Source organism: Acinetobacter sp. YH01004 (assembly GCF_013420455.1).
GTDB lineage: Bacteria > Pseudomonadota > Gammaproteobacteria > Pseudomonadales > Moraxellaceae > Acinetobacter > Acinetobacter towneri.
This window is the reverse complement of the sequence record NZ_VOXZ01000008.1, coordinates 1-57,671: the sequence shown is the minus strand read 5'-3', so window position 1 is coordinate 57,671 and position 57,671 is coordinate 1. Positions and strand designations below refer to the sequence as shown.

Annotated in this window: 47 protein-coding genes and 10 pseudogenes (1 of these 57 running past the window's edge); 32 read left to right on the top strand and 25 right to left on the bottom strand. The window is 39.7% G+C overall.

Annotated features, from left to right (window positions below):
* The 8 genes from FTT71_RS07420 to FTT71_RS07385 all read left to right on the top strand — a co-directional run.
* Positions 1-771, top strand: partial view of an acyl-CoA dehydrogenase family protein gene (locus FTT71_RS07420; RefSeq protein WP_004973568.1) — the 3' portion only. It extends 471 nt beyond the left edge of the window; the window shows 771 of its 1,242 coding nt (coding positions 472-1,242); the start codon falls outside the window, past its left edge; it ends in the stop codon at positions 769-771.
* Positions 772-901: 130 nt separating this feature from the next.
* A complete protein-coding gene (locus FTT71_RS07415; protein ID WP_179994188.1) occupies positions 902-2,023 on the top strand; it encodes a phosphotransferase family protein in 1,122 nt (373 codons plus the stop codon).
* Positions 2,020-2,718 (top strand): histidine phosphatase family protein, encoded by a 699-nt coding sequence (locus FTT71_RS07410; RefSeq protein WP_004973573.1) that lies wholly within the window; start codon positions 2,020-2,022, stop codon positions 2,716-2,718. The genes FTT71_RS07415 and FTT71_RS07410 overlap by 4 nt, the downstream gene beginning before the upstream one ends.
* Before the next feature lie 10 nt (positions 2,719-2,728).
* A complete protein-coding gene (locus FTT71_RS07405) occupies positions 2,729-3,472 on the top strand; it encodes an SDR family oxidoreductase (RefSeq protein WP_004973576.1) in 744 nt (247 codons plus the stop codon).
* 162 nt (positions 3,473-3,634) lie between these two features.
* A complete protein-coding gene (locus FTT71_RS07400; RefSeq protein ID WP_180160839.1) occupies positions 3,635-4,345 on the top strand; it encodes an SGNH/GDSL hydrolase family protein in 711 nt (236 codons plus the stop codon).
* A gap of 80 nt (positions 4,346-4,425) precedes the next feature.
* Positions 4,426-4,569, top strand: coding sequence for a hypothetical protein (locus tag FTT71_RS07395; protein WP_004973580.1), 144 nt, complete (start codon positions 4,426-4,428; stop codon positions 4,567-4,569).
* Complete coding sequence (locus FTT71_RS07390; protein WP_154320746.1) at positions 4,566-5,018, top strand: XRE family transcriptional regulator; 453 nt, start codon at positions 4,566-4,568, stop codon at positions 5,016-5,018. Before FTT71_RS07395 ends, FTT71_RS07390 begins: the two co-directional genes overlap by 4 nt.
* A 32-nt stretch (positions 5,019-5,050) precedes the next feature.
* The gene (locus FTT71_RS07385; protein WP_104851964.1) at positions 5,051-5,641 is read left to right on the top strand and encodes a uracil-DNA glycosylase family protein; all 591 of its coding nucleotides are present in this window, start codon (positions 5,051-5,053) and stop codon (positions 5,639-5,641) included.
* A gap of 77 nt (positions 5,642-5,718) precedes the next feature.
* Here FTT71_RS07385 and FTT71_RS07380 read toward each other — a convergent pair whose 3' ends face one another.
* Complete coding sequence (locus FTT71_RS07380; protein ID WP_131261443.1) at positions 5,719-7,242, bottom strand: phospholipase D family protein; 1,524 nt, start codon at positions 7,240-7,242, stop codon at positions 5,719-5,721.
* Positions 7,243-7,479: 237 nt separating this feature from the next.
* On the opposite strand from FTT71_RS07380, the gene FTT71_RS07375 reads away from it, so the two are divergent.
* Positions 7,480-8,595, top strand: a complete 1,116-nt coding sequence (locus FTT71_RS07375; RefSeq protein ID WP_004973720.1) for an S-(hydroxymethyl)glutathione dehydrogenase/class III alcohol dehydrogenase — start codon at positions 7,480-7,482, stop codon at positions 8,593-8,595.
* A gap of 517 nt (positions 8,596-9,112) precedes the next feature.
* Positions 9,113-10,171 carry a 3-deoxy-7-phosphoheptulonate synthase gene (locus tag FTT71_RS07370; RefSeq protein WP_104851962.1) on the top strand — a complete coding sequence of 353 codons (1,059 nt, stop codon included), beginning with the start codon at positions 9,113-9,115 and terminating at the stop codon, positions 10,169-10,171.
* Between the two features lie 123 nt (positions 10,172-10,294).
* Here FTT71_RS07370 and FTT71_RS07365 read toward each other — a convergent pair whose 3' ends face one another.
* The 6 genes from FTT71_RS07365 to tnpB all read right to left on the bottom strand — a co-directional run bounded on the left by FTT71_RS07365 (position 10,295) and on the right by tnpB (position 17,373).
* Complete coding sequence (locus FTT71_RS07365) at positions 10,295-11,485, bottom strand: MFS transporter (protein WP_179994186.1); 1,191 nt, start codon at positions 11,483-11,485, stop codon at positions 10,295-10,297.
* A 294-nt stretch (positions 11,486-11,779) separates the two neighbouring features.
* Entirely contained in the window at positions 11,780-12,154 is a 375-nt protein-coding gene (gene gcvH, locus FTT71_RS07360) for a glycine cleavage system protein GcvH (protein ID WP_096902550.1), read from the bottom strand.
* 71 nt (positions 12,155-12,225) lie between these two features.
* Complete coding sequence (locus FTT71_RS07355; protein ID WP_004973729.1) at positions 12,226-13,254, bottom strand: AraC family transcriptional regulator; 1,029 nt, start codon at positions 13,252-13,254, stop codon at positions 12,226-12,228.
* A 227-nt stretch (positions 13,255-13,481) separates the two neighbouring features.
* Entirely contained in the window at positions 13,482-15,341 is a 1,860-nt protein-coding gene (locus FTT71_RS07350; protein ID WP_154320748.1) for an ABC transporter ATP-binding protein, read from the bottom strand.
* Positions 15,342-15,403: 62 nt separating this feature from the next.
* On the bottom strand, positions 15,404-17,008 hold the full coding sequence (locus FTT71_RS07345) for an IS66 family transposase (RefSeq protein WP_180160837.1): 1,605 nt from the start codon (positions 17,006-17,008) through the stop codon (positions 15,404-15,406).
* A 74-nt stretch (positions 17,009-17,082) separates the two neighbouring features.
* A complete protein-coding gene (gene tnpB / locus FTT71_RS13345; protein ID WP_257229831.1) occupies positions 17,083-17,373 on the bottom strand; it encodes an IS66 family insertion sequence element accessory protein TnpB in 291 nt (96 codons plus the stop codon).
* 389 nt (positions 17,374-17,762) lie between these two features.
* On the opposite strand from tnpB, the gene FTT71_RS07335 reads away from it, so the two are divergent.
* From FTT71_RS07335 to FTT71_RS07320, 4 genes are read left to right on the top strand one after another with little or no spacing between them, the layout of a single operon-like run.
* Positions 17,763-18,053, top strand: a complete 291-nt coding sequence (locus FTT71_RS07335) for a helix-turn-helix transcriptional regulator (protein WP_070153163.1) — start codon at positions 17,763-17,765, stop codon at positions 18,051-18,053.
* Positions 18,043-19,392, top strand: a complete 1,350-nt coding sequence (locus tag FTT71_RS07330; RefSeq protein WP_154320132.1) for a type II toxin-antitoxin system HipA family toxin — start codon at positions 18,043-18,045, stop codon at positions 19,390-19,392. The genes FTT71_RS07335 and FTT71_RS07330 overlap by 11 nt, the downstream gene beginning before the upstream one ends.
* Before the next feature lie 18 nt (positions 19,393-19,410).
* A complete protein-coding gene (locus tag FTT71_RS07325) occupies positions 19,411-20,415 on the top strand; it encodes a YecA family protein (RefSeq protein ID WP_070153169.1) in 1,005 nt (334 codons plus the stop codon).
* 10 nt (positions 20,416-20,425) lie between these two features.
* On the top strand, positions 20,426-21,544 hold the full coding sequence (locus FTT71_RS07320; RefSeq protein ID WP_179989052.1) for a hypothetical protein: 1,119 nt from the start codon (positions 20,426-20,428) through the stop codon (positions 21,542-21,544).
* 143 nt (positions 21,545-21,687) lie between these two features.
* Here the strand turns inward: FTT71_RS07320 and FTT71_RS07315 are convergent, their stop codons facing one another.
* Complete coding sequence (locus FTT71_RS07315) at positions 21,688-23,001, bottom strand: ATP-binding protein (protein ID WP_070153175.1); 1,314 nt, start codon at positions 22,999-23,001, stop codon at positions 21,688-21,690.
* Positions 23,002-23,238: 237 nt separating this feature from the next.
* On the opposite strand from FTT71_RS07315, the pseudogene FTT71_RS13390 reads away from it, so the two are divergent.
* Positions 23,239-23,544, top strand: a pseudogene (locus FTT71_RS13390) (transcriptional regulator).
* Positions 23,541-24,455: pseudogene (locus FTT71_RS07305) on the top strand (type II toxin-antitoxin system HipA family toxin); the annotation flags it as partial. The pseudogenes FTT71_RS13390 and FTT71_RS07305, both read left to right, overlap by 4 nt.
* Before the next feature lie 44 nt (positions 24,456-24,499).
* Here the strand turns inward: FTT71_RS07305 and FTT71_RS07300 are convergent.
* The 4 genes from FTT71_RS07300 to FTT71_RS07290 are packed head-to-tail and all read right to left on the bottom strand — an operon-like array spanning position 24,500 to position 26,578.
* Positions 24,500-25,621 carry a DEAD/DEAH box helicase family protein gene (locus FTT71_RS07300; RefSeq protein WP_373685898.1) on the bottom strand — a complete coding sequence of 374 codons (1,122 nt, stop codon included), beginning with the start codon at positions 25,619-25,621 and terminating at the stop codon, positions 24,500-24,502.
* A complete protein-coding gene (locus FTT71_RS13330; RefSeq protein WP_257229829.1) occupies positions 25,605-25,847 on the bottom strand; it encodes a hypothetical protein in 243 nt (80 codons plus the stop codon). Before FTT71_RS13330 ends, FTT71_RS07300 begins: the two co-directional genes overlap by 17 nt.
* A 25-nt stretch (positions 25,848-25,872) precedes the next feature.
* On the bottom strand, positions 25,873-26,244 hold the full coding sequence (locus FTT71_RS07295) for a type II toxin-antitoxin system HigA family antitoxin (protein ID WP_000354814.1): 372 nt from the start codon (positions 26,242-26,244) through the stop codon (positions 25,873-25,875).
* Positions 26,245-26,275: 31 nt separating this feature from the next.
* Entirely contained in the window at positions 26,276-26,578 is a 303-nt protein-coding gene (locus FTT71_RS07290; RefSeq protein WP_154320130.1) for a type II toxin-antitoxin system HigB family toxin, read from the bottom strand.
* A 390-nt stretch (positions 26,579-26,968) separates the two neighbouring features.
* Here FTT71_RS07290 and FTT71_RS07285 point away from each other — a divergent pair, with 390 nt between their 5' ends.
* Positions 26,969-27,172, top strand: coding sequence for a hypothetical protein (locus FTT71_RS07285; RefSeq protein WP_094069354.1), 204 nt, complete (start codon positions 26,969-26,971; stop codon positions 27,170-27,172).
* Positions 27,173-27,194: 22 nt separating this feature from the next.
* Here FTT71_RS07285 and FTT71_RS07280 read toward each other — a convergent pair whose 3' ends face one another.
* Positions 27,195-28,076 (bottom strand): hypothetical protein, encoded by an 882-nt coding sequence (locus tag FTT71_RS07280; protein WP_179989051.1) that lies wholly within the window; start codon positions 28,074-28,076, stop codon positions 27,195-27,197.
* 67 nt (positions 28,077-28,143) lie between these two features.
* On the bottom strand, positions 28,144-29,697 hold the full coding sequence (locus FTT71_RS07275; protein ID WP_167846514.1) for an esterase-like activity of phytase family protein: 1,554 nt from the start codon (positions 29,695-29,697) through the stop codon (positions 28,144-28,146).
* A gap of 474 nt (positions 29,698-30,171) precedes the next feature.
* Here FTT71_RS07275 and FTT71_RS07270 point away from each other — a divergent pair.
* Positions 30,172-30,999 (top strand): annotated as a pseudogene (locus FTT71_RS07270) (TonB-dependent receptor domain-containing protein); the annotation flags it as partial.
* A 268-nt stretch (positions 31,000-31,267) separates the two neighbouring features.
* On the opposite strand, the pseudogene FTT71_RS13385 reads toward FTT71_RS07270, so the two are convergent.
* Both FTT71_RS13385 and FTT71_RS07265 read right to left on the bottom strand, forming a co-directional pair.
* Positions 31,268-31,354: pseudogene (locus FTT71_RS13385) on the bottom strand (HNH endonuclease); the annotation flags it as partial.
* A gap of 38 nt (positions 31,355-31,392) precedes the next feature.
* A complete protein-coding gene (locus tag FTT71_RS07265) occupies positions 31,393-32,625 on the bottom strand; it encodes an ATP-binding protein (RefSeq protein ID WP_094069408.1) in 1,233 nt (410 codons plus the stop codon).
* A 334-nt stretch (positions 32,626-32,959) separates the two neighbouring features.
* Here FTT71_RS07265 and FTT71_RS07260 point away from each other — a divergent pair.
* Positions 32,960-33,262, top strand: a pseudogene (locus FTT71_RS07260) (transposase); the annotation flags it as partial.
* Here FTT71_RS07260 and FTT71_RS07255 read toward each other — a convergent pair.
* On the bottom strand, positions 33,247-33,585 hold the full coding sequence (locus FTT71_RS07255; RefSeq protein ID WP_154320127.1) for a transposase: 339 nt from the start codon (positions 33,583-33,585) through the stop codon (positions 33,247-33,249). The pseudogene FTT71_RS07260 and the gene FTT71_RS07255 sit on opposite strands and share 16 nt — an antisense overlap.
* Positions 33,586-33,890: 305 nt before the next feature.
* Here FTT71_RS07255 and FTT71_RS07250 point away from each other — a divergent pair, with 305 nt between their 5' ends.
* The 6 genes from FTT71_RS07250 to FTT71_RS07225 all read left to right on the top strand — a co-directional run bounded on the left by FTT71_RS07250 (position 33,891) and on the right by FTT71_RS07225 (position 46,724).
* The gene (locus FTT71_RS07250) at positions 33,891-35,648 is read left to right on the top strand and encodes a ShlB/FhaC/HecB family hemolysin secretion/activation protein (RefSeq protein WP_154320126.1); all 1,758 of its coding nucleotides are present in this window, start codon (positions 33,891-33,893) and stop codon (positions 35,646-35,648) included.
* An 86-nt stretch (positions 35,649-35,734) separates the two neighbouring features.
* On the top strand, positions 35,735-42,778 hold the full coding sequence (locus FTT71_RS07245) for a hemagglutinin repeat-containing protein (protein ID WP_179989050.1): 7,044 nt from the start codon (positions 35,735-35,737) through the stop codon (positions 42,776-42,778).
* An 18-nt stretch (positions 42,779-42,796) separates the two neighbouring features.
* Positions 42,797-43,417, top strand: coding sequence for a hypothetical protein (locus FTT71_RS07240; protein WP_154320123.1), 621 nt, complete (start codon positions 42,797-42,799; stop codon positions 43,415-43,417).
* A 236-nt stretch (positions 43,418-43,653) separates the two neighbouring features.
* Positions 43,654-44,729, top strand: a protein-coding gene (locus FTT71_RS07235; protein ID WP_179991387.1) for an IS3 family transposase whose coding sequence is annotated in 2 segments (ribosomal slippage) — positions 43,654-43,906 and positions 43,906-44,729 — 1,077 coding nt in all. Because the reading frame shifts where the segments join, the coding sequence is not laid out codon by codon here.
* Positions 44,730-44,827: 98 nt separating this feature from the next.
* Entirely contained in the window at positions 44,828-46,216 is a 1,389-nt protein-coding gene (locus FTT71_RS07230) for a hypothetical protein (RefSeq protein WP_179991388.1), read from the top strand.
* Positions 46,206-46,724: a hypothetical protein gene (locus FTT71_RS07225; protein WP_179989170.1), complete on the top strand. Its 519-nt coding sequence runs from the start codon at positions 46,206-46,208 to the stop codon at positions 46,722-46,724. The genes FTT71_RS07230 and FTT71_RS07225 overlap by 11 nt, the downstream gene beginning before the upstream one ends.
* 120 nt (positions 46,725-46,844) lie before the next feature.
* Here FTT71_RS07225 and FTT71_RS07220 read toward each other — a convergent pair.
* Positions 46,845-47,108 (bottom strand): annotated as a pseudogene (locus FTT71_RS07220) (integrase core domain-containing protein); the annotation flags it as partial.
* 33 nt (positions 47,109-47,141) lie between these two features.
* Positions 47,142-47,618, bottom strand: a pseudogene (locus tag FTT71_RS07215) (transposase); the annotation flags it as partial.
* A gap of 490 nt (positions 47,619-48,108) precedes the next feature.
* Here FTT71_RS07215 and FTT71_RS13380 point away from each other — a divergent pair.
* Both FTT71_RS13380 and FTT71_RS07210 read left to right on the top strand, forming a co-directional pair.
* A pseudogene (locus FTT71_RS13380) lies at positions 48,109-48,210 on the top strand (recombinase); the annotation flags it as partial.
* A 185-nt stretch (positions 48,211-48,395) separates the two neighbouring features.
* Positions 48,396-49,595 carry an integrase arm-type DNA-binding domain-containing protein gene (locus FTT71_RS07210; protein WP_005245164.1) on the top strand — a complete coding sequence of 400 codons (1,200 nt, stop codon included), beginning with the start codon at positions 48,396-48,398 and terminating at the stop codon, positions 49,593-49,595.
* Positions 49,596-49,636: 41 nt separating this feature from the next.
* Here the strand turns inward: FTT71_RS07210 and FTT71_RS07205 are convergent, their stop codons facing one another.
* Positions 49,637-50,050, bottom strand: coding sequence for a Cd(II)/Pb(II)-responsive transcriptional regulator (locus tag FTT71_RS07205; protein ID WP_179989169.1), 414 nt, complete (start codon positions 50,048-50,050; stop codon positions 49,637-49,639).
* A gap of 79 nt (positions 50,051-50,129) precedes the next feature.
* Here FTT71_RS07205 and FTT71_RS07200 point away from each other — a divergent pair, with 79 nt between their 5' ends.
* Together FTT71_RS07200 and FTT71_RS07195 are read left to right on the top strand one after the other, a co-directional pair.
* Entirely contained in the window at positions 50,130-50,861 is a 732-nt protein-coding gene (locus FTT71_RS07200) for a transglutaminase family protein (RefSeq protein WP_005245162.1), read from the top strand.
* A complete protein-coding gene (locus FTT71_RS07195; protein WP_127800877.1) occupies positions 50,848-51,735 on the top strand; it encodes a cation diffusion facilitator family transporter in 888 nt (295 codons plus the stop codon). The genes FTT71_RS07200 and FTT71_RS07195 overlap by 14 nt, the downstream gene beginning before the upstream one ends.
* Positions 51,736-51,819: 84 nt before the next feature.
* On the opposite strand, the pseudogene FTT71_RS07190 reads toward FTT71_RS07195, so the two are convergent.
* A pseudogene (locus FTT71_RS07190) lies at positions 51,820-52,044 on the bottom strand (efflux RND transporter permease subunit); the annotation flags it as partial.
* Between FTT71_RS07190 and FTT71_RS07185 the strand changes: the two are divergent.
* Positions 52,044-52,187: pseudogene (locus FTT71_RS07185) on the top strand (antitoxin HicB); the annotation flags it as partial. The pseudogenes FTT71_RS07190 and FTT71_RS07185 overlap by 1 nt on opposite strands.
* 252 nt (positions 52,188-52,439) lie before the next feature.
* On the opposite strand, the gene FTT71_RS07180 reads toward FTT71_RS07185, so the two are convergent.
* Positions 52,440-52,691 (bottom strand): hypothetical protein, encoded by a 252-nt coding sequence (locus FTT71_RS07180; protein ID WP_004658363.1) that lies wholly within the window; start codon positions 52,689-52,691, stop codon positions 52,440-52,442.
* Positions 52,692-52,885: 194 nt separating this feature from the next.
* On the opposite strand from FTT71_RS07180, the gene FTT71_RS07175 reads away from it, so the two are divergent.
* The gene (locus FTT71_RS07175; RefSeq protein WP_004658364.1) at positions 52,886-53,107 is read left to right on the top strand and encodes a helix-turn-helix transcriptional regulator; all 222 of its coding nucleotides are present in this window, start codon (positions 52,886-52,888) and stop codon (positions 53,105-53,107) included.
* Positions 53,108-53,279: 172 nt separating this feature from the next.
* On the opposite strand, the gene FTT71_RS07170 is transcribed toward FTT71_RS07175, so the two are convergent.
* A protein-coding gene (locus tag FTT71_RS07170; protein ID WP_099046175.1) for an IS3-like element ISAba14 family transposase occupies positions 53,280-54,424 on the bottom strand; the annotation gives its coding sequence in 2 pieces (ribosomal slippage) (positions 53,280-54,160 and positions 54,160-54,424; 1,146 coding nt in all).
* A gap of 277 nt (positions 54,425-54,701) precedes the next feature.
* On the opposite strand from FTT71_RS07170, the gene FTT71_RS07165 reads away from it, so the two are divergent.
* On the top strand, positions 54,702-55,490 hold the full coding sequence (locus FTT71_RS07165) for an aminoglycoside adenylyltransferase domain-containing protein (protein ID WP_038350081.1): 789 nt from the start codon (positions 54,702-54,704) through the stop codon (positions 55,488-55,490).
* Positions 55,491-55,616: 126 nt separating this feature from the next.
* Here FTT71_RS07165 and FTT71_RS07160 read toward each other — a convergent pair whose 3' ends face one another.
* Both FTT71_RS07160 and FTT71_RS07155 read right to left on the bottom strand, forming a co-directional pair.
* Positions 55,617-56,075 carry a DUF523 domain-containing protein gene (locus FTT71_RS07160; RefSeq protein WP_077170035.1) on the bottom strand — a complete coding sequence of 153 codons (459 nt, stop codon included), beginning with the start codon at positions 56,073-56,075 and terminating at the stop codon, positions 55,617-55,619.
* Positions 56,076-56,309: 234 nt separating this feature from the next.
* Positions 56,310-57,475 (bottom strand): IS3 family transposase gene (locus FTT71_RS07155; protein WP_119285041.1). Its coding sequence is split into 2 segments (ribosomal slippage): positions 56,310-57,217 and positions 57,217-57,475, totalling 1,167 coding nucleotides; the frame shifts between segments, so codons are not numbered across the junction.
* Positions 57,476-57,671 lie beyond the last annotated feature (196 nt).

Sequence of the window (57,671 nt, the reverse complement as noted above, 5' to 3'; positions counted from 1 at the left end):
GTCGTAGACGGCGATGAAATTGTCTTGAATGGTCGTAAATGGTGGTCTTCAGGTTTGGGCGATCCAAATGCCAAAATTATTATTTTTATGGCGCATACACCCGATGAAACCAAAGACCGTCATCATCAACACTCTATGGTTTTAGTCCCTGTGGATACTGCGGGCGTTAAAATTCAACGCATGTTACCTGTATTTGGTGATTACGACGCGCCACACGGTCATGGCGAAGTCAGTTTTGATAACGTGCGTGTGCCTGTTGCCAACTTTATTGGCGGTGCAGGACAAGGTTTTGAAATTGCACAAGGTCGTTTAGGTCCGGGGCGTATTCACCATTGTATGCGTTGTATTGGTGCAGCCGAAAAATCTTTGGAGTTGATGATTGACCGTGGCATGAGTCGTACCGCATTTGGCAAGGAAATTCTGAAACTCGGTGGCAATTTGGAGCGTGTAGCGGAAGCACGTGTGGCGATTGACCAAGCACGTTTATTAACTCTCTATGCAGCCTATAAAATGGATACTTTAGGCAATATGGCAGCACTTACCGAAATTTCTGCCATTAAAGTGGTTGCACCAAGTGTCTTGGAAAAAGTAGTTGATATGGCGATGCAGATTCATGGTGGTGCAGGCGTATCTAGAGATACACCGTTGACAGGTTTCTTTGCCCAAGCGCGTAGTTTACGTCTTGCCGATGGACCAGACGAAGTACACAAAGGCATGATTGCCAAACTTGAGTTGGCTAAACGTGGTTATCGTAGCAGCCGCAAAAAATAAGTCAGTTGCGAATTTTTTATTGTGTCGCTTGGTAGTGTATTCGGCAATATTTCTGATATTGCCGAAACATCTCAAGAGAACACAGAAAATCTATGTTAGATTAAAAAAATTGGAAAATTAGGGAAAAATAATGTCAGTTATTGATGTAGGCGGCACAGTACGCGAAGGCGAAGAACTCGATATTCAGGCAGTGACAGCATGGTTAAAACAACAAAATGTCGATGTCGTAGAACCTGTAGAAGTCACACAATATTCAGGCGGTGCATCGAACTGGACATATCGCCTTAAGTACAGCAATGCTGATTTAATTTTGCGTCGTCCGCCCAAAGGTACTAAAGCTAAATCTGCACATGACATGGCGCGTGAATATCATGTGCAAAAGAATTTAGCCCCGTTTTATCCTGTGTTACCTGAAATGGTGGCGTTGTGTCAGGATGAAGCTGTAATTGGCTGCGATTTTTACGTGATGCAACGTATTGAAGGCATTATCCCACGTGCAAAATTGCCACCAGAGCTTGATTTTAGCGAAACTCAAGTACATGAACTTTGTGTAAATGTCATTGATAAACTGATTGAGCTGCATCAAGTACCTTATGCAGGAACTGAGCTAGAAAAATTAGGGAAAGGTGATGGTTATTGCCGACGTCAGGTAGAAGGTTGGGATGCACGCTATGCCAAAGCACATACCATCAACGTGCCATCTTTTAAATATGTGCGTAAATGGTTGTTAGACCATATTCCTGTAGATTCAAAAACCTGCATTATTCATAACGACTGGCGTTTTGATAATGTGATTTTAGACCCGAAACATCCGACTCAAGTGATTGGCGTTTTGGACTGGGAAATGGCAACACTGGGCGATCCACTCATGGATTTAGGCTCGGCTTTGGCATATTGGGTTGAAGATACCGATAATCAAATTTTTAAAGCCACCCGTCGTCAACCAACGCACTTAAAAGGCATGTTCACACGTCAGCAAGTGGTGGACTATTATTTGCAAAAAACAGGCTTGAGCACCGATAACTGGACATTCTATGAAGTGTTTGGAATTTTCCGTTTAGCGGTGATCGCCCAGCAAATTTATTATCGTTATTTCCACAAGCAAACCAATAATCCTGCATTTAAGGATTTCTGGATTGTCATTCATGCTTTGCATATTCGTGCCTTAAAGTTAATTGGTTTACAAAAACTGGAAGCAAATGAACTAGCACAAAAATATATCGCCAAATTTAAGGAATTGATGCCGAAATGACCACCATTTATTTAATTCGTCATGGGCAAGCATCTTTTGGGGCAGAAAGTTATGATCAACTTTCGCCTAATGGTGAGTTACAAGCCAAATTGCTCGGACGTTATTTTGATCGCATTTTAAAAGAAGCACCCTATGTGGTGGCTGGTTCAATGCAGCGCCATCAGCAAACTGCACAACTGGCTTTGGCAGAATGTTTTCCTGAGGTCGAAATTCATACCGACAGCGCATGGAACGAGTTTAATCATCAACAGGTTTTCGCGCAGTATGAACCGCGTTTTAATCAACCTGAATTGATGAAAGAAGATGTCGCCAAAGAGGTCAATCCTCGTGCATATTTGGCAAAAATTTTTGAAGGTGCGATAGAACGCTGGACGGGCGGTGAATATCACCATGAATATGAAGAATCTTGGCCGCATTTTAAACAGCGTGTCGAAGATGCATTGCAGCATTTATGTGATGACTTAGCCCAAAAACAACCACGATATGCTGTGGTATTTACTTCTGGTGGTGTGATTTCTGTGGCTGCAGGTAAAATTTTAGGCTTAACGCCCAATAAAACCTTTGCATTGAACTGGGCAATTACTAACTCAAGTATCACCACTTTACGTTTGGTCGGCAGTGAACCACAACTGTTAAGCTTGAATGAACATCATTTTATTAAAGCTGAAAACTCAAATTTATTGACTTGGATTTAAGGATCAAACCATGACAAAAACAATTCTAATTACAGGTGCAAGTTCAGGTATTGGTGCGGGTATGGCACGTGAATTTGCTCAAATGGGTTATAACCTTGCAATTTGCGCCCGACGTTTAGAGCGTTTGGAAACGCTGAAACAAGAACTGGAAAGCCAGTTTGGTATTCGTGTTATTGCAAAAACGCTGGATGTCACCAATTATGATCAGGTGTTTCAGGTGTTTCGTGAATTTAAACAAGATTTTGGACAAATTGACCGCATTATTGTCAATGCAGGCGTGGGCGAAGGACGTCGCATTGGTAAAGGTAATTTTGCCATCAACAAAGCCACAGTAGAAACCAACTTTATTTCAGCTTTGGCGCAGTGTGAAGCCGCGGTTGAAATTTTCCGTGAGCAAAACTCAGGGCATTTGGTGATGATTTCATCTATGAGTGCCATTCGTGGTATGCCAAAACATCTTACTGCTTACGGTGCAAGTAAAGCTGCAGTAGCACATTTAGCAGAAGGAATTCGTGCAGAATTAATTGATACACCTATTCAAGTTACGACTATTTTCCCTGGTTATATTCGTACCGAAATCAACGAAGGTGCAAAAAAACTGCCTTTTGAAGTTGATGAAAAAACAGGTTCACGCTTACTTGCTGCAGAAATTGAAAAAGCGCCAATTAAAGCCTATGTACCTAAATGGCCATGGTTGCCATTGGGCTTAGCTATGAAAGTTTTACCATTAAAATTGGTCAATAAACTCGGCTAAATAGCAGCGATATCATAGTATTTGAATAGCATCCTGAAATTTAAAGCTGATGATGAATGCAATCACTTTAAATGACACGATGCTATTTTTATATTTGAGTCTCTACTTTTGTTTGGGTTTAAAATTTGTATTTTCGGTTTTCGTATTTAAGAGTGAAATGTGATGTGGCTTAGAACAGCAACCCTTGCCTTAATTCCCGCTTTGGTGATTCAGGGAAGTCGTGTTAAAAAGAACACGATCCGATTGCCTGAAGCCGAAGGCGCACGAGAAGGTATTACAGGGCAAGGGCAAACGCTGTCATTATTGATTTTAGGCGATTCTGCCGCTGCAGGCGTTGGGGTAGCACATCAAAATGATGCGCTTTTAGGTGCGGTGATTTCTGCTTTGCAGCATCAGTACCAAGTACATTGGCGTTTAGAGGCGCAGTCTGGAGATACTACCTCACAAGTCATTCAAAAAACGAAAAAACTGGTAAATCAAAAATATGATGTTGTGGTTACTTCTGTTGGTGTCAACGATGTAACACGCTTAATGTCGGCACAGACTTGGATTAAACAACAGCAACATTTTTATCAACTTATTCAAGCAAAATTCCAACCTGAATTAATCATTGCTACGAGCGTTCCACCAATGCATTTATTTCCTGCATTGCCCAATCCATTGTCTTGGCTATTTGGACAATACGCCAAACAAATGAACTTACAATTAGAAAAAATGATTGCACAACAAGAAGATATGCAATGGATTGAATATGATATTCGAAAATATCAATCCATGAATTTAGAAATGGCAAAAGATGGTTTTCATCCAAGTAAAGAAATTTACCAGATTTGGGGGAAAGAAGTCTCGGATAGGATTTTGGAGTGGTTTTAGGTAAATTAACTTAAATAATGGTATAGTGTTAACAATCGTCAACACTAAATTATAATTAAATCATCAAGCAGAATGAAAATATGAAGAAACATCCCAATAAACATATTCGCGAAGCAATTGAATATGCGATTGAAAACGGCTGGGATGTTGTCGATTCAGGTAAATCAGCACATGCAAAACAAATCTTGCGTAAAGTAAAGCAATGTCATGGAGATGAACTATGAATAACTATCACTTTACTGTTGTGGTACGTGACGCACGTTCTGATCTGTCTGTGCTAGAAGATAAGTTCTTTGAAGCGGGTTGTGATGATGCATTAGTTTGCAGTTATAACGATACAATTTATCTTGAGTTTGACCGTGAAGCTGAAAATGCAGAACAAGCGATTCACTCAGCATTAGACAATATTCGCTCATTAGGATTTCATGATCTGATAGTAGAAGAGCAAGGTTATTCAACTTTGGCAGTAATGGCTGAACGTGCTGGAATGACTCGTCAAGCATTATCTTTATATGCGCAAAATAAACGTGGTGACGGAAACTTTCCACGTCCGATGTATGGACTTGCATCTAGATCTGCAATGTATTTTTGGCCAGAAGTTGCGACATGGTTATTCAATCAAGGGAAGTTACATAAAAATCATTATGAAGTTGCTCGTACTGCAATGTCTTAGCTTAATTTAAAGACCAAAGGTTCAATCTATAAATGTCTGATTCTAAAATAGAAACCCATCCACTCGAACCCTTTTTACCAGCCAATGCCAAGCTGTTAATGCTTGGGAGTTTTCCACCACCTAAAAGCCGTTGGAAAATGGATTTTTATTATCCGAATTATCAAAATGATATGTGGCGAATTTTGGGCTTATGCTTTTTTCAAGATAAAAACTACTTTTTAGATTTAGAAGCTAAAAATTTTCATCTTCATAAAATTATTGATTTTTTAAACACCACTGGCATTGCTATTTCAGATACGGCGCAGCAGGTGATTCGCTTAAAAGGCAATGCATCAGACAAATTTTTACAGATTGAAAAACCAATGGATATTGCAGCACTTTTAAGCAAGATACCTTTATGTCAAAGCATTATGACCACAGGCGATAAAGCGACTGATACACTCATGTTATCTATGCCTGAATCTGCCGAAAAACCTCAAATTGGGCAGGCGACACATTGCTATTTTGCCAAGCGTGAGCTGCATTTATATCGGATGCCTTCATCTTCACGAGCCTATCCTTTAGCTTTAGAGAAAAAGGCAGAAGCGTATTTTAACTTATTTAAAGAAATAGGCTTACTATAAGTAACTTTAAATAATTGTAGACAGTGATGGCAGAGAAAGAAAAATACGCTTCCATAATTAATGTCTATCTATTGTCATTACATCATCCATTCAATAGGGAATAATGAAACTGTTTTCATCATAAAACGCTGAAACTGTGTGGTTTCAGGATCATGATGATACGTTTGAATACTGCCATCTGCCTGATGATCTAACCAAATAATTTGACCGTTTTCGTCTAATTGCAGTTCATACGCAATTTGTGGCAAATAGCGGTCTAAAGATTGAGAAACATCGTTTTGCAATTGTTCAGACTCTAACACCAAGCCAACTTCGGTATTTAATTTTGCAGAACGAGGATCAAGGTTAAAAGAACCTACAAAGACCATGCCATCTATATCAAAGAATTTGGCATGTAAACTCGAGGCGTTTTTGCCTTTGGCAGGAATTACGTTACCCGTTGCAACTTCATACCAAGTACGCTTTTTTCGTTCAATATAAGGCTTAAATTCATATAAACGAATACCTGATTTAAGTAAATCTACGCGATACTGCTGATAAAATGCATGTACCAAAGGCACATCATTGGCTAAAAATGAATTGGTCAATACACGTATCTGTATTCCTTTTTCAGCCAGTTGAGTGAGTGTTTTAAGACCATCTTCTGTTGGGACAAAATAGGCAGAAACCAGTTCTAAATGTTGTTTGGGCTCACCCATTAACTTTAACATTTGTTTGTAAATCAGTTGCTCGCCTTGAGCTGTACCCCGAATTTTATTCGGAGAATCTGCCACAAAATGCGCACATACCCACTGTACAGGATGTTGTTCTAATTTGATGCTGACTTCTTCTTGCGCGTTAGCCACACGTTCACGAATTTTATCTTTATATTTGGCATTTAATTCATAGCGATTACGCAATTCTCTCAATTGCAACGCGTTGCCTGTGCCTAATAATTGCTTTACTGAATAGCTTAGTTCGTCATTCCAAAACTCTAAAAACACGGCATTGGCTTGGGGGACAGCACTGCCATAGAATAGAATATCCATATCAGTAAATTGAAAATTTTCACTGGCATCAAAATATTCACGGCTAATATTACGCCCACCTGTCACGGCAATCGCCCCATCGGCAATAATTAGTTTATTGTGCATACGGCGATTGATTTGTTTAAAACGAAACAAATAATCCATCACACGAAAATGCCGATATTTGTACGGATTGAAAATTTTTATTTCAAAATTAGGATGCTGAGCAAGCCGTTTTAAGGTTGGATCAAGTTGCGTACCATTTTGATCATCAATTAATAAACGAACTTTTACACCACGATCTGCTGCTTTGAGCAGTTCAGCCAACATCAACTGACCAATTAAATCATCTTCCCAAATGTAATATTGTAAATCTAAATGGTGCTGTGCTTTTTGAATCAAATATAAACGCGAGGCGATGCTACTAAAGGCATCATTTAGAGAAAGATACGCTGTTAAATTTTGGGATAAATGTGCATCAATTTCCTGACCATTCAGCCAATGATCTACATAATGCTCAACAGGGCTATCTTTGCTCGCTTGATTCATCGGTAAACTGCATCCTGTCAGTAAAATAGCGAAAAAAGCCAACATTCCAAGCCAGTAACAAGGTCTTTGGATCTTCATGATTATTCTTAAGTCATTCTGTATTTATACATGGAGATTATCCTCATGTTAATGCTTGAAACTCTGAATAGAAAGAGGGTATTGTGAGAGTCTGTTGATATTTTATAAATAGCTTGCGAGATATCTCTCTCACATCGCAAACATAGACGAATTGTCAGCAGCCCCTTATCATCTGTTAATGTATTTTTTAGGGATAATTTGCTCATGAAATCACGTGCAGCCGTCGCATTCGGCCCAGGTCAGCCGCTTGAAATTGTTGAAATTGATGTTGCACCGCCGCAGGCTGGAGAAGTCTTGGTCAAAATCACCCACACAGGGGTATGCCATACCGATGCATTTACCTTATCGGGTGAAGATCCTGAAGGTGTTTTCCCTGCAGTTCTTGGCCATGAAGGTGCAGGTATTGTGGTTGAAGTTGGTGAGGGTGTGACCAGTGTTCAACCAGGCGATCATGTGATTCCGCTTTACACAGCAGAATGTGGCGAATGTTTATTCTGTAAATCTGGTAAAACCAACCTATGCGTTTCCGTACGTGCGACACAAGGTAAAGGTTTAATGCCTGATGGCACGACACGTTTTTCTTATAATGGACAACCGATTTATCACTACATGGGCTGTTCAACCTTTAGTGAATATACGGTAGTTGCTGAAGTATCTTTAGCAAAAATTAATCCTGAAGCCAATCATGAGCAAGTTTGCTTATTAGGTTGCGGTGTTACAACTGGTTTAGGTGCAGTTAAAAATACTGCAAAAGTCCAAGAAGGCGATACCGTTGCGGTATTTGGCTTAGGTGGTATTGGTTTAGCTGTTGTGCAAGGTGCGCATAAAGCCAAAGCCAGCCGTATTATCGCCATTGATACCAACCCAGAGAAATTCAAATTGGCAGAACAATTTGGTGCAACCGAATTCTTAAATCCAAAAGATTATGACCGCCCAATTCAGGAAGTCATTGTGGAAAAAACAGGTTGGGGCGTAGATCATTCTTTTGAATGTATTGGAAATACCAATGTGATGCGTTCCGCTTTGGAATGTGCGCATCGTGGTTGGGGACAATCCATTATTATTGGTGTTGCAGGTGCAGGTCAGGAAATTTCAACTCGTCCATTCCAATTGGTGACAGGTCGTACTTGGAAAGGAACTGCGTTTGGTGGTGTAAAAGGTCGTTCGCAATTGCCAGGCATGGTTGAAGAAGCCATGAAGGGTGATATTCAACTCGAACCATTTGTAACGCACACCATGGGGCTAGACCAAATTAATGAAGCCTTTGATTTAATGCATGAGGGTAAATCTATTCGTAGTGTGATTCATTTTGATCAATGATGAGTAACGCGCTTAAATAAAGACCCAACAAAAACCAAGCTTCGGCTTGGTTTTTTTAACCCCTGGATTCGCTAAAACAGTAGCTTAATTTTAATAAATACATCCAATAAAAATTATTTTACAAAAAGGATTGCCAAACGGAACAATACAGCGTATTTTAATTTTAACAGCTCATTTTTTGATGAAAACAAGATGTTAAAGCAACCTTTAATCGCAAACGCTTACTATTACTTTTGGCAGTTTCAATGATTGCCTGAGTCGCGTTCGGGCAAAAGGTTGCCCACCAGTTGATACCTGATCGGCAACCCTGATCAGGTTTTTTTATGTCTGGTGTTTTGAATTTTATAGGTTTTTCGGAGATTTAATCATGTACAACGTTAATTATTCATACTTTAGCAACTTTTATTGGTTTTACTTTAGTCAATCTATGACTCAAACCTTGCAATCCATTAGACCCATAACGCTGAAATAAATGATCGGACTGTAAAAAAGAGAAACAGTCCAAAGGAACAGACCAATGAATGCTTTAAATACTGCTTTACAACAACAGACCAACAATACTGAAATTAGTTTAAGTTTACCGCATCAACTCAAAGCGCAACTCCCACTTTCATCTGCGCTAAAACAACAAATCGCACAACATCGACAGATTATTCAGAACATTTTAGCGGGCACAGACCCTCGCTTATTGGTCATTACAGGACCTTGTTCAATTCATGATCCGCAAGCAGCACTCGAATACGCAGAAAAATTAAAACAATTACAAAGCCAAGTTTCAGATCAAATTTTCTTGGTGATGCGCGCCTATATCGAAAAGCCACGTACTACGGTAGGCTGGAAAGGCTTTTTGTATGACCCAGACTTAGATGGCTCTGCAAACATGCAATTAGGCTTAGAAAAATCACGTGAACTGTATCTACAAATTATAGAAATGGGTTTACCAATTGCTTCTGAAATTTTAAGCCCAATGGCAACGGGATATTTTGATGATGTACTGGCTTGGGGTGCAATTGGCGCACGTACCAGTGAATCACAAATTCACCGTGAAATTTCTAGCGCCATGCCGTATAGCATTGGTTTCAAAAACGGAACTGATGGCTCAATTCAAATTGCATTAGATGCAATTCAATCGGCAAGTCATCCACATCAATTCATGGGAATGAGCCAGTCGGGTTTACCTGCTATTTTGTCATCACAAGGTAATCCACACGCGCATTTAATTTTACGTGGCGCAAATTCAGGGCCAAATTATCAATTGGCAGAAATTGAGAAAATTCAGCACAAAGCCAAAGGGCAGTTGCCTGCATTGATTATTGACTGTAGTCACGGTAACAGCCATAAAGACCCACAACAACAACCGCAAGTCTTGCGTACCATTGTGGCAGAACGTGAACAGACGCAAGTCCGTGGCATCATGTTAGAAAGTCATTTGGTGGATGGAAATCAAAAGATTTCTTGCGAGATGACTTATGGTCAATCTGTTACCGATGGCTGCTTGGGTTGGGATAAGACTGAACAACTGCTTATTGAGGTCGCTGAAAGCTTAAATCGTCAGGTTTTGGCTAAAACTGCATAAAAAATAAAACTCCAGAAACCCAAAAAACCTGAAATTTCAGGTTTTTTGGGTGGGAGAGTATTTAAAAATCAACTCATCTTAGATTAGTTTTTAAAATAACAATTCTTTTGCTGCTATTAAAAACTAAGCCTGAATATCTGCATTAGGTTGTTTAGCCACAACAAATTTATAGAAAATTAAACTGATTAAGGTCACAACAGCACAGAGCAAATACGCTGCGGTATAGTCATAACCCGCAATAATCCAACCTAGAATTAACGCGCCTAAGGCGATACCAATATCGTAACAACAAAAATACGTAGATGTGGCATGACCAATACGATCTTTAGGGGAGCGTTGAATTGAAATGGTTTGCAGGCAAGGTTGGGCAGACCCGAACCCTACACCAATTAATGCAGCAGCCAACATAAAACCGAATACACTGTGTACCTGACTCAAGACAATTAATCCTAAAGCAAATAATATAATTGCAGGATAAATCACATAACTCGCCCCTTTACGATCATAAATTTTGCCTGTAATTGGGCGCAAAATCATCATCGAAACTGCAAATATCACGAAGAATAAACTCGCATAAGACAGCATATTGCGTGATTCTGCAAAGGTGGAAATAAATGACATAATACTGGCATACGCGAAAGAAACCATCATCGCCATGAGTGATACAGGAATTGCTTTTTTCTCTACAAAATCTTGAAGCCCTAATTTACGTTTAGGTGTTGTTTCAGTTTTTACTTTTTGGGTCGCAATTGGAATCATTAAACAGAAGGCGAAACCTACCCAAACACTGACGGATAGTAAGGTAGAAATACTGGCATAAGAAACACTTTGAATCAGACTTAAACCAATTAAAGGTCCCAATACAATCCCTAAATTTACTGACACCAAAAAATAGCCCATACCTTCACCTTTGCGACTGTCTGGAATAAAGTTATTGGCAATAGGGACGGTAACTGTGGTGACAATGCTGAACCAAATCCCATGTAAAAAACGCAGTACGAGTAGAAACAGTAAACTATCTACAAAAATGTATGCCACGCTACACAGACAAAACATGATTTCAGAAACATATAAGGTTTTCTTTACACCAAATTTTTCAATAATCAAACCGCTAAATGGGCGAATCGCGATTGCAGATAACATAAACAAAGTCATGGCTAAACCTGCCTGTGACAAGCTACCACCCAACTCATTCACAATATAAATAGGCAAAACTGTCGTTTGCGCAAAATAAAATATGAATAAGAACAAGTTATTGAATAAGCAGAGAATAAACGACTTATTCCATAAATGTTCAGCATTTATAGCAGACATAACTTAAACCTATATATGGTGAGTGGAGTAGCGTGCAATGTGTACTTTGTTATACAGATGCTTTGTTATTGGAAGTCATCACACAGTAAGATCATGCAAAAAATAATAAACCCATTTATGTGAAAAGTATAGTTATTTAATAAAATTAAAACTAAAATTAGATTTTAATTCTATTTTTTTAATTATTTTATCAAATAAAGATAATTTTATTTATTTCGCAAATTGCAATGCAAAAAAAATCAGCCGAAGCTGATTTCTTTGAATTTGAGCGATTAAACACTACAAATTTAAGGCTTATAAGCCAGATTCATAGTCCGCACTTGATAAAAGCTGTTCCACATCTGCCATATTGTCTGGCTTGATTTTATAAATCCAGCCTTTGCCATACGGTTCATCATTTACAAAGTCAGGGTCATCGTCTAAATTGCTATTTACTTCAACTACTTCGCCTGAAACAGGGGCGTGAATATCTGAAGCTGTTTTAACAGACTCAACCACACCTGCTTGTTCACCCGCAATTACTTTTTGACCAACTTCAGGTGCTTCTACATAGACCAAATCGCCTAAAGCATCTTGTGCGTGGTCTGAAATGCCTGTGACGACCAAATCACCTTCAATACGCACCCATTCATGTGTTCTTGCATATTTTAATTCCGCTGGGTGATTCATTTGATAACTCCTTAAATTGTATCGAATCTTTTTGCCATGTTTTATACATGCTTTTTGCTAAAAACAAAAGTTTATAAATACGGATCTTTACGCCAATTGCTCGGACTGCGTCCACTCCAGCGTTTAAAAGCACGACTAAAATTTGCCACATCGCTATAACCCAATTCATCGGCAATTTGTTCTAGCGTGTAGTCTGTACGGGAAAGCAGGGAAGTTGCATGCCGATAACGTACTTCATCGACCAAGTTTGAAAATGAAGTACCTTCTGCAGCCAGTTGACGTTTGAGTGTGCGGTCGGACATGTGTAGATAGTCGGCAACATTTTCAATGCTTAAATAATGCTGTTCTGCGTGGGTTAAAATATCACGTACTCGCATAGAAATGCGGCGACGTTCACCTAAAGCAGAAAGTTCGGCTTCACATTGATTAATCGCAATTTGACTGGCAATAGGATCGGCATTAATCATTTTTAAGCCTAGATATTGCTTGTCAAAACTTAAACCTAAATACGGCTGATCAAAACGGAATTGATGATAAGGAAATTTCGAAAAATACTGATCAAAACCTGCAGGTTTAGGAAAGTCAAAATCGACTTCACCTGTAAAGTGTTCGGTACCTGTCATGGCTTTACTCATGGTAATCATGCCAATAATTAAAGCGATGGCAATTTCTGTGCGTAAAGGTTCCATGTGAATATCACACTGCAATTGCAGACTGGCTTTTTCACCAAAAGTTGAGAAAAACAATTGTAAAAAGGGCATACGCAGTTGAATAAAACGATTGGCTAAAATCAGCGCATCACTAATTTCATGCGCAGTCATAATCGCATAGCCAATAAAGCCATGAATAGAAATGCGCATTTGCGTACCAAGATGATAACCGAGCGTCGATTCGCCTGTAAGTTTTAAAGCATGTTTAACCAACTCATTGGCAATAGGTGTAGGAATACGACATTCTGGGTCTGCCAACATTTCGCTATTGAGTTGAAATGGTGCAAATAAGGTATCTGCGTTATAACCCCAACGGGATACAACATCCAAAACCAATAAGCCATAAACCCCTGGAACACCTTGTTCCTGACGTGCTGATATTGTTTTCATGCATGTTCCATTGCATTTGCTAATTTTATTTTAATTTGCCTTAGCGACTGTCATCTATGCATATCTTAGTTTGCCAAACGGCGACATAAGAACGTAGATGACATATTGCATCTTGGCATGAAAATTAAAGAAATTCTATGGAAATTGTTAGACAAAACAGGCTTTGACTATATGCGATAAATCTGCATTTCATCAAAGCCTGAGTTACAGCAAAGTTGCTGGAGATGCTAGTTTTTATCAGTCGATGGTTTTACGATTTTATCTTGTTCAATTAAAAAACCACCTGTTTGACGCTGCCAAAGTTGTGCATAAATTCCGTTCATAGCCACCAGTTCATCATGCGTACCTTGTTCTGCAATACGTCCTTGATCGAGCACAATTAAACGATCCATTTGTGCAATGGTAGATAGTCTGTGTGCAATCGCGATTACAGTTTTACCTTGCATGAGTTCATCGAGGCTCGATTGAATTGCCGCTTCAACCTCAGAGTCGAGCGCACTGGTGGCTTCATCTAAAATTAAAATAGGCGCATCTTTTAAGAAAACACGGGCAATGGCAATACGTTGACGTTGTCCACCTGAAAGTTTAACACCCCGTTCGCCCACGTAGGCTTCATAGCCTTTTTTGCCACGTAAATCGGTCAATTGTGGAATAAATTCTTCGGCTTTGGCTTTGCGTACAGCTTCAAACATTTCTGCATCAGTCGCGTCAGGACGACCATATTTAATATTTTCAGCCACAGTACGGTGTAATAGCGAAGTATCTTGAGTGACAAGTGCAATATTTTTACGCAAACTGTCTTGGGTTACATCTTCAATATTTTGCCCATCAATCATAATTGAGCCGTGTTTGAGCTCATAAAAATGTAAAAGCAATTGAATGAGGGTCGATTTACCTGCACCCGAACGTCCCACAATACCAATTTTTTCGCCTGCACGAATATGCAGATTAAACTGGTCAATCACGTTTTTACTGTTATAAGCAAAACTGACATCTTTAAACTGAATTTCGCCTTGAGCAACTTGTAATGGCTTCGCATTGACTTTGTCTTGAATCGCAATTGGACGTCCAAGAGTTTTCATACCATCTTGAATGGTGCCGACATTTTCAAACAGGGCAGAGGTCTGCCACATCATAAACTCGGCAATACTGTTGAGTTTAAGAATCATGGCTGTGGTGGCTGCAATAATCCCCAATTCTGCACGACCATTTAACCACAGCCAAATTGCAGTACCTAAAACGCCTACATACAACACCACGCTCAGTAAATTGATGCTGATTTCATATTGAGCGCCCAAACGCATTTGTTTATAAACCGTCACCATAAATTCTTGCATAGATGCTTTGGCGTATTGGCTTTCACGGCCTGCATGCGCAAACAATTTTACGGTTTGGATATTGGTATAAGCATCGGTCACACGTCCTGTCATCACTGCACGTGCATCGGCTTGTTCATTAGATACTTTGCTCAAACGCGGAATAAAATAAGCTGCTGCAAGAATAAATAAAGCCAACCATAGCAATAACGGCAAAATGAGCATTGGAGAAATTGCGCCCAATACTAGGCTAATCGTAATAAAGTAAATGAATACATAGGCAAGCATATCGCCCAAAATGACCCAAAACTCACGTACTGCTAAGGCGGTTTGCATGACTTTGGCAGAGAGTCTTCCTGCAAAATCATTATGGAAAAAATCCAGACTTTGTTGCAACATTAAATTGTGGAAACGCCAACGCAAACGCATTGGAAAACCACTGTATAACATTTGATGCTTCACAATTGACTGCGCACTGGCAAAAAAGATATTGGCCAATAAAATACAAAACAGCAAAGTAAGGTTCTGCTGATGTTGCGCAAGGAAAGTATCTGGCTGACTTTGACTAAGCCATGTGACTAAATCGCCAATTTTTGCATATAGCAAAGCTTCAAAGCTGGCAGCGCCTGCAGTACATAAAACCAATAACAATAAATATGGACGTACACCTGAAGCTGCTTGCCAAACAAAGGCAAAAAACGTGGTTGGCAAGGGTTCGGTCAAACCTTTATTTGGATAAGGATCTATAAGTTTCTCGAACCACTTGAGCATACGATGTTACCTTGATGACTAAACCTAAATTGTAAGCGTCCGCTGAACCCCATGCCTATTTTTTAATTCGGTTCAGGTTTCCAGCGGTGTGGTAGCAATTCTTCAATCTGAGTCACTTTATGTGTCGGCAACCTTTTCAGCACATCACTTAAATAGGCATAGGGATCCAGCCCATTCAGCTTTGCTGACTGGATTAATGTCATAATATTGGCTGCTCGCTGACCGCTGCGCAGCGAACCTGCAAATAACCAGTTCTTACGTCCCAACGCCCAGGGGCGCATCTGGTTTTCCACCCAGTTATTGCAAATCGGTAGATTGCCATCATCCAGATAGCGGCTTAAAGCTGGCCAACGCTTCAGAGTGTAATTGATGGCCTTGGCGGTGGGAGAACTCGATGGCACTGTCAGATGATGTTGGTTGAGCCATTCATATAGTTGTTGCATCACCGGTTGGCTGTGCTGTTGTCGGTATTCGCGGCGGTCTTCCGCTGTACCATCGGTCTTTTTCCTGAGCTCTGCTTCTATCGCATACAGTTTCTGAATCAGCACTAATGCCTGTTCAGCGACCTGACTTTTCCCAGTTACATGCAGTTCATGGAATTTACGACGTGCATGCGCCATGCAGCCCACCTCAATGACATCGCCTGATTTAAAGCGTGCTTTATAACCACTGTAATCATCACAGACTAGATAGCCCTGCCAGCCTTTCAAGAACTCTGCAGCATGCTGGCCTGAACGACTATCCTGAAAGTCATAGATCACCGCTTGAACTGGATTGTACTGTGTAGTGGCATAGGCCCAGACATAACCTTTCTTTGGTTTTTTATCATTCTCACCCATCCGCATGATGGTGACCGGTGTTTCATCTGCATGCAGCACCTGCTGTTGTAGTACCACCTCTTTTAAGGCATTGGCCAGAGGTTCCAGTTCTACACCGCAGCGACCTATCCAGTCAGATAAAGTTGATCTAGAAAGTTCGATTCCCGCCCGCTGATAGATCAGACGTTGACGGTACAGCGGCAAATGATCGGCATACTTCGATACCAGCACATGGCTGAGCAATTCAGGTGAAGCAATGCCTTTATCAATCACATAGGCGGGCATCGCTTGCTGAGTCAGAGTGTCACACTGATCACAGACCCATTTACCACGCACATGCTGTTCCTTATAGAACTGTGCCGGTCTGAAATGCAGTTTTTCACTGACATCTTCGCCGATACGACGGAGTTGGCAGCCACAAGCACATTGGGTTGATGCAGGTTCATGCTCAATACGGATGGTGTGTAGATGATCTGGCAGTGGTCGACGTTTAGGTTTATTGGTTTTGGCTTTCTGTGTCGCTGCATTGGTTTTATCTGCATTTAGCCGTTCCAGTTCTAGATCAACCGCGGCAATATCTTCTTCAACCGCTTCATCCCACAGATGGATTTGTTTTGCCGTTAAGTGTTCATTCTTTTGGGCGAATTTGTGCTTTTTAAACAGCGCCAGTTCATGCTCGTATTTTTGATTGAGAATGGAAAGATGCTGAACTTTAGAATCTAATTGCTGGTTTGATTTTTCTAATTCTTGATTTGATTGTGCCAGAGACTGATGCTGCATCGCCAACTGCCGGGTAAATTCCAGCAGTTGTTCATGGGTCAGTTGGCTTAAGTCAGGCAGCGTATTCATGACCGCAGTATGCCTGAGGTCATGAGAAGAATGAAATAGAACGTTTGGAGAATAGCAGAATGGAACAGCCTGGTTTAAAGCATCGTCACCACCTGCTGTCGTCCAATGCGCTGCCAGGGCAAACCTTGGATCAGTGCCTGTAACTGTTCCGGGCTGAGGGCCACGGTTTCACCTTGGTGAACTTGAGCCCAGTGAAATTTGCCCTGTTCCAGCCGCCTGGCACACAGCCAGATGCCCAGTCCATCATGTACCAGTACTTTCATGCGATGGCCACGTTTATTACAGAAACCCCAACCTTGGCAATAGTCACCAACATAATTTACATTAAATTGTATAAATTGCTGTGTATATAAGTACAATAACATCAATAACTTACGTTTTAAAATATTTTTATTGGAATTAATGTTTATTAAGATCGTTTAATTTTGGTCACATAAGTTTTTAAAAATTTACCAAATAATCACCAACATAATTTTGTGATGATTAATTAGGTAAACCGAATGGTAAAAAATCAGGTTGATGGAGTTATATATGGCTGAACCGTACCGGGTTTGTCGGAGACTTTTTTATTTAAGTTAGGCCACCTGACCTAACGGGTTAATCTTATGCTGCTGTTAGGGTCTAAAAATAGCAGTTTTGAAGGGCTTTATCGAGTGATTTTTTCAACACTCTACGCAATTATGGATATCATAGTATCCACTTTATGTTTTATTTCGCTATAATGGATATAACTGTATCCATTTGGTCTTTGCGGATGAATTTTACCTTACTTGATGATACCGATGTAAGCCAAGCTTATGCGGCTTATTTACGTGAGTTACGCAAGCAGGCAAAGCTGTCGCGCGCTGCATTGGCTGAGCGAAGCTGCGTACCTGCGGCCACCATTAAGAAATTTGAGCTGACCGGGCAAATTTCATTTCGTCAATTGCTGTTGCTATGGCAGACACTTGATTCGCTAGATAGGCTTTATCAGCTCACGCAACTTAGCAAAGAACGCGCTGCTATACCCATGAGTATTGATGAGGTGCTAAAAGATGAGTTTTAAACCGATTCAGAAGCTTAATGTTACTCGTACGCTAAGCTCAGGTGAGCAGATATCTGTTGGAGTCTTGGCGCAGAATCGGCAAGGCGTTTTTTTTCAGTATACTGACGACTATTTGCAGCAGTTTGGCAATTTATCACCGTTTACCTTGCAAGCGAATACGCTAGTTCAAGCCGCACCTAAAGCGCCGCACCAAGGTGTACATGGCGTATTTGGGGATTGTTTGCCCGATGGCTGGGGCATGTTGTTACAAGATCGTATTTTCCGGCAAAAGGGCATCCTACCTAATCAATTAACGGCGATGGATAGACTGGCCTTTGTCGGTGATAAAGGCATGGGAGCGCTGTCTTTTGCTCCGGTGTCTGAGTTTTCAGCCACGACATACGCGGACATTGATTTAGCAACCTTGGGCTTAGAAGCACAAACGCTGTTCGATGCTTCAATGTCAGATTATATGGATGATAATCACGATGAGTTAGATGGGCATACGCAACAGGTGTTGGCCGCATTAGTCGCCGGTGGTAGTTCGGGTGGAGCAAGGCCTAAGGCGCAGATTTATATGCCTGCAGGGGAAACTCAGCATTGTCGAACCTTTGCTCAGCCTGGAGATGAGGCTTGGCTGATTAAGTTTACCTCGAAAAATCTCGCGCTCGGGCATGAAGAAGGGTTGTGTGAAGCGGTTTATTTGCAAATGGCCGAGCTTGCCAAGTGCCAACCACCAGTCTGGCAACTCATTGAAGCACCAACTACAAGCGGTGCGTCTGCCTGGTTGGCGCTTAAGCGTTTTGATTATGTCACGGAGCAGGCCCGTTTAAGCGGTAATCGCAGTTCAGGTCGCTTGCATATGCACAGCGCTTGCGGGCTGCTGGATGCAGACTTTCGAACGCCAAGTTTAGATTATATTGACTTGATCAAAGCCAGCCGTCAGTTGTGTAAATCTCCTGCTGCTGGGCAGCTGCAATTTCGCCGTGCCGTTTTTAACCTGCTGTCGTCTAACCAAGACGACCACAGTAAAAACTGGGCGTTTTTGCAAGCGGATGACGGTCAATGGAACCCTGCACCTTTTTACGATGTTACCTACAGCCCACATCCATTCAACGAACACGCCACTGCTTTCGGCGGTTATGGCAAAGCGCCATCGCTTAAGGTGATGCAAAAACTTGCTACTAGTGCTGGCTTTGCGAATTGGAATGATGCAAAGCAAGTTATTGAAGAAGTCGCAGAAGCCATCAGCCAATTTACGTATCTTGCCAAGCAACAAGGGATCAGTAAAACAACAATGTCCGTGATTGCTAAGACATTGGAGCAGCGTAAACAAGAAAATGCAGCGCTTTTTCTATAACAATAAGAAGGGACAGTAATGAAGCTCGGCCGAAACGATCCTTGCCATTGTGGCAGTGGTAAAAAATTTAAACGTTGTTGTATGAGCAGCGTTTCCAAGCAACATGCCCAAGTCTTCGATGATGTTGAAACCATGCTGGCAATGAACCCAAATTTGAGTCTTGATGAACTCAATGCCGCTTTGCAGCACAAAGTGCAAGAACGCAATCATCAACCTCATCCCGATTTTTGTGGCGTAACGCCAACGCAAATGGCCAATTGGCTTTATGCGCCTTTTGATGAATTAAAGTGGGTGACAATTTGCACTCCCGACTCTCTTTCTGCCAGCCCAATAATGCGTTATCTAGCCCTCATTCTTGATGAGGCCATGGCGCAAGAAGGCTCCTTCAAAGCCACGAGTAAAGGCAACTTACCGGCTAAGTTGGTTAAACAGGCCAGTGAGTTATTGCCTGAGTTTGCCGTTGCTCAATTAGAACGTAGTATAAGCATCAGCGAGTTTTCGGGCAGCAATGAAGACAAATTTAATGCCTTGCACTACACCCGAGTGCTTGCCGAAATTAGCGGTATTATTTATCGGCGCAGTGGCCGCTACCATGTAAAAAAATCAGCGCAAAAGCAGTATCAAGCGCTAGGCATACAGGCCTTTTTCAAACCTATGTTAGAGGCCGCTATCAGCAAATATAACTGGGGTTATTTGGACAGTTTCGAATACGATGTCGACTTGCGCACTTTTTGGTTGTTTATGCTGTGGCGTATTCAAAGCCACAACAGTGTGGAGCAGCTTGTGAAAGAGGTGATGACAGCTTTCCCTAATCTATTGCTGGTATTCCCTACGGATGATTACTTCTCGCCAGAAAGAAACTTAAGTATGCTCATCGAATCACGATTTATTGAGCGATTTTTGCAGTTTTGGGGATTTGTAACGATTGACCCAAGACGTTATATAAACGCTGAACAAGTCGCCAGAGTGATTCAGGTACAGCCTTTGTTAAAACAAACTTTTCAATTCACAATAAATAAATAGCAAGGTCACCGTGAGCGAATTTCAATACTATAAATTTGAGCGTCTGGATGGGTATTTAGATGCTAAAGCACGTCAAGCACTCAGAGCCATTTCAAGCCGTGCCGAGATCAGCGCTACGGCCTTTCAGGTGTATTACACCTACAGTGATCTAAAGGCCGAGCCTTTTGAGCTGATGTTAAAATACTTTGATATCGGTTTTTACTATGCCGATTGGGGCTCAATCGATGTATACATCAAGCTACCAGCAGGAACGCTTCCAGATGCGTTACTTGGCTTTTCAAGTGATGGACTTCATGTTCACGAAAACGATGAGTGGCAGTTGCTGATTTTTTCCCTTGAGGAGTGTGATGAGTATTTTGACGATGAGCATGCTGACGACTTTTTCCAGCATTTAGCCGCTTTACGCGGCGGGTTAATGCAAGGGGATTGGCGCCTTGTGTACTTAATGTGGCTCAAAGCGTTTGATTTTAATGATGGCGTTGAGCGAGTGCCGTTAATTCAATTCGATTTTGAGCACCTCAGGGAAGAGGAGCAGTCGTTTGCTGCGCTGTATGATATTCCCTTAGCATTGGTTAAGGCGCTCGCCATGGTGCTGAGCGAACAACCCAGTCACCAAGCCAAACAAACTCAGCTTACGCTTGATGCGTGGATCCATAATCTCTCGCAAGCAGAGAAAGACACGCTATTACGCACGTTGTTTGAGCAAGGCCAGCTAACCCGTCACCAAGCCTTAGCGCTGACGCGAAAAGAACCTGTCAACACAGACGAGATCTATCAATACTGGTTAACTTCCGCCGTCATTTCTCCTTTCATTGAGCAAGCGCAAAGTCAATTACAGCAAGAGCAAGCCGCAGCACTCGCAAAAAAATTAGCTATCGAAAAAGCGGAAAAAGAAAAAGCGTTGACGTATATCTACAATCAACGTGAGCACTACTGGCAGCAATCACAAGAGCAAGCGGATCGAACTTGCGCCAGTGGTTACGATGCGGCATCACGCTATCTGCATCAGCTGTTTGAGGCCTATCAGTTCAAAGCTGATGAAGCGGCGTTTGAACAACGTTTTAAGCGCTTTGTTGTGGCGAATAATAGCCGTAAAGCACTGTTAAATCGCTTGAGTGATTTGCTTTAAACGATGAGGCGATAGGCTGGCCAAATGACGTTAGCAAAAAACCGATTGAGGGTTGGTTGAAAGGTTGTAAGCCCACCAAAGGTCTACAAATTGTTACCTATGAAGTCACTTTGTGTAGACCTCGGGGTCTAAGTAACGCGCTTTTACCATCTCTGTGGTAAATACTGCGTGAAATACAAAGGCATCACGATATTGGTTTGCTCTAATGCGGATGAGCCTTGTGTACCCGTTAACTTAAAGGTTTTACTTGGAGTACATTTTTCAACGTAGGATGCCAACGATTTTGCTCTTGTACGTTTACCACTTTTGACCTCCACAGGGACGATATCGCCTTCATCGGTCGCCAAAATAAATTCGATTTCGGCACGGGCGTCATTCCATGAATAGCTTGGGTCAACGCCAATGGCAGTGAGCTCTTGTTGCACAAAGTTTTCAGCCACATAACCTTTGTATTCATAGTTTTGTTGCTTAATTTCTTTATAACTGCTGCCGAGCATATGATTAAGCAGACCCACATCAAACAAAAACAGTTTCACCATATTTTCTTTTTTATAGGCCGCTAACGGAGATTTCGGCAATCCTTCAATAGGGTAGTTTGGCAAAGCTAGGCGGCAGCAGTTAAGCCAATGGATCGCGGTTTCAAAATCGCTATAACGAGATTTACGCTCATGCACATGCTTAAATTTAAAGCGTTTAACCGACTCATCGCTGACAAGTGATAGCTGGGCTGGAATGCTATTAAATACCGATTCAATCAGTGTGGTGTCGACCTTGCCCGCGTACTTACCAAAATCGCGGCGATAACCTTCCACTAAATCGGCATGAATTTTTGTGACTTTTTCAACACGCTCTAGAATGCTTGAATCCTTATACTGATACCAAGCAGAAACGGCTTCCGGCATACCACCAGTAAAAAAGTAGTCAGTGAGTTTGTCCATCAATTTGGTGTGTACTGCCGGTGTGCTTGCTTGACTATCAAACGCTTTGATCAGCGCTTGCTCGTTGGATGCGTAAATAAATTCTTGGAAGGTCAGTGGTCGTAAATTGTATTGTTCTACCTTGCCCACAGGGAAGGTGTTGAGCAAACCAATATTCGAGCCGCTGGCAGCGACAAAATAGGACGGTGCTTTTTCAGCAAAGTACTTTAGTGAGGTAACGGCACGTTCACATTCGCCAATTTCATCTAATATCAGCAGATCGGTTTCTGGGTTGAACGCTTGGTTGGTTAACAACTCAATATTCATTACTAGCTCGTCAGGTGACAGAGAGCCATCGAACGCTTCTTTGTAGGCAGGGTTTTCAAGGAAGTCGATACGAAGGATGTTGGCAAAGGTATTCCCAAATAACTCTTGTAGCAGATAGGTTTTACCTGTTTGTCTTGCACCATCGATCAATAATGGCTTGCGCACCGGTTGATTTTTCCATGTTATTAGGGCGTTTAGTAAGTTGCGCTGCATTGTCATTTCCCGCCAATTAAGACTGTTAACTGCCTGTAGTATAACTCAGCCTACACTTTTACGCGCAGAAAAGTGCGGAATTTTACATTTTTATGCGCATAAAAGTGTAATTTGATGACCTTTGGCATTCAGGGATTCACATCATCGCCTTGGCCAACGCGCAAGCTAAACCTAAAAGTAGGATATAAATCCAATTATATTGAGTAAAGTGGGAATATAGTCCCTTTGGTTGGTGATATGGCTAAGCGTGACTTACACAATATATTGTTTCCAAAGCAGCGTAAAATCCTGACGCAGTTTGGTGAAGACTTGCTGTTGGCGATGAAAAGACGTGGTTTTACCAAAAAGCTACTGTGTGAACGTACTGGTTTTGATCATAAAACCGTGAATTAAGTCTTAGCCGGTGATCCGGGCGTTGCCATAGGCACTTACTTAAAGGTGATGGCCGTTCTTGGCATGGAAAGCAACTTTGCAGAAATGGCCGCCCATGATGAAGTGGGTATCAAGCTGCAAAACATAAAATTGCTGGAAGGTTCAAGATGAGCCGTGAAATCGTTGAAGTCTATGCCGACTGGCAGCCAATTGAAGCACCTTTGCTAATAGGGCTGCTTTCTTACAGCGATTCAAGCCGAGGTGGCGTGTTTAGTTTTGCCTACGATAAAGCATTTTTAACCTCAGCCTATCGCTTGCAAATTGATCCCATCCTGACCCTCCACTCCGGTGTACTCTAAAACGATGAAGTCGATAAAAGCTTCCGCGCATTTCTTGATTCATCGCCTGATAGATGGGGGCGTATTTTAATGCAGCGGCGTGCGGCGATTGAGGCGCGCAAAGGCATTCGAGCAACAAGTCGATTAAACGAATTGGATTACCTGCTGGGCGTAAATGACTCTTACCGGATGGGTGGTATTCGATTTAAGCGAACAGGCTCGAATGCTTTTTTGGACGACAATTCTGAATTTGCTGCGCCGCCAATGGCTTCTTTGCGAGAGCTAGAGCATGCAGCAATGCAGATTGAAAAAGACGATAACATCGACAGTGACGAGTATTACCGCTGGTTGAAAATGCTGATTTCTCCAGGCTCATCATTAGGTGGTGCAAGGCCCAAAGCTTGTGTCACAGATGAACAAGACCACTTGTGGATTGCTAAGTTTCCCAATTTAAACGATACCCATGATGTGGGCGCGTGGGAGATGGTCTGTTATGAATTGGCGTTAGCGGCAGGTGTTGACATGTTTCCAAGTGAGATGAGGCAATTTTCGTCACAGCACCATACCTTCTTAACAAAACGGTTTGACCGCGACGGTGACAAGCGGCTGCATTTTTCGTCGGCCATGACACAGCTTCAATACTATGATGGTGAACAATCTCAAGGTGCCAGCTACTTAGAGATTGCTGAATTTATTTCCAATTGTGGAGCACAAACCACAGCTGATTTAGCTCAGTTTTGGCGTATGGGGGTAAAGGCATGGGGAAGTGTTTAATGAAGTGCTGCTGTTTATTTTGGCTTGGTATTTGGTGAAGGGATGTTTTCTAATTTCAATGAAGGTTGCTTGTTACTGTTGTCATCAATGTACTCAAGGGCGTACCTCATAGCCTTGTAGCTTTTCTCGCGTTTTTTAAACATGCGTTGCAGCATAGGGAGAGTGCAGTCCACATAGTCGTGAATAGTGACTTGTGTTTTGCCTTCCGATTCACGATGAATACGACCGGCATATTGAGCCAATGTTCCTTTCCATGAGATGGGCATGGCCAAAAACAACGTATCCAGTCTTGGTAGGTCAAACCCTTCGCCTACATATTTTCCTGTTGCGACGACGACTTGAGCCGATTGCAGATGATTGTCAGCGTTCTTGCGTTCCGCAGCTTTCATGGCGCCTTTAAGTACGACAGTGCTTATACCCATTTCGGTAAGTCGTGAGTGTATGGATTCTGCGTGCTCTCTACGCTCTGTAAGGACTAACGGGTGTCCGCCATTTTGAACACACTCGTAGGCGTCTGAGACGATTTTTGAAGTGCGCTGCTCATTATTGACGAGCCAGCGGTAGGCATCGCTTATTTTGGGGCGCTCATCTGTTTTTATAAGCTCTGCTGCTGGTACATCGTAGAGCTGATGAATCATCACGGTTTGAGTAAATTGCTCATCAGGGCTTTGTTTCACTTTGTAGCGAATAGGCCCTGCCGCCATAAAAATGATCTTTTGATGACCATCTTGTCGCTCTGGTGTTGCTGTAAGGCCCAATACATATTTTGCTCTTACCTCGTTGAGTACCATTTCAAACCTTGGTGCAGATAGGTGGTGGCATTCGTCAACAATAATATGGCCGTAGTCTTGAATGAGAGGAGTGATGGAATTGTCTTTTTTATTAACCAAACTTTGGTAGGTGGCTATGTCGATAATGCCACTCGGCTTTCTTTTACCTCCGCCTATACTGCCAATGGTTACTTCGGGTAGGAACGTGCGTAAGCGCTCTTGCCATTGTTCGAGCAGTTGTCGGCTATGAACCAGTATGAGGGTATTTACTTTGCGTTTTACGATCATAGCAATGGCAGTAACCGTTTTTCCAAATGCAGTTGGCGCATGCAAAATACCGAAGTCATGTTTAGATATTGCGGCCACTGCGCCCCTGTTGATTTTGCCAACGATTGGCAAAGATATCCTCTCTTCCACGAAATCGTTGTCTGAATAAGGCGACCTTTTGTTCTGGCGTGAATGTCTGTACTGAACGCTCGATTTGAGCGCTACGCAAAGCCTCTCTTAATGCGAGAAGCTGCTGCTTTTCATTTTCAAGCTCAGCTAGCCTGTTATCAATAGCAGAAATGTTTGGGTAGCGAGCGTCATTCATAACAAACTAATTTTGATTCGCAGCACTATAAAGCGCGAACTTGCGGTGGCTTGATCAGCGACTCTGCTGGAATACCTAACCCTTCATGAAGTTTCCAAATCATTTTTAGCGTGAGTGATCGCTTATGGTTTAGGATTTCATAAACACGATTGCTTTTACCTATCATGGGTTCAAGATCTTTAACGGTTAAGCCTTTGCGCTCCATCTCAAACTTTATTGCCTCAACAGGGTCTGGCAAATCCATTGGAAAATGCTTTGCTTCGTAGGCCTCGACTAACGTAACCAAAATGTCCAGCTTTTCGCCTTCGACGGTATCAGGCTCCGCCATCATTAGGTTTTCGATGTCGTTTAATGCCGCGCGGTAGTCGGCATCTGTTTTAATAGGTCTGATGTCCATTATATTTACCTCTTGTTACTACCTTTTGGCTTCAAATCGTTTGTACATCAATTTTATCGTATTGCGCATGGCTGCCGATAAACCGTATGTAAACCACTTTGTACGCATAATTGATCCAAGCAACTAACCGGTATTTATTACCGGCAATGTTAAACACGACACGCCCATCTTTGAGGATGCTGGCATTTCTAAAGTCCTGTTTCACATCCGCCGGTGCTCCCCAATCAGCGTTTAATGCATGCCTATACCAAGCTAACGTTGGCTCTTTAGCGTCAATGTATTCTGAGCTGTCTTCCCAAAATGTTTTTAAGGTTGATAGTGCGATAATTCTCATAAATAGATATTAGTCCCAATTTGGGACTTTTGCAAGTTTGGTATTCTTGATGCGGTTAGGAGTTGTTACCGCATCCCCAATTGCCCCATTCCTTGGGGCGGTTCACATCCCTCTTATTCACCCTCTTAAGCTCGGCATATCAAGTGTTGCCCCATTGTCCCAACTGCCACGGTAAGTGATCAAATGGGGGGCTTGCTATTTTCACCTGATGGGCCTTTTCGACATGCGGCTGCGTTTGCCATCGAAGAAGGCCAATACTCTGAACCAATAGAGTGATTCTTCATACCCCAAGCTGTGCGTTGGACGTGCAGGCGGGATGAGCCCCAGTTTGCGTCCTAAACTGACAATCACGTAGAAGCGAACGGAAAATACCTATACGAGCCTGAAACTGTGGCTGAAGTTGAGCATATTCTAGGTGCTGTTGTTGTTCTATTAAGACAGCCGATTTATTCACTCGGTTTAGGCTGTGTGATTAATGTGTTTAGAACAGCCCAAGCTTTAAATATTGGGCTTGAAATTGGGGCAGAGAAGGATAACTTGTATCTCAAACCTGATCTGACAGTTACCCATTTTTTATTGTTTCTATCAGGTTAAATTTTCTAGATGTGTATGAAGGCTAATTGCAGAAATTTGATTGATATTGGTACACAAACTGAGTCTTTGTTGCTGTCGAAGTTGGTGCATTATATTGGGTTAAACCTTTTAAAGCACTGAAGCTTAAAGCAGCACGATCAACTACTTTTCTTGTGAAATTCGCATTGGGATCTGAATATTTAAACGAAATTTCTGCTAAAACAGGTTTTAGACTACCGTAAGGCAATAGGGTATACCATAAACTTAACTCTAAATCTGCATCGAATTCACCTAAATCAATCGTTGCACCACTATATTTTCGTTCATAGATAGTTAGACCACCAACTTGATTCAGGGCTAGACTATTATTAAAATTATAGTCATTTTTGAAGCCAGTAAATAGAATATTGATATCCTCAAAATCGTTAATGGTTCGCGAGGTTGGTACGGTTGTTGACTTGCTTGCAACTACAAGGAAACTCAAGTTATCTTTACGAGTAATGTCATCTTCTAGCTTAGTTTTTGCGCCTGATACATTGCTAGTCAAATCTTTGAAGTCAGCAATATAATGGTCATATCCACGATACTTTAAAGTTACTTCTTTTGTACCATTTTCATTACGCTCTCTGAAGCTGTATCCCATATTTTTTAAAGTACAGCTTCCTTGAGTATCGTAAAAGCGGATTTCTCTTTGTGTATCAAAGATCATAGCACCAGTTACGTCACGACTGATTTTATTTTCAATCGCATTTTTCACCGCTGAAAAATAGCTATTTATGCTGCTTGCTTCATTTCCATAATTAAAATTTATGGGATCTAATAGTACTTTGTATTCGCGAGATGTGGCTTTGGGAGATGCATAGCTCAGCGATGGTAGCACTGTAATTGCCAAGAAAGTTATCAAAGCCGATTGAGTTATTCTCATTTTTCTCTCTAGACAAAAGTTGAATTTAAAAAGCCCAAAAGTTTTAGCTTTTGGGCTTCATTCATTGTTATGGGTTGAAAAGATTTAACTTATCGGCAATATATAAGGTAGGTGTATCGACACGCATGCCCACATTATCCAAATACTTTTGCTCTAAACCATTGGTTGTCCAAAGACCCATGTCATCATCATTCACAATGCCAAGAGTTTGTCGGTTAATCAACCATAGACCTTCCATTTTGTCATGCGCATAACTTACACGTTTACCCATATCCAATACCAATGTTTTACTTACTGGCTGAATATTTAGTGCTTGTAATGCTTCCCATTTTTTATCGTTATTGATGAAATATTGCTCGAGGGTTTTACCTGCAATCGTTAAACCAAGTTTAGGATCTTGCACTAGATCGCCCTGAGTTGCGATATCCTCCAAATTGGTAGCATCCTTCAGATCAATACGATAAACATGTTTCATGATATTCGGATCGTCTTTAAGGAATTTGCCATCACGTTCCAGTACTAAAAACTCATGATCATTAATCGCAATAATAGCTGAGTTTGAGTTAGCATCAATTTCTTGACGATAGAGATACTGAGCAACTTTTCCTGTTTCAAGATTGATCGTCACAATACGTGTTAAGGTTGATTTATTAACAGCTTTAGTCGGTAAGTCCATTGTCGATTGCATAATCCCAACCAATGTTTTTTGGTCAGGTGTAATAGTTAAACCTTCCATACCACGGTTGGCACGACGATAACTAAATTCTTGCGGTAAAGTGAAGGTATTGCGCACATCATTTACAAAAGGATTAATACGACCAATTTCTTTTCCATTGGCATCATAGTGCACAATGTGAGGACCATATTCATCACTCACCCAGAATGTACCATCATTCAATGCTGCCAAACCTTCAGAATCGAGACCGTAATCATCAAGTTTGATAGGGTTCGTTATTGGGTCATAAGGCTTTGATGGATCTTTAGCGATGACCTTGCCATGAATATCGTAAGGTGTTTCGCCTGTACCACCTAGTGCAGCAGTATTCGGTAATCCACTAATATTATTTCCATCACGATCTTTTAATAAAATCGTTTTGATGAGTTTGATTGAGCCATCATCTTGTACCTCAAACAACCCAATTTTAGGTATATAGTCTGGCATTGGAAAAATCTTACCAGCACCATTCACGCCATCATTATAGTCAGCATTTGGGCCACGATCTGTGATTGCGTAAAATTGTTTATTGTTCGTAGGATGGGCAGCAACATCAGAGCCAAAGCCACCCTGTCGAAGTGTAAATGCACTCGCAATAGTTGTTCCATTCGCCTTAAAGCTTGTTAAGTTTTGGTAAGGCAATGCAACCCCTTGGGCAAATAAGTTTGGACCACACTGGATGGAGCTTTGCTGGATTTCATTCGCATCCAACTCACCATTTTGATTTTTATCCAAACCACTTTCAATACGTGTTCCAGCACTCCAGCAATCATCATTTCCAAGTACTAAAGGCGTCTGTTGAATCAAACTATTCAATCCATTTTGACCATTGTCCCCATCATCAGTACATGCGGTTAATAAAATTGTCGAAGCTAATAAAGCTAAGGTTAGTGGTTTTTTTTTCATTTTTTTGAAGCATCATGTTTAAAAAGCTTCATCATAAGAAGCAAAAATGACAATTACATGAATGAAATATGATCAATGTAAAATTTTAGCAAATTAAAAATATCAGTAGTTTGTGGGGGTTATATCTAGGTTTTCTTCATTATTTATCAAATGTGGTTTGAGGTAAAATTAAAATAAAACTTTAAACTGCCACAGTATTCTAGATATAAGCAGCCTTATTATGAAGCTGTCTCATAGGGCAGGGTTATACCAATGCTAAGTTTGAAGTGATTGAATCATCCTACTTACTAACGACACAATGTGACGTGTCGAAATTTATGTTTATTGAAAATTCCCCCAAATAATTTAAATTACTGTAATATTTTCCAATAGTTAAAACATTGCTAGTAGCATCATCAACTTAAATGTACTGTGTTGCAGGTAATAGAATTAAGACATCAGAAATAGCTTCAGCACCATGACTAAACCACAGGCAATGGTGATGACAGTGGTTCAACAGATTATCAAAAGTTACTTCCAACTGTCGCTTTAGGCTGGGATATATTACCTGAGCTTTATACTTATGCTAGCTATGGCAAAGGCTTCGAAACACCAACCTTTACCGAGATGGCCTATCTTACAGTAGGGACTTCAGGCATTAACTTTAATTTAAAACCTGCGACCAGTGATACCGTAGAACTTGGCTTAAAATCGCAGAATACCTTAGGGTTATTTACTTTTGCTGTATTTCATACTGAAACTAAAAATGACATTGTGCCTGACGATGCCAATGGCGGGCGAAGCACATTTCGTAATGCAGAAAAAACCTTACGTGAAGGCTTAGAGTTATCGTGGCAAAAACAGCTCTGGCAAGCACTCAATATTCGAACCAGTTATAGTTATTTAGATGCGACTTTTGATGCTGATATTCCAGCGACCACAACCAAACCGCTGATACAAAAAGGAACATATATTCCAGGTATTGCCAAGAATCAAGCTTTTGTAGGCTTGGCATGGCAACCTGAGCAGGGATTTCAGGCAGGCTTAGAAGCACGTTATATGGACAAGATTTATGTCGATGATATCAACTCTGATACTGCACCAAGTTATACGGTCGTTGCGGCAAATGTTGGCTATTTGTGGGTCAATAAAGACTGGAAAGTAAATACTTATGCACGACTAGATAATTTATTAGATCGAAACTATGTGGGTTCCGTGATTGTCAATGATAGTAATAATCGTTTCTTTGAGCCCGCAGATAGACGAAATTTTAATGTTGGACTATCGATAAAAAAATATTCTAACATAGGCTTTGTTGCATAAATACATAACCAACTGATTTTGTTCATTAATTTTTAGGTTGAAATTCATACAAACCTATTTAAATCAGAAGCTTACAAAATCTTTATGCAACAAAGCCGTGGAACAGCCACAAATAAACTCAGTAATAAATTTTTAAACATATTAATCCCCCGTTAAGTAACGGATTATAACAGCCGTAACTATCTAATCACATGCAAAAAGTAGCCGTTTCGCCTTTTCCTGTCCTCACATGATGCAAGCGGACCATACATCTTAATCAGATAGAAATCGAGTCGAGGTAAATCAATCCATCACAAATGGAGCAGAAATTATGCTTGATCACACTCTTGGTTAATGCTGAAAAGTCTTTGAGTTTTAATTAATAAATAAGTGTATCCATGTCTACCCTCAACTTTACTTATTTTCAGATAGCAACCAATCGAGAGCACTCATTTTTACAATACCATTATAATTCGCTTCAGTCCCTATCGTGTCTAAGGTAAGCAAATACTTGGGATACGAATCAGAAATTTTCTGTAATGGACGTAACTCTCGGCTGAGTGTCTCCTCATTGAGCGTTTCTAATGCCACCTGATAATAAGTTAAATTCTGTAAAGTATCGACAGCAACAAAATCAATTTCATATTCATCAACCCGCCCTACATAGACCGTATAACCTCGTCTGACAAGCTCAAGATAAATCACATTTTCTAAGATATGACCTTGATCAGCATTAGCATCAGGCAACATAATCCGGCGCAATCCGACATCAACTAAATAGTATTTTTCAGAGGATTGTAATAACTCACGCCCGCGTACTTTAAATTGTGCGGCACTATAAAATAACAAACTGTCCTGTAAGCCCTGAATATAGCGTTTTACTGTTTCAAATGAAATTTTAACCCCACTTGAAACAAAGGTATTTTTAATTTTATTGATGGAAATAGGTGAGCCTGTCACGCTTGCCAAATATCTTGCGACACGCTCGAGAGAGTTAATATCGGCAGTATTCAAACGGGGAATAACATCTTTAAACATTACACTGGCATAGACTGCTTGCAAGTAATCATAAGTTTCCTGCTGGCTAGTCATGGCAAGCGTATAAGGGAAACTACTGCGCGTATACATGGCATACAAATCACGATTTGATAATTGTTGGATGATCGGATTATTTTCAATATGCCACTGTTTAAATTCTTGGAATGACAGAGGTAGAACATGTTGCTCGATATAGCGTCCTGTAAGTAAAGTCGCAAGTTCTCCACTTAGAAAGAATGCATTTGAGCCTGTAATATATAAATCGATATAATCCCGAACATATAAAGAGTCGACTACTTTCTCAAAATTTGTAACATGTTGTATTTCATCTAAGAAAACATAGTTTTTTTTACTTTTATCAACTTTGGACAATACATAATCATGTAGTTTACGGTAATCGGTGAGTTCTTCAAATTCCATAAATTCGAAGTTGATGGCAATGATGTTTTCGGCTTGTACACCCTGTGCTTTTAGGATTTGTTGAAACATTGCCAATAAGGTGGATTTTCCAGAGCGACGCACACCTGAAAGTACTTTAATGACATCACGGTCTTGCCATGTATTCAGAAATTTTAAGTAGCCATCACGTCGAATATTAGCGCTTCTCATTATTTACACTTGGAATCTAAAGTTTTAATAAATTATATCAAATTTTAGAACGTATATGTAAATATATTTAATTTTAAAAAAAGTTTAAGGTTAAGTGAAACATTCAAAGCTGCTGTTGAAGTATACGGATAGTAAATGTAATAAAAATCCAGATTCTATCTTTTTTGACTCTGTACACGACAAAAAACCTAAATATGCCTAATATCGTATCTGGGTCTACTCCTTAGATGAGCAATGGTGATGCCTTGTTTTCGGATTTGTTGAGACTGTAAATAAAACTATGTAAACGCTTAAACTCCCCCAACGTTGTTGGGGTCAAACAAAAGGTGTTACCATGAAAGATGAAGCAATGTTGGCACTCGCTAAAGAGTTAGCCAAGAACCTAAAAACCGAACTCGATCTCAATAATTTTAGTCGGGCTTTAAAGAAATTGACTGTTGAAACTGCCCTTAATGCGGAACTCACCGACCATTTAGGTTACGAAAAGAATAGTCCACGAACAGGTAAAAATGCTCGCAATGGTTACACAACGAAGCGTCTACTGACTGATGATGGTGAGTTTGAACTAGATACCCCTAGAGATCGTGAGGGTAAATTTGAGCCACAGCTTATCAAGAAAAATCAGACCCGTATCACAAAGCCAATTTCTGCTTTTGAGTGAGGTAAAGCAATTTGAACCGTTAACATATTAGTAGAAATAGGATCTAATGGTGCAGAGCAGGATAAGGCAATAAATGCAGGTTTATTCGGTGGTGGTGAGCGATCATTCTTTGGTTTACCATCAAATAAGCGAATCCATTTGGATACAAGATTTGCATTCAATCCATGTTGCAAAGCGACCGAAGCAATTGAAACGTCAGGTGCTTTACAAGCCTGAACGATCTGCTGTTTAAATTCAGCACTGTATGTTCTTCGTTTTTTCGCTAGAGATGCGATGGATGTCTGATTATTTGTCGTCATAAATTTAAGTCCCCACTTGTTTTTAAGTGGGGACTAAATTAAGGCTTATAGGATGAATTCATAAGGTGTGTTCAGCGGACGCTTACGAAAAAACAGCCAAGTGCTCATATGGTACAGTTATATCAAGAACAATGGTCAGATTGGCTATCAACGACACATGTGGCAAGTGAAGGTGTCCTGCAGAATGAAAGTTAAGTGTCTATTGAGGGGTACAATCTAATGGGAGAAATTGAAAAATAAAATACCATTGAATATTTGGTCATTATTTGTTAATTTCTGCGCAAAATTTAACATGCAATAAATTTATGTTCAAAAAAAATATAGTATTAAAAAGTATTTTGCTTACTTTGGGTGGTTTTGTTGTTACTCCTTTTGCATTTGCAGAAACATTTGATCCAGCGATAGATGGTTTGATTCGAAACCAGCAGCGCCAAGCAGAACTAGAAAAAATTATACAACCAGAACGTGATGTTAATTTAGATGTCATCCAAAAAAAAGAAGCTGTACAACTTACCGACCTTGAAGATCAGAATTGTTTTGAAATCAAGACAGTTGAACTTGATGGCGAAATGAGTAAGCATTTTGATCAATATGTGCAACAAGCGTTAAAAGATTTAAGTTTTACTCCAGGTTTATGCATGGGTGAGCAGCGAATTAATCTGTTGATGACGCAAACGCAGAACATCATCATTGGCCGAGGCTTTACTACGACACGAATATTGGCTGCACCTCAAAACTTAAGTACAGGCGTATTAAAACTCACCGTCATTCCGGGATTAGTTCGAGAAATCAAACTCGATTTAAGTGATGAGGAAAATACCCGAGCAGGCCGAATTCAATATGCCAAAAATATCTTTCCAATGAAGAGTGGCGATATTCTCAATTTACGTGACTTAGAGCAAGGCTTAGAAAACTTAAAAAGACTGCCTACAGCGGAAGCTGATATTCAAATTATTCCTGCAGATGCGCCCAATCAAAGTGATGTTATCGTCAAATGGAAACAGCGAAAAATTCCAATTCGCGTGACCTTAAGTGCTGATGATGCCGGTAGTCGTCAAACCGGTAAATACCAAGGTAACATCACCGTTTCAGTCGATAACCCTTTATTTAGAAGTGACTTATTTTACGTCACCATGGGCCGTAACTTAGCAGATCAGCAAGAGATTACGGATCAAAATGGAACCACTGTGAAGAGCGGAACCCATAACTATGCCCTTCATTATTCAGTCCCTTATAAAAACTGGCTGATCAGCGCCAATGCGAGTCGATACAATTATGACCAAGCTGTTGCAGGCACCAATAATGTCTATAACTATAATGGAGAAAGTCAGACTCAAGACTTAGGCTTGACCCGATTGCTTTATCGGGATGCCAAGCGTAAAACCTCAGCGACCTTGAAAGGCTGGCATCGAGAATCTAAAAGCTATATTGATGATGCCGAACTGACCATACAGCGCAGAGATGTTGCGGGTTGGCAGTTAAACCTTGATCATCGTGAATATATTCAATTTGCAGTGCTGGATTTGAGTCTAGGGTATAAGCGAGGCACAGGTGCATTCGATTCATTACCAGCAGTTGAGGAAGCGCTGAACGAAGGTACATCACGGATGAAGATCTGGACGCTAGATGCCAATCTGAATGTTCCGTTCCAATTTGAGAACCAGCAATATAGCTACTCAAGTGCCTTTAGAGCGCAATACAATGACACCCCGCTGACCATCCAAGACCGGCTTTCCATTGGTGGAAGGTATACAGTACGCGGTTTTGATGGTGACCTAACCCTAGCAGCAGACCGTGGCTTCTACTGGCGCAATGATTTAGCCATGTCTATTTTTCCCGCACATCAATTCTATATGGCCTTGGATGCTGGGCATGTTGATGGTCAATCTGCCCAATGGCTTTTAGGTAAAACCCTTGTGGGTGGTGCGATGGGGCTACGTGGTCAATTTAAGGTGGGTGGCACTTTTTACTACGATATATTTATCGGTAAACCAATCAAGAAGCCTGAATATTTCCAAAATTATGATTTGAATTATGGTTTTAGTGCCAGTTATTCATTCTGATCTAAAGAAAAGTACAAACTAAAAAATGAGCTCGTAGTATTAAAGCGAAAAAATCTCCCAAATAAAGACACATTGGTAATTGAAAAATGAATAAGAACTGCTATAAAACGATTTTTAGTCAAACCCGTGGTGAAATGATTGCTGTTGCAGAAAATGTCGCAGCTGCAGGACAAGCCTCAACACAGAATAATAAAGCGGTTGATCTTGAAACACCAGTCGTTGCTTCTGAAAAAAGTTTAGCTTTAAAAGTTCTTTCATTTTCATTGATGCTGATTACAGGCACTGCCCTGATCAATGCATCTATTGGTGTATCGCACAGCAATGTTGTTGCAGACTCGAATGCGGCAGGCAATCAGCGTCCAACGATATTGAACAGTGCCAATGGCACAACGCAGGTGAATATTCAAACCCCAAGCAAAGCTGGGGTATCGGTGAATCACTACCAGCAATTTGATGTGAATCAGAACGGTGTCATTTTAAATAACAGCCGCCAAAATACTCAAACGCAGCTTGGGGGTTATATCCAAGCCAATCCGTGGCTTGCAGGCGGTGAAGCCAAAGTCATTGTTAATCAGGTGAACGGCAGCAATCCAAGTCACTTAAATGGCTATGTAGAGGTCGGTGGACGTAAAGCAGATGTGATCATTGCCAACCAAGCTGGGATTAATGTCGATGGTGGCGGTTTTATCAATGCAGGTGGGGTGACTTTAAGTACCGCCAATCCGAATATTCAAAATGGACAAGTGACAGGTTATCAAGTCCGTGACGGGGTGATTAACATCACAGGTCAGGGCTTGGATGCCAGTAAAGCCGACTATACCCAGTTACTCAGCCGTGCTGCACAGATCAATGCGGGGATTTGGGCTAAAGAATTGACGGTGGTTGCTGGACAAAATGATATTGAAGTTAATCCGCAGGCTGGTGCGATACAGGCGGCTTCGGGGTTGGCAGGCACTGTGCCACAGTTTGCCATTGATACCAGTCACTTAGGCGGAATGTATGCGGGCAAAATCAGTTTAATCAGTACCGAACAAGGGGTTGGGATTAACAATGCAGGGCAAGTGTTTGCTTCAGCCGGGCATATTAAAATCAGTGCCAATGGCGAGCTGCAAAATAGCGGTGCAGTAGTTGCAGAAAATAAAGTCGATAGCACCCCAGCGAGTTTAAATCTTCAAGCAAAAGATTTAAACAATAATGGCAAGATATTAAGTCTAGGCGATCAACGCATTCAGGCTGAAAACGTCAACAATACCGGCCTCATTAATAGCCAAGGTTTAACTCGTATTGATGCCAGTCAAGGCATCCAAAACGTGGGTACAGGTCAAATCTATGGTGACCATATTGCCCTGCAAGCCGCGCATCTTCTCAATGCAGAACAGCAAACCAATGGCGATGTCAAAGCAGGCACGATTGCGGCACGTCAACGCTTAGATATTGCAGGCGGAAAAATTGAAAACCGAGAACAAGCCTTAATTGCCAGCGAAGGTGCGCTGACTGTTGGTGGACAACTCAATGCAAACCATATGGCAGAAGGCTCTGCCGCATTATTAGACAATGCCAGTGCACGTATTCAATCCGTGGGTGATATGTACTTAGGCGTGGATATTTTGACCAACCGAAATTTGCATTTCAGTTCAAGTGTCAAAGAAATACCAGAAACCCGCAAAGATGTGACCGCTTATCAAGGTGCTGGAAGCGCTGAAATTCTTGATTCATCGCATATTACAGGTCGTGGCAGTTATGACAGCATTTATCTGGATGGTCAAAAATATGAAGACTATACCCGATATATCTACAACCAGTACGAAACCCAACACTATGTGGATTCCAGTGCACCAGCGGAGATTATTTCAGGTGGCACACTGACGCTAAAAGGCCAAAGCCTGACCAATGACAAGAGCCAAATTCTAGCGACGAAAGGCATTAATATTGAACAAAATGAAGTGAATAATATTGATGCTGAGGGTGAGCATCGTGTGATTAAAACGGGGACATCACAGTATCACTATGTAGGTTGGAATACATTAGGTACAAGTAAACGAAGTAAGTGGAACAGTGTTAAACCCTATAATCCAGCTGATATCGTAACGCCAATAAAACTTGATGTGGTGAAATATGATGGTGCTCACCAAGGCACATTAAATGGTGATACCTCAGAACTCAGCTTACCGCTGCAATCCTTATACAGCGTTAATAAAGAAAATAATAACCGCCCTTTGATTGAAAGCAGCGATGCCTTTACCAATTATAAAAATTGGTTAGGCAGTGATTACATGCTGCAAATGTTCGCGACCAACCCACAAAATATGCAAAAACGTTTAGGGGATGGTTATTACGAGCAAAAACTGGTCAATGACCAAATTGCACAACTGACGGGTCAAGTTTATTTAGATGGTTATACGAACTTCGAGGATCAATTCAAAGCCTTGATGGATTCTGGGGTAAGTGCTGCCAAAGATCTTAATTTAAGTGTTGGAGTGAAGCTCTCAGAAGCACAGATTGCTCGATTGACCAGTGATATGGTGTGGCTGGTGACAGAAACCATTACCGTTGATGGCGAAAAAATCCAAGTCTTGGTACCGAAAGTGTATGTTGCGGTACAGTCGGGGGACTTAAACAACAAAGGTGCCTTGATTGCAGGCGAGACGGTCAATTTAAAACTGAGTGGGGATTTAAACAACCAAGGCAGTATTGCTGGACGCCAATTGGTGAGTCTTGAAGCCAATAACATTAATAACGTGGGTGGCTTAATACAAGGTCGAGATGTCTTTGCGACAGCACACACCGATATCAATAATATTGGTGGGACAATGACCGCCAATCAAATCCTTGCCCTTGATGCGGGCCGAGACATTAACAACATCACCACGACGATTAAAACTGAAAATAAGCACGGTTTAAGTGAATTTAGCGCTGAAAACATTGGCCGTGTTGCTGGGCTGTATGTACAAGATGCGGATGGTCAGCTGGTTGCCAATGCCAAGAATAATATCAATCTGACTGCATCAGATCTACAAAGCCAAGGTAGCATTGCGATCCAAGCGGGACAAGACCTGAATCTTTCTACGGTGAATGTCAGTCGCAGTGATTTAAGCTCAGCAGGTGACAAGGATCAGATTCTGAATGCTTCGAGTCGAGATGTAGGGACGCAGATTCAGGCGAAAGGAAATATTTCCCTGCAAAGTGGTGCCAATACTCAGATTAAAGCCAGCACCTTGAACAGTACGTCGGGCAATGTAGTGATTGATGCTGGACAAAATGTCTTGATCGAAAATGGACGAGATGAACGCAGTTCTCAGCTTGCAGCCCAAGAAAAAGGTGGCTTCTCTACAACAGATAAAAAAATCCAATCTTCGACCAGTCAATCGATTGCAACCGACATCCAATCGGGTGGCAATATCCTGATCAATAGCCAAACAGGAGATATTCAAGCCACGCACCTGCAAGCTGGTGCGAAAGACAGCATTCAAATTACGGCAAACCAAGGCAATGTAAAACTTTTGTCAGATATTGATACTGATATAAAGAGCACGGAAACAGCCAAGAAAAATACAATTCAATTTAAAAACCGTCAATCAGGATATATCGACGAAGATGTTGCACAAACACAGCTCAAAGCTGGCAAAAATGTTGATATCAATGCCGGTAAAAATATCGAGCTGCAAGCCAATGATATACAAGCTCAAGACAATATTTATATTGGCAATAAACAATTCGAACGCCAAGCGGATGGCAGTTTAAAATCCAAAGATGGTAATGCCCTGCCCGAAAATGTCAGTCTGACGACATTAGAAACCAATGATCAGCAATGGGATGAAACCCAAAAAGGTTATCGTGGCATTGCCAAAGACTTAATGAAAGTGACTGCTGTTGGCTTAGCGGGTATTGAGGCTTTAGCTCCGGGATTAAAAGCACCGAAGATCACGATCGGAGAATCATCGAGCACACGGACTGAGCAAAGAACACAAACAGGGACCGATCTTGGTGCCAATAATGTCTATGTGGGTTCAGCAGGTCAAACGACACTGACCAGTAGCAACATTGATGCACAGAACACGGTCTTAGCGGGCAAAAAAGTCACGCTCGATGCAGCAGAAGAACAACACAAAACTGTTACGTCAAACAGCAAAGAAACGGTACAAGGTCTTGGGGTTAAGCTGAATAAAGACAGCATTCGAGTGGGCGGCTTTGTACTTGAAGACGCAGAGAATACCGTTAAAACTACAGCCACAACGCATAAGTCAGGCAATATCAATACTGAAAATTTAACAATTCAAGGTGCAGAAGGTGTAGATATCCTCGGCCAAAATATCACAGCGACAGGTGATACGATCATTGATCATGGTCGAGGAAATCTTAACATAGGCGGTTATGAAAATAAAACCACCACAGAAGAAAAGACTCATACTGAAACCATCAGTACAGAAGTCGGCATTCGCAATGCCTATTTAGATGCAATCTTAGCGGTAGAAGCTGTTGCAGATGCAACTAAAGCCTTATCTAAAGCTAAAGATGATTATAGCCAAGCACAACGTGACTATGCAGCGGGTCGAATTACCAAAGGAGCCTTAGATGACAGCAAAGCCAATGTCGCAATGGCAACGGCCAATGTGGCAAGTGCACAGATTGCTGTAGGGGCAGCAGCCGCATCTGCGGCTGCAAGCAGTGCAACCTATGGCTTTACTATTGGTGCCAATGGTGAAAGGATTGAAACTACGACGACCACGAATACAGAACAAAGCCAATGGCAAGGTAGCAACTTAGATTTAAATAACCTTCAGCTTAAATCAGAAGGCCAAGACATCAATATCCAAGGCAGCCGAGTGAATGCAACAGGCACCACGACCTTTGATGGCAGCAAAGACCTCAATGTGACTGCAGGCGTCGAGCATAGTAAACAGGACAGCAATAGTAAAACCAATAGCCAAAGTGTGAGCTATACCTATGGCGGTGGCGGCAGTGCTTCAATAGGCAAGCAAACCAGCCAATCACAAAACGAAAGCCTCACCCACGTAAATAGTGAAGTTGTGCTGAATCGTACTGAAGGTGCAATAGACAAACTGAATATTCAGGGCGGTGAGGTTTCTATCGCTGACCGAGGTAATCTACAAGTAAATCAGATCCATGTAGAAAGCTTGCAGGATACAGAGACTAGCAGTAATAGCAGCAAAGGCGGAAATATTGGCTTAGGTTTTGGTTCTAACGGTAAAGCCAGCAATATCAGCGCTGGCTATAACCAAAGTAAGGGCAGCATTGACAGTGCATGGGTAAATGACACTAGTAAGCTGCTGATTGGCAATGCGCAGAACGATGCTGATCTAGATGCGATGGGTGTTAAAAATATTACCAGTATTGGTGGTGTGATTGCCAATGCGACGAAGAATGAAGACGGCACATTAACGGATCACGGTAAGCTGAACTATTCAGGCGAACTTGCGCTGAAAGACATAGAAGATCATAACTACAACAGTAGCAGTGGTTTTAATGTATCAACGACGATAGGCAAAACCACGAACAACAAAGATGGAGAAAAATCCAAATATCCAAACGGTTCAACCACCATTGGCCTTAACAGCAGTGGACAAGAAACAGAACAATTGACTAAGGCAACGATGGGTCAAGGGACTGTTGCAAATGCCTCAGACAGCACCAATCGGGACATTAATAATACGCAAGAAATTACTCGTGACCAAGTGACGGGCATGCTGGATGGTTCTGTGACGGTTGATCAGCGTTTACTGAGTAAGAGTGGACGGGCGGAGATTATTCAAGAGCAGAAGGAATTACCTGAAAATTTCCGTCAAAGTGCTGAAAATATTGTGAAGCAAATGCCTGAGGGAGAATATAAAGAGAAGGCTTTACAAAGTTTAAATAATATACAAGCAAAACTTTATAGTTTACCAGCAGATTTTGAGGGTTTAGAGGAATATGGGCAGCAAGTTGCAGGGGAGCTATTGAAAAATGGTCTTGAAATTAAAGAGGTCGAAAAGATTATAGATACAGATAATTATTGGTATGCAATTCAAAAATTATCTGCTGTCCAAGAACAATTAGATATTTTGAGTCAGAATGGTAGTGGCATTGAACAGATTCTTAATTCTGAGCTCTCTAAAGAGCAACCAATAGTCAACTCAAACTCCTTAATTAGTATATTAGCTGAAAATACAGATAGTTCTCTTGCTGTAAAAGAAACGGATTTACTAGGTTTTAAATTTTTACATGCGGCAGCAGAAATTAGTAAAAATATAGAAAAAATTTCTGTAGATAGTGGTGTTGACATTGAAAAAATACAACTTGCTGCTAGCGTGTTGTTAGGAGGGCCTGTAAAAGCAACAGCAGGATATATAGTTAATCAATTTAGTGGAGAATATATTGATTATGCTACAAATGCGGTATCAGATCATTTAGTAAAATCACTCTACGGACTTTCAGATGGTCTATATGATGATTGGAGTCGGTCTGAAAAAATTAGTGAGTTGAAACAGCTTGGACTAAGCGATGATGATTTTCAACGAAGTCTTAATTATGCGGAATCACTGCAAAATGCAAAGCTAGGTGCTACTTTTATTGTTGGTATAGCTGCTGAGACACTAATTTCAGGGAAAGGAAAAGCTAAAAATAGTGATGAAATATCAGTAAAACCTACTGTTCCTGATTATGTTACTCGTAATGATCATGATTTTTCTGCTACAGAAAATTATAAAGGTAAACCAAAAGCTTACATAAATGACAAAGGTGATTTGGTTGCTGCAAACCCTGAAGGAACAGGATCTGTTCAATCTCATATTAGAGGTGGTAATTCTGAGAATACACCATACATTTCAACAAGTGATCCAGCAATAGCTATTGATTCTAAAAATTATGGTGGTGAGCAAATTAAGATTGATACGAAGCGATTGCAGGAAGATATTGATGCAGGTAAGATTTCTGGTAGTCAGATTGTGACACATACCGAAGTTAGAAAGGAATTACAATCTAAAGTCGATGCAGCTCAGGCGAAATATGATCGTAATCCTAGTAAAAAAAATCGAGATAAATTAAGAGATGCAAATAAAGATTTGAATCATGCTATTAGAGATGGGGAATGCTTAATCAAAGGTTGTGTTCCATCAGAATACATAAAGAAATAGTTTGTAAGGAGTATAGAGTTGGAACAGAAGATTATAGACTTATTAAATGAGATTCCTGATAGTGTCAATTATACAGATATAGCAGAGGACTTAGATGCTGAAGATATTTCAGTTAGCCGTATAGAACAGTTAAGAGAATTATTAACAAATTCGGATGACTATATTGTATTCCAAGCTGCTAAATTGTTGACATTTTGGGGAGATGATTATGGTTTTAATGCTTTAACTGCATTATTTGAAAACAATAAATTAAATGGTTTTATTGATCATAGGCTAAATGGTTATGATGATACATTGCAACATGTTCTTAGAGCATTTATTCGTTATTGGGCTGATAAATCTGACCATGGTCTAGGTACCTTAACAAGAAAAAAATTGTTTCCATATATTGTCAAAATAATAGAGCTTGCTAATACTCAACCTTTTGGAATAGATTCTTTATTTGGTTTAATAATCGATGAGGACTTCAAAGAATATATTCCATTTTTAAAAGAACATTTAATTTCAATCATTGATCATCCAGAAATACATGGTTGGAAAATTCATGATGTTATTGAGTTATTTTTAAAAATTGAACCTGATTTTGTATATAAATTATTGGATGAAAAAGGAAAGACGTTAAAGGATTTTAATTTTTGAAATTAATGTATCGACCAGTATTGGTATTCCACAAAAGGGAACTAAAGAAGCTTCTACAGCTCCAAAAGGTTCAACGACCATTGGTATCAATAGCAGCGGGCAAGAAACAGAACAACTGACCAAGGCAACCTTAGGTCAAGGTACTGTGACGAATGTGAAAGATACGGTAATCCCCCCTAAAAATAATAGGATCTAAAAGTAGAATTTTCTCTTAAGATACGAGCAGGAGATTCTGCATGAAAACATCTAAATTTACTGATAGTCAGATCATGTCCATCTTGAAACAGGCAGAATCTGGCACACCTGTAGCGACCCTTTGCCGTGTACACGGCATGAGTAATGCTACCTTTTATAAATGGCGTGCCAAATATGGTGGTATGGATACATCATTAATGGCTCGACTGAAAGAGCTAGAAGCCGAAAATACCAGACTTAAAAAGATGTATGCGGAAGAGCGATTAAAGGCCGAAATCATCCAGGAAGCGATGGCAAAAAAGTGGTAAAGCCATCTTGCCAGCGTAAGATGGCACAACAGGCAGTTGCCCAGCATGCCATTAGTATTCGTTTGGCTTGTAAAGCATTTGGCATTAGTGAAACCTGCTACCGCTATCAAGCCAAACTCAGCGATGACAATGCACTCATTGCTGAACAGCTCATTGAACTCACTGAGGAAAATTCCGATTGGGGCTTTGGTTTGTGCTTCTCGTATTTACGGCATGTTGAGAGTTGCTGCTGGAATCACAAGCGGGTTTACCGCATTTACTGTGAGTTGGCACTGAATCTGCGTATTAAACCGAGAAGAAGACTAAAACGGCATGCGCCTGAACCATTGAAAGAACCAATCCGAGAAAATCAGGTTTGGTCATTAGATTTTATGCATGATCAGCTTTCCGATGGTCGCAAGTTTCGATTATTGAATGTGATTGATGATTACCGCCGCGAAGGCCTAGCCATTGAAGCAGGGTTCTCATTGCCCACAATCAGGGTTATTCGTACGTTGAATCAATTGCTGGAGTGGAGAGAAAAACCGTTAGTGATCCGATGCGATAATGGTCCCGAATTTATCAGTCACGAATTTGTGCGCTGGGCTACTGAGCATGGTATTCGTATTGAATATATTCAACCGGGTAAGCCACAGCAGAATGCGTATATTGAACGCTATAATCGGACCATACGTTATAGTTGGCTGAGCAAGCATTTATTTGATACTTTGGATGAAGTACAAGATTATGCAACAAACTGGTTGTGGCATTACAACCATGAAAGACCACATCAAGCTAACAAAGGAAAGCCACCTCTAATGGCTGCTTAACCTCTGCTTTTAACTTCGGTTATTTATGGGAGGATTACCATACCACCAACCGTGATATCAACAATACCCAAGAAATTACTCGTGATCAGACCACAGGTATGCTGGATGGTTCAGTAACGATTGATCATCGATTACTGACAGAAGCTGGACGACAGGAGATTATTCAAGAACAGAAGGATTTGCCAGAGAATTTCCGTCAAAGTGCAGAAAATTTAGCACAAGCCTTACCAGCGGGTGAGTATAAAGATAAGGCTTTACAAACACTAAATAATATTCAGGCAAGGCTTTACAATTTACCAAGTGAATATAAAGAAACGGGTGTAGTTGGTGACAAAGTTGCAAGTGAATTGCTCAAACGAGGGATAGAGCCAAAAGAAGTTGAAGCTTTATTTTCTAAATTAGATTTTTTCTATGCAGCAAAAGAGTTTAGTGAAATTCAGAGTCAACTAGATACATTAGCTCAATCTGGTGTTGATTTAGAAACGATTTTTAAACAACCTAAAATAGGCGTAAATGAACAAGAAGTAATTTATGCGAAAGGAACTGACATTGAGACAAAAGTTACGACCCAAACCACAGTTGGTATGACGATATTAAGCAATATTGCTGATTTAGGAAATAATATAAAGCAGATTAGTGAAGATACTGGAGTTGATTTAGGTACTGTTCAACTTGCGGTAGGACTAATGATTTCAGGCCCAGTCCGTTTAGCAATTGAGACAGGAAAATCTTTAGCTTTAGATAGTGCGGTAGGAGCTGAAATAGCTCAAGGATTTGATGCGCTGGCGACATCATTAACTGCCGCCGCTCATGTTACCAATTCAAATACGATTAATAATTGGACTAATTCAGAGAAAGTTAAAGAAATTGAAGCCTCAACATCTGAAAATAAATTAGATGAATTGAAATTTGCAAATGAAATTGAAAAAAATAAACAAGGTGCAGAATATTTAATTAATGCTGTGGCTGGAGTTGTAGGTGCTGGAGTAGGTAAAGGTGTCACTAAGGGGAAAGATGCTGATATTGAAATAAATCAAAAGCAATCTCTTGATGTGGGATGGGTTGATAATTATGGAAATCAAAAGAAAGTCACTGGAGATGGAACCGTGGCTAGAGATCATCAGCCGTCTAAAGCTGCATTATTAAAGAGAGCTGAAGACTTAAAGGAAGCGCCCTTAACTCAAGCAGAGAAAAATCGTATTATTAATGAAGGAATGAGTGTAACTGTACCAAATGAGGTGCATGCCGCAGGTCCAACCTATGCAGGAAAAAATAATAAAGGACTCATTGAAAATGATGCAAATGATTTACAAGCAGCACAAATTAGGGATTCTGAGGCAATGATAGATAATGCAAAAAAATTAACGCCTGAGTACGTTACAAAGTTGCAAGAAGCATGTACTACATTGAGCTGTAAAAATAATGCTGATTATGATAAATTTTTGAAAAATATTATGGATGAGGAGGCGAGAAAGAATGACAAATAAGTTTATTGATCATTTAATATCACTGTTGGGTAAGTCAAATATTGATGAAAAATTAGTTGATTTTTTTGTTAAAAATCAATTTGTGAAAAGTCAAGAGGAAATTAAATTACCAATTTATGATGAAGATGGTGATTTATTGGATGAGTATAATTTTTATATTAGTAAATATGATGAGGGATTGGGTTTTATATTTACTGATGAGTCTTTTTATTTAAATCAGGAGGACAAACCCATAACTGGTGAAAAAATATACTTAACGACTATATTTTTTTATAATGATGGTGTGGAAGGCTTTTCTCAATATAAACAAGAACTGCCATTTAATTTAAAATTTTCAATGAATAAAGCTGAAATTGAAAATATGTTAGGAGTGCCATTATTTATTAAGAATGATGATGGCGTGGTTAGAAGCCAAAAATGGAAAATTGAAGATATTCCATTTACAATATATATTTCATATAACAATATAGGTGAGATTAGATATATTTCATTAAGTATTCCTTACTGATTTAGTTAAAGTCGTTCCTACCCTATTTTGAATAAAAAAGCGGTTCTTTATTTAAAATGGAGCTACATTAATAGTTTTTAAGGTAATCCTTCAATAAATAACCGAAGTTAAAAGTAGAGGTTAAGCAGCCATTAGAGGTGGCTTTCCTTTGTTAGCTTGATGTGGTCTTTCATGGTTGTAATGCCACAACCAGTTTGTTGCATAATCTTGTACTTCATCCAAAGTATCAAATAAATGCTTGCTCAGCCAACTATAACGTATGGTCCGATTATAGTGTTCAATATACGCATTCTGCTGTGGCTTACCCGGTTGAATATATTCAATACGAATACCGTGCTCAGTAGCCCAGCGCACAAATTCGTGACTGATAAATTCGGGACCTGAGATACCGTCTTGGTAGTCAATCAGGTTTTGAGATTATTCGACCACTAAATAATCTCTTCGATAGGCAGTCTGATGTTTTAAAACGCCATAACACAGATGTATAAGCTTGCGCATTGCAGCACCTAAAGCACACATTTTATTTTTACCCTGGCTTAATAATCGTTGATATAAAGCTTCAATGTGTGGATTATATTTAATCGCTGTTAATGCCGACATATACAATACTGAGCGTATTTTACTGTCACCTGCTTTTGATAAGTGACTTTGCTTGTTGACTGAACTGCCAGACAACTGATGTACTGGAACCAAACCTACATATGCAGCAGCTTGACTTGCTTTTTCAAACTTGTGCGAATGAAATAACCCCAACAGTAATAAGCCTGATCGTTCACCGATTGAAGGAATAGTTTGCAGTAATTTCAAATCCTGTTTCAATGTTGGATCTTGATCTATGTGATTATTTATTAACTTATCAATATGTTCAAGTTGCCGATTTAAATAGGCTTTGTTGCATAAACATTTTGCAAGGCACTGATTTTTAAAGGTTTGTGAAAATTTCAACCTAAGAATAAATTTAATAAAATCATATTCTTAGGTATTTGTGCAACAAAGCCGATCCGAATCGGAAGCCAAAAAGCTTTTGGGGCAGATTATTAGGACGGAAGTGAATTCATAGTAACTGTCCAAATGAAAGAAGAATCAGTGTCCTTTACGATAAGAATATGCAATTTATCTAAGAATTATATTGCTGAATAAGCTTTTAAGAATATAGGTTTGGGCAATAAAGCCTTTAAATTCTATTACTGAATAAACCCTAAGTGGCCGATTTGGAATAGGAATGAGTGGTAGGGTGCGAATAGGAATAGGTGGTAGGTTTATGCTGGAATATGCATTGAGTCCAATCCTTGATCGTGGAGACTATTGTATTAGAAACAATAGCAGACCTAAAAGGCTTTACTGGTATCCATTGATTATTCAATAACATTAAATAGAGCCGTGAGACGTTGAAAGGCTCACAGAGTGGGAGGTAAAGTATATCCTCATCTCTCGTAAAACAGCTGACGAAGTCCGAGATAGAATCATTGCGTCAAAAAAAACGTGATATTTGAGAACTAAAAAAGAAGTGGTACTCCTACTGGTTACTAAAATTAAAGTATATTGAATAATAAATTTATAAAACAATACTTTACAAATCTATATGATGCGTAGTGTACGCATCATACATAAAGCGTTCTATTTTGATATAATTGATCCAATCAACCCATTGTTAGGTTTCATTTAAATTCCATGAGTCTTACTGAAATTAAAGTTCGCCAAGCTCATTGTAAGGAAAAAACCAGTTTTTTATCCGATGAAGATGGGCTTAGCCTGAAGATTGAGCCGAGTGGAAGAAAATCTTGGTGCTATCGCTATACAGATCCACAAACTAAAAAACGTCGACGCATTCAGTTAGGTCGTTATCCTGATTTATCGCTGAAAAAGGCACGACAAGTCAGAGATGACTTTAAAGACAATGATTTCTGTTTTGAACAAGATACTGCCTCTAATGTCATCACCTTTGGTAAGGTCGGGGAGGAGTGGTTACAGTTCAAACTGAAAAATGCCTTCAACGATCTACCCCGCTGTGGTGTACTACAGTTAGCAGAAAGATGCTTACAGCAAGATATTTATCCAGACCTTCAGGATCTACCTTTTCAAAACATCAAGCGTTATGACCTGGTTTCAGTAATCAAAAAAATAGAGGGACGCCAAGTAAAAGAACCTGTCAAGAAAGCTTGTAGTTATTTGAACCAAATTTATGACTACGCTGTAGCGATGGGTTATTGTGAATTCAACATCGCGCATGGTTTAAATAAAATCGCCATTAACAGTAAAATCAAGAAAAATTATCCGTATTTGAAAGCGGAGGATATATCTGATTTTAAGTATAAATTACAAAAATTGGATGCCCATCCGATTATTAAAAAAGCACTGCTGTTCAAATTACATACTGGCGTGCGAGGGGCTGAATTGTTATTGGCTGAGCCTCATCATTTTGATTTAAATGAAAAAGTCTGGAAAATACCTGCCTTGCATATTAAACAGTTTCGACGAAAAGTCATATTAGGCCATGAGATTCCCGACTTCTTAGTTCCACTTTCAGATCAGGCTTTAGATATTTTAAAAGACGTCATGCAATGGTCATACGGTGAAAAGTACATTTTTGCTAGCCCACGGAAACATAATCAACCGATTCATTTTAATACATTAAATATGGCTATACGTAAGATGGGCTATGGAAAACATCAATTATCCTCTCATGGACTACGTTCCACTTTTAGTACCATTTTGAATGACTCAGGTTTGTTCCAGGATAACTGGATTGAGGCACAACTTTCACATATTGATAAGAACCGTACCCGTGCCAGCTATAATCACGCTGACTATTTAGCCCAGCGGACTGAAATGATGCAGTGGTGGGGTGATTATTTAAGTACTGCTAAGTGAAAATCGTACTTTTATACATAGACTTAAAACATTATGGGGTTTCAAATGGATAGTAAACAATATACTTGCCGTGTTACATGGTCAGCAGAATATAATGAGTATGTTGGGTTGTTCGAACCACAAGCACTAGCCATTTGTTGTAATTCAGCTTTAAGCGCCCTTAATTCTTTCATGCGTTTATTCACTAGTGCAAGTTGCTGATCAATTAATGCATTAACGCTAGAGCAGCTTTCTTCTGGCTTATTTTTTAATTCGATAAGACGTTTAATATCATTGAGTGATATATCTAGGCTGCGACAATGCTTTACGAATTCCAATTGTTTAAGTGCTTTGCTATCATACAGCCTGAAATTACCTTCTGAACGATTTGGATTTAACAGAAATCCTTCTCTTTCATAATATCTAATCGTTTGTATTGAACAGCCCGATTTTTTTGACAATTCGCCTATTTTCATCAATTTCCCCCAGACATTTGACTCTATAGTTACTATAGAGTCTATAGTATAAGTATGCAACGAAAAGGATATATAAAAAATGACTGAGAAATATTTAAACAATACGAATATCGTTAATTTTGAACACAAAGATATCCAATCCTTGATCGATCAACGTAGGTGGAAAAACTTGGATAACTTCAACAAAATTGGTGCCGCTTATCAGTTTGTAAAAGATGAGATTTTCTTTGGTTATAATGAAAGCGATGATATTGCAGCAAGCGATGTGCTAGCAGATGGTTATGGACAATGTAATACTAAGGGTAATCTGTTAATGGCACTATTGCGTGGACTAGGCATTCAATGCCGATTTCATGGGTTTACCATAGACCAGCAACTACAAAAAGGTGCTATCCCAAGCTATGTATTTTGGTTAGCACCTAAATACATCATTCATAGTTGGGTAGAAGTTTACTTTGAAGGGCGTTGGATAAACTTAGAGGGCTTTATATTGGATGAGCAATACTTAAGCTCTCTACAGGAGAAATTTGACCAAGTAAAAGATGATTTTTGTGGTTATGGTGTTGCAACAAAGTGCTTTTCATCACCAGATACAGATTGGCGTGGAGAAAATACCTATATTCAAAAAGAAGGTATTCATGATGACTTTGGGCTTTATGATTCCCCTGATGAGTTCTATCTCGAAAAAGGGACTAACTTGTCGGGGTTCAAACGCTGGATATATCAACGCTTGATACGTCACTTGATTAATATGAATGTATCAAAACTAAGAAATAGAAAAGTACTAGAGGTACAAAATGCACAACCATAATCATAGTCATCAACATGGTAAAGATGACCGTATTGGTTGGGCATTTTTCCTTAATGTGACATTCACTATTATCGAATTTATAGGTGGTTGGCTCACTAACAGTACGGCGATAATGGCAGATGCAGTTCACGATCTTGGTGATAGTCTTTCAATAGGTTTTGCGTGGATTTTAAGTCGTTTTTCAGATAAAGAAGCATCAGATAAGTTTAGTTATGGTTATCGTAGACTTACTCTCTTTGGCGCATTGATAAACAGTATTGTTTTAATCATTGGCTCAATTTGGATTTTATTTGAAGCAATTCCAAAGCTGTCCAATCCTGAAATGCCTGTAGTCGAGGGGATGTTAGGGCTAGCGATACTCGGCGTTGCCGTTAACGGATATGCTGTATTAAAATTAAAAGCGGGTGAAACATTAAATGAGAAAGTGCTGACATGGCACCTTCTTGAAGATGTACTTGGATGGGTTGCCGTTCTTATAGTCTCTATCGTACTGTTGTTCGCTGAACTGCCGATATTAGATCCCCTTTTATCAATAGGGTTCACGCTGTTCATCTTGTTTAATGTTTTCAAAAACCTGAAATCAACACTCGTTTTATTTCTTCAAGCTGCACCCGATAAAGAGACTCAAAAGCGTATTAAACTATCACTAATGGAATTTCCTGAAGTTAATGGTATCCACCACATGCACTTTTGGTCACTAGATGGTGAAAGTCACGTTTTAACAGCGCACCTTGAGCTGAGTGACAACTTTGACGTTAAAGAATTAATTAGGCTTAAACAAGAAGTTGCAGCTAAATTATCTTCCTATCATTTATCGCATACAACGATAGAGTTTGAGTTTTTAAATGAAAATTGTCGGGATGAAGCGCAGTAAGCTTTATCAATAAAATGTTGGGCATACAATATTAAAAGCAGCTTAATTAGGCATAACCTAGTAATTAAGCTGCTTTTTTTGATTTTAAATTTCGTCGGATTGCTGTTTGCTACTCTCAGAGCCATGCGCCCATTGATATAAAATAGGCAATACAAACAAAGTTAAAATTGTAGAAGATACAATACCGCCGATAACAACTGTTGCTAGTGGTCGTTGTACTTCTGCACCAATTCCAGTGTTTAACGCCATTGGAATAAAACCTAAACTTGCGACCAGTGCCGTCATTAAAATAGGTCTTAAACGAATGATGTGCTGAGTTTCCATCATTGTCTTGGCTTGATGCGGATCAGTCTAAAGCATTCTCAGGAATAGAGGAGCTCGTTGCTGATGTTGTCGCTGATATGATTAGCAATAATGAAAAAGTTCCTACACCACTCTCCGGGAAAATATAGTAGGCAGTTTGTTGTCCTTGTTCTCAGTGGTTCAACAAAAACTAGCCCTCGAAGCCGCAGAACGTGGCGTGGACATAAATTGTTTAGTATCAGTAAAAAGAGCGATGTAATTTTAGTACGAGTGAGTGATAGAGCAGGAACCTATGCTTCATATATTCAGTAAATGGTATGTTTTTGAATTAATAGGTATTTTTAAATAAAGCTTTCTTTGATTTAGTGCTTTTTATTTAATAAATTAATTTTAAAAACAACTTAGGCTAATTGATAAACACTATCTGGAAAGATTAAAAGAAAATATTTTTTAATTTCTGCTAATTCATTTAAGGCAGGTTCCCTTTCAAGCAGTTGAAATGTCCAAATAAGTACAGCCTGATGATTATCATAGCAAGTATTTACTCCAAGAAAATTAGCCATTCCATAACTTCTATTGATGTTCATTTCTTTAATTAATTGATTTCCTAAGTCACGAGCTTGCTGGCTGATCAATAACTCATTTGGTAACACGGCGGTCATCTCCACAAAATAATCTAATGCAGGTTCAATCCTTATATTTAAAAAGTTATAATTTAGTTGAAATGGATAAAATATACTTTCTATAAGTTGTAATAACCTGCTGTAGGTTAATTTTAGCAAAGTATTACTCAGTCAACAACTTCAAATAACCCACAGCAAGTTATTTTTTGTAAATTAATTTAAATATGATTACTTGTAAGTTATCTAGCCTCATGGGCGATAGAAAAATTTTAAAATTAAGTGAAGTGGTGCATGCAACAGGTATCAATCGCAACACGCTCACAAGTATGTATTATGACCGTGCTGTACGTATTGAATTACCAGTCGCCGATAAGTTGTGTAAGTACTTTAACTGTACGATGAATGATTTGTTTGAGTTTAAGGAAGAAGTTGAAGAAAAAGATTAACTTAATACTTCGTTTGATAAGTTTTTCGAAGAAAAAGACTAGCCAATACTTAGTTTGATAAGTTTTTCTCTGCAGATCTAATATTGAATTTTATAAAATATCATTACAAACAGAGGTGGTTCCACTTGTTTGAACAACTAAAAGCGTATTTATAAGTGATATTCCGCTCTAGTTAAGCCACCTTGTTTTGTTGGGGTAGCTGATCATAGTAAAACTCATTTGGTGTCATTTTGTCTAGACTCGAATGAGGTCGTTTCAGATTATAAAACTCAAAATATGCACTCAATTGCTTTTTCGCATCTGTGACACTGCTATAAGCTTTGAGATACACCTCTTCATATTTAACGCTCCGCCATAATCGTTCAACCATCACATTATCTACCCATCGACCTTTACCATCCATACTGATTTGAATGCCATTTGATTTCAATACATCAATAAATGCATCACTGGTGAACTGACTGCCTTGGTCTGTATTCAATATTTCAGGTGATCCATATTTTTCAATCGCTTCATTTAAAGCCGAAATACAAAAATCCACCTCCATACTAATCGATACCCTATGCGCAAGTACCTTGCGGCTATGCCAATCAATCACAGCACATAAATAAACAAAGCCTTTTGCCATAGGGATATACGTTATATCAGTAGACCACACTTGATTACTGCGCTGAATAGCCAATCCTTTGAGCAGATATGGATATTTACGGTGAGCTTGATTAGCCTGGCTTAAATTTGGTTTGCAATATAACGCCTGAATACCCATTTTCTTCATTAAAGTACGTGTATGACGTCGTCCTATATGATGCCCTTGACGATTCAACAAATCACGCATCATACGACTGCCTGCAAAAGGATATTGCATATGTAATTCATCAATACATCGCATCAGCTTCAGATCTGATGAGCTAACAGGTTTTGGGCGATAATAATAACAACCACGAGAGACTTTCAGTAACTTAGCTTGTTTAGATACTGAAATCTGAAGTGAGTGATCGATTAACTTTTGTGGTTGAAGCGGCCCAGTTTCTTCAACACACCTTCTAAAAAATCAATTTCTAATGCCTGCTCACCGATTTTTGCATGTAACTTTTTAAGATCAATGGGAGGTTCTGATGGAGCTTTTGATTGATCGAAAGCTTGTGAGGAAGCTGAGATCAATTGATTTTTCCAGTCAATAATTTGGTTTTGATGAACATCAAACTCAGAACTCAATTCAGCAAGTGTTTTTTCTGCTTTGATCGCAGCAAGTGCTACCTTAGCCTTAAAGTCGTTTGAATGATTTCTTCTTGGTCTACGTGCCATAAAATACTCCATATATTGATGTTTATAACATCATTTGAGGAGCAGAGTATCACTTATAGGAGTTGTTCAAATTTCCGGATCCATCTCTAAGTGAGGAGGAAATGACTCTTACTATTCAGATGTTGTTTCAAGCTTTTTTTGATTGATAGAGTTTTATGTATTAAACTCTATATTGAAAGTAAATATATTGTAAAAATAGTATGTTATTTACTAATTGATTAAATTATTTACACTTATTCTGTATAATGCTCTATGAATTCATTACTTATTTTTTTAAATTAAAAATCATATGCAAAGCTTAAATGATGAAGAGTGTCGCCAAGTTGAAAGTGTAAAACAGCTTTTACAAAAAAATTTTAAAGATAAGCTTTATGCTATTTATTTATATGGTTCGTATGTTGATGGTGGTTTAAAACATAAAAGTGATCTTGATATTTTAGTTATTATTGAACGTGAAATTACCGATCAGGAAAGAAAACAATTAGCGCAGAATTTTCTAAATATATCTGTTCCGATTGGTCATGCTACAGCGCGTGCCTTAGAAATTACGATATTAGAAAAAGGGAGTATTACCAATAAAAATCATCCATATACATATCAGCTACAATATGGCGAGTGGTTGAGAGAAGAATTACTCAAAGGTGAATTACTTTATAGTCAATCTGATCCAGATATTAGTATTTTACTTAAAACTGCCCAATTACATAACATTACTATCTTTGGACCTGATATTTGCGATTGGTTAAATCCAATTAGCTATGAACAATTAATATTTGCCATGCAAAAAACTTATCCACAAATTATTGCTCATTGGAAAGACGATCAGGATGAATGTAATCAAATTTTAGCGCTATGCCGTATAGCTTATACATTAGATCATAAAACAATAGTTGCCAAGGATGTTGCTGCGACATGGTTTTTAGAATTCTTAAGTCAGATAGATCAAGACATTTTGCAACTCATAATAGATGAATATATTGGGCAAGGTCATGAGCAATGTTGGTTAGTTTTACATGATCAGCTTGCTAAAATTGTTAAAGAATTACAGCATAAAATTGAACCACTACTTTTTAACTGATGTGGAAGTAATGGATATGCTTCTTAGATTATTACCTCACTATATCTCTAAATACCGAAGAGACTTGATATTGCAAAGGGGGGCGTGGTTGGAGTTGCATGAAGATTTTAAATAAAAGCGGAGGAACTAGGGTAAAAGTTGCCAAAAAGTTTCTTCTGAAATGACTTTTATATTATGACGTTTAAGCAAAGCGGAGGTAACTCCATTGCCATAGATCTTATTCCCATTAAATTGACCATCGTAAATCATTGAACTACCACATGAAGGGCTATTTTCTTTAAGCACTACCAGAGTAGCTTTTAATAATTGAACTTTTTTTAAAGTTCTATATGCCCCTTCAATATAGATTGAAGTCACATCCTTTCCTGATTTTTCAATTACACAGGCTTTTCCATCTAAGACATCATCGCCATTACCTCCCGAAATCTCGGCAGGTTCGCGTGGTGTTGATAAACCGCCAAGAATCTCTGGACATACCATAGTAGCTTTTCCATCTTTGACTAATTTTTCGATTTTTTCGTTTAAGCTATGCGTCCCGTTATAACGTACCTTTAAGCCAGCCAGACAAGAACTTACTAAAATCATATTTCCTCTATGAAAAAGATATGTATCGATTTGCTATTTAGCCAGTACCTATTATTTTTTAAAATTAATAGGTTAGTGCTATGGATAAAACAAGAATTTAAATATGATCAATGCAAAGTGAGTTATTTTTTTTCTAACCCACAAAGCTTATAGATTAGTTTGATCCTTTTTGTTTAGAAAATTTATCAACAGTGATGTGTGCTGAATTAGCAGGAGACTTTCACTTGGGAGATTCTAGGCAGCTAACCGATAAAAGTCTTCTGCCATTTGATTTGGTGTCTTAAAATCCAAGCCTTTTTGAATTCTTCGCTGATTATAAAATAACTCTATATATTTTGTAATATCCGCTTTGGCTTCTTCCCTTGTTTTGTAGTTGCGATGATGGACTAGTTCATTTTTGAGTATGCCCCAGAAACTCTCTATCGGTGCATTATCAAAGCAGTCGCCTTTTTTGCTCATTGAACCCTGAAAATCAAATTTCTCAAGTAAGTTTCGATATTCATTACTGCAATATTGGCTGCCTCTATCTGAATGTACAATGAGATCTTTAGCAGGTTTCTGATTGCGAATAGCCATATTCAATGCATCACAAACAAGCTTGGCTGTCATGCGCTCATTTAAGCTATAGCCAACAACCTGTTTCGTGTAAAGATCTTTGACAGCTGCCAAGTACAACCAGCCCTCAGCCGTCCAAATGTAGGTAATGTCACTCGACCACGCAAGATTAGGCTTCGTCATTGAAAACTGTTGCTTGAGTAAATTGTCATAAATAGAACGGTTGTGATCACTGTTCGTGGTTCTTTTGAAACGCTTATGGCGCTTACAATACAACTGATTTGATTTTTTTATTTGGCGCACAGCATACGTACTTATTTTGATACCTTGCGCTTGTAAATGCTTGGTTAATCGAACATAGCCATAGCTTTGTTTGGTTTCTTCATGGGCTATTTTGACCAAAATTGTCTGCTGATTTCGCTGAATTGATCTTTTACTCATGCCTCGCTTTAGCCAATCATAAAAGCGAGAAACGGATACACGAAGTAATCGAGCCATTAAAATAATCGGAAATAAGTGGCTTTGCGATTTCATATAGGCGTACCTCACTGACTTTCTTTGGCAAAGTACGCTGCTGCCTTTTTTAAAAATTCACGTTCCATTTCAGCTGTTTTGAGCTGTTGTTTAAGCTTCTTATTTTCTTCGAGTAAGGCGTTTAGATCGGGCGAATACTGTTTTGTGCCTGCTAAAGTTCCAGCCTTTGCTTTGTTATTCCAGTTCGAAAGGGTTTGCATTGAAATGCCAAGTTGTCTAGCGGATTCCGATACATTACCTTGGTTCTCTTCAATGGCTTTTATGGCTTCAGCTTTAAATTCTGCGGTGTAAGTCTTCTGTTTCTTGCTCATGGTAAACTCCTAATGAGTATGTATAGTTTACCAAGTTAAACCCTCCTGTTTTTTAAGCACACATCAATAGAGTGGGAGTGACGGGCACTGGCTGGCAATGTCTAGCAACGGCAGGCATTTCGGCTGAGGGTAAAAGAACTTTCCGCTAAGCGATAGACTGTATGTAAACACAGTATTGCAAGGACGCGGAACATGC

Bases quoted from the DNA above. Each gene is read 5' to 3' on its own strand.
- FTT71_RS07335 (WP_070153163.1), top strand. From the start codon at position 17,763: ATGAATTTTACCTTACTTGATGATACCGATGTAAGCCAAGCTTATGCG.
- FTT71_RS07265 (WP_094069408.1), bottom strand. From the start codon at position 32,625: ATGAGAAGCGCTAATATTCGACGTGATGGCTACTTAAAATTTCTGAAT.
- FTT71_RS07175 (WP_004658364.1), top strand. From the start codon at position 52,886: ATGATTACTTGTAAGTTATCTAGCCTCATGGGCGATAGAAAAATTTTA.
- FTT71_RS13330 (WP_257229829.1), bottom strand. From the start codon at position 25,847: ATGAATGACGCTCGCTACCCAAACATTTCTGCTATTGATAACAGGCTA.
- gcvH (WP_096902550.1), bottom strand. From the start codon at position 12,154: ATGAATCACCCAGCGGAATTAAAATATGCAAGAACACATGAATGGGTG.
- FTT71_RS07355 (WP_004973729.1), bottom strand. From the start codon at position 13,254: ATGAAAACAATATCAGCACGTCAGGAACAAGGTGTTCCAGGGGTTTAT.
- FTT71_RS07165 (WP_038350081.1), top strand. From the start codon at position 54,702: ATGCAAAGCTTAAATGATGAAGAGTGTCGCCAAGTTGAAAGTGTAAAA.
- FTT71_RS07345 (WP_180160837.1), bottom strand. From the start codon at position 17,008: ATGAATACGCTGCCTGACTTAAGCCAACTGACCCATGAACAACTGCTG.
- FTT71_RS07325 (WP_070153169.1), top strand. From the start codon at position 19,411: ATGAAGCTCGGCCGAAACGATCCTTGCCATTGTGGCAGTGGTAAAAAA.
- FTT71_RS07295 (WP_000354814.1), bottom strand. From the start codon at position 26,244: ATGGACATCAGACCTATTAAAACAGATGCCGACTACCGCGCGGCATTA.
- FTT71_RS07390 (WP_154320746.1), top strand. From the start codon at position 4,566: ATGAATAACTATCACTTTACTGTTGTGGTACGTGACGCACGTTCTGAT.
- tnpB (WP_257229831.1), bottom strand. From the start codon at position 17,373: ATGTTATTGTACTTATATACACAGCAATTTATACAATTTAATGTAAAT.
- FTT71_RS07280 (WP_179989051.1), bottom strand. From the start codon at position 28,076: ATGAGAATAACTCAATCGGCTTTGATAACTTTCTTGGCAATTACAGTG.
- FTT71_RS07410 (WP_004973573.1), top strand. From the start codon at position 2,020: ATGACCACCATTTATTTAATTCGTCATGGGCAAGCATCTTTTGGGGCA.
- FTT71_RS07395 (WP_004973580.1), top strand. From the start codon at position 4,426: ATGAAGAAACATCCCAATAAACATATTCGCGAAGCAATTGAATATGCG.
- FTT71_RS07195 (WP_127800877.1), top strand. From the start codon at position 50,848: ATGCACAACCATAATCATAGTCATCAACATGGTAAAGATGACCGTATT.
- FTT71_RS07385 (WP_104851964.1), top strand. From the start codon at position 5,051: ATGTCTGATTCTAAAATAGAAACCCATCCACTCGAACCCTTTTTACCA.
- FTT71_RS07225 (WP_179989170.1), top strand. From the start codon at position 46,206: ATGACAAATAAGTTTATTGATCATTTAATATCACTGTTGGGTAAGTCA.
- FTT71_RS07400 (WP_180160839.1), top strand. From the start codon at position 3,635: ATGTGGCTTAGAACAGCAACCCTTGCCTTAATTCCCGCTTTGGTGATT.
- FTT71_RS07315 (WP_070153175.1), bottom strand. From the start codon at position 23,001: ATGCAGCGCAACTTACTAAACGCCCTAATAACATGGAAAAATCAACCG.
- FTT71_RS07205 (WP_179989169.1), bottom strand. From the start codon at position 50,050: ATGAAAATAGGCGAATTGTCAAAAAAATCGGGCTGTTCAATACAAACG.
- FTT71_RS07250 (WP_154320126.1), top strand. From the start codon at position 33,891: ATGTTCAAAAAAAATATAGTATTAAAAAGTATTTTGCTTACTTTGGGT.
- FTT71_RS07375 (WP_004973720.1), top strand. From the start codon at position 7,480: ATGAAATCACGTGCAGCCGTCGCATTCGGCCCAGGTCAGCCGCTTGAA.
- FTT71_RS07405 (WP_004973576.1), top strand. From the start codon at position 2,729: ATGACAAAAACAATTCTAATTACAGGTGCAAGTTCAGGTATTGGTGCG.
- FTT71_RS07200 (WP_005245162.1), top strand. From the start codon at position 50,130: ATGACTGAGAAATATTTAAACAATACGAATATCGTTAATTTTGAACAC.
- FTT71_RS07160 (WP_077170035.1), bottom strand. From the start codon at position 56,075: ATGATTTTAGTAAGTTCTTGTCTGGCTGGCTTAAAGGTACGTTATAAC.
- FTT71_RS07210 (WP_005245164.1), top strand. From the start codon at position 48,396: ATGAGTCTTACTGAAATTAAAGTTCGCCAAGCTCATTGTAAGGAAAAA.
- FTT71_RS07230 (WP_179991388.1), top strand. From the start codon at position 44,828: ATGCTGGATGGTTCAGTAACGATTGATCATCGATTACTGACAGAAGCT.
- FTT71_RS07350 (WP_154320748.1), bottom strand. From the start codon at position 15,341: ATGCTCAAGTGGTTCGAGAAACTTATAGATCCTTATCCAAATAAAGGT.
- FTT71_RS07370 (WP_104851962.1), top strand. From the start codon at position 9,113: ATGAATGCTTTAAATACTGCTTTACAACAACAGACCAACAATACTGAA.
- FTT71_RS07330 (WP_154320132.1), top strand. From the start codon at position 18,043: ATGAGTTTTAAACCGATTCAGAAGCTTAATGTTACTCGTACGCTAAGC.
- FTT71_RS07275 (WP_167846514.1), bottom strand. From the start codon at position 29,697: ATGAAAAAAAAACCACTAACCTTAGCTTTATTAGCTTCGACAATTTTA.
- FTT71_RS07415 (WP_179994188.1), top strand. From the start codon at position 902: ATGTCAGTTATTGATGTAGGCGGCACAGTACGCGAAGGCGAAGAACTC.
- FTT71_RS07380 (WP_131261443.1), bottom strand. From the start codon at position 7,242: ATGTTGGCTTTTTTCGCTATTTTACTGACAGGATGCAGTTTACCGATG.
- FTT71_RS07365 (WP_179994186.1), bottom strand. From the start codon at position 11,485: ATGTCTGCTATAAATGCTGAACATTTATGGAATAAGTCGTTTATTCTC.
- FTT71_RS07255 (WP_154320127.1), bottom strand. From the start codon at position 33,585: ATGACGACAAATAATCAGACATCCATCGCATCTCTAGCGAAAAAACGA.
- FTT71_RS07245 (WP_179989050.1), top strand. From the start codon at position 35,735: ATGAATAAGAACTGCTATAAAACGATTTTTAGTCAAACCCGTGGTGAA.
- FTT71_RS07290 (WP_154320130.1), bottom strand. From the start codon at position 26,578: ATGAGAATTATCGCACTATCAACCTTAAAAACATTTTGGGAAGACAGC.